General features: G+C 39.3%; 57 protein-coding genes, 1 tRNA gene and 1 pseudogene (1 of these 59 running past the window's edge). 18 read left to right on the top strand and 41 right to left on the bottom strand.

The genetic code is table 11. From position 1 onward, the window contains the following. From CSV79_RS07100 to CSV79_RS07090, 3 genes are all read right to left on the bottom strand, one after another. A protein-coding gene (locus tag CSV79_RS07100) for an alpha-ketoacid dehydrogenase subunit beta (RefSeq protein WP_099688347.1) crosses the window boundary here: on the bottom strand, positions 1 to 457 show its beginning. The gene continues 521 nt to the left of window position 1, outside the view; the window shows 457 of its 978 coding nt (coding positions 1–457); its start codon is at positions 455 to 457; its stop codon lies beyond the left edge, outside the window. Between the two features lie 3 nt (positions 458 to 460). Then, complete coding sequence (gene pdhA, locus CSV79_RS07095; protein ID WP_099688346.1) at positions 461 to 1,576, bottom strand: pyruvate dehydrogenase (acetyl-transferring) E1 component subunit alpha; 1,116 nt, start codon at positions 1,574 to 1,576, stop codon at positions 461 to 463. Between the two features lie 281 nt (positions 1,577 to 1,857). Then, entirely contained in the window at positions 1,858 to 2,493 is a 636-nt protein-coding gene (locus CSV79_RS07090; RefSeq protein WP_158232488.1) for a YkyA family protein, read from the bottom strand. Between the two features lie 178 nt (positions 2,494 to 2,671). Between CSV79_RS07090 and def the strand changes: the two genes are divergently transcribed. From def to rnjA, 3 genes are all read left to right on the top strand, one after another. Then, positions 2,672 to 3,229, top strand: a complete 558-nt coding sequence (gene def / locus CSV79_RS07085; protein WP_099688344.1) for a peptide deformylase — start codon at positions 2,672 to 2,674, stop codon at positions 3,227 to 3,229. A gap of 250 nt (positions 3,230 to 3,479) precedes the next feature. Further along, positions 3,480 to 3,689: a DNA-dependent RNA polymerase subunit epsilon gene (locus CSV79_RS07080; protein ID WP_099688343.1), complete on the top strand. Its 210-nt coding sequence runs from the start codon at positions 3,480 to 3,482 to the stop codon at positions 3,687 to 3,689. 3 nt (positions 3,690 to 3,692) lie between these two features. Then, positions 3,693 to 5,360: a ribonuclease J1 gene (gene rnjA / locus CSV79_RS07075; protein ID WP_099688342.1), complete on the top strand. Its 1,668-nt coding sequence runs from the start codon at positions 3,693 to 3,695 to the stop codon at positions 5,358 to 5,360. A 51-nt stretch (positions 5,361 to 5,411) separates the two neighbouring features. Here rnjA and CSV79_RS07070 read toward each other — a convergent pair whose 3' ends face one another. Continuing rightward, positions 5,412 to 6,071: a potassium channel family protein gene (locus tag CSV79_RS07070; RefSeq protein WP_099688341.1), complete on the bottom strand. Its 660-nt coding sequence runs from the start codon at positions 6,069 to 6,071 to the stop codon at positions 5,412 to 5,414. 611 nt (positions 6,072 to 6,682) lie between these two features. On the opposite strand from CSV79_RS07070, the gene CSV79_RS07065 reads away from it, so the two are divergent. From CSV79_RS07065 to CSV79_RS07050, 4 genes are all read left to right on the top strand, one after another. After that, complete coding sequence (locus CSV79_RS07065; RefSeq protein WP_099688340.1) at positions 6,683 to 6,985, top strand: hypothetical protein; 303 nt, start codon at positions 6,683 to 6,685, stop codon at positions 6,983 to 6,985. A gap of 170 nt (positions 6,986 to 7,155) precedes the next feature. Then, the gene (locus tag CSV79_RS07060) at positions 7,156 to 7,698 is read left to right on the top strand and encodes a peroxiredoxin (RefSeq protein ID WP_099688339.1); all 543 of its coding nucleotides are present in this window, start codon (positions 7,156 to 7,158) and stop codon (positions 7,696 to 7,698) included. Positions 7,699 to 7,781: 83 nt separating this feature from the next. After that, positions 7,782 to 8,237, top strand: coding sequence for a TlpA family protein disulfide reductase (locus CSV79_RS07055; RefSeq protein WP_099688338.1), 456 nt, complete (start codon positions 7,782 to 7,784; stop codon positions 8,235 to 8,237). 465 nt (positions 8,238 to 8,702) lie between these two features. Further along, positions 8,703 to 9,893, top strand: coding sequence for an MFS transporter (locus CSV79_RS07050; protein WP_099688337.1), 1,191 nt, complete (start codon positions 8,703 to 8,705; stop codon positions 9,891 to 9,893). 130 nt (positions 9,894 to 10,023) lie between these two features. Here CSV79_RS07050 and CSV79_RS07045 read toward each other — a convergent pair whose 3' ends face one another. The 7 genes and pseudogenes from CSV79_RS07045 to CSV79_RS17405 form a co-directional block, all read right to left on the bottom strand. Then, positions 10,024 to 10,911, bottom strand: a complete 888-nt coding sequence (locus CSV79_RS07045; protein WP_099688336.1) for a transcriptional regulator CcpC — start codon at positions 10,909 to 10,911, stop codon at positions 10,024 to 10,026. Next, positions 10,898 to 12,337 (bottom strand): MDR family MFS transporter, encoded by a 1,440-nt coding sequence (locus CSV79_RS07040; RefSeq protein ID WP_199171886.1) that lies wholly within the window; start codon positions 12,335 to 12,337, stop codon positions 10,898 to 10,900. Before CSV79_RS07040 ends, CSV79_RS07045 begins: the two co-directional genes overlap by 14 nt. Positions 12,338 to 12,474: 137 nt before the next feature. Then, the gene (gene cbpB / locus CSV79_RS07035; protein WP_099688334.1) at positions 12,475 to 12,912 is read right to left on the bottom strand and encodes a cyclic-di-AMP-binding protein CbpB; all 438 of its coding nucleotides are present in this window, start codon (positions 12,910 to 12,912) and stop codon (positions 12,475 to 12,477) included. Between the two features lie 128 nt (positions 12,913 to 13,040). Further along, positions 13,041 to 13,271 carry a hypothetical protein gene (locus CSV79_RS07030; protein WP_099688333.1) on the bottom strand — a complete coding sequence of 77 codons (231 nt, stop codon included), beginning with the start codon at positions 13,269 to 13,271 and terminating at the stop codon, positions 13,041 to 13,043. A 226-nt stretch (positions 13,272 to 13,497) separates the two neighbouring features. Next, positions 13,498 to 13,620, bottom strand: a pseudogene (locus CSV79_RS17410) (hypothetical protein); the annotation flags it as partial. A 120-nt stretch (positions 13,621 to 13,740) separates the two neighbouring features. Continuing rightward, the gene (locus CSV79_RS07025; protein WP_099688332.1) at positions 13,741 to 14,610 is read right to left on the bottom strand and encodes an NAD(P)-dependent oxidoreductase; all 870 of its coding nucleotides are present in this window, start codon (positions 14,608 to 14,610) and stop codon (positions 13,741 to 13,743) included. A gap of 164 nt (positions 14,611 to 14,774) precedes the next feature. After that, positions 14,775 to 14,975, bottom strand: coding sequence for an aspartyl-phosphate phosphatase Spo0E family protein (locus CSV79_RS17405; RefSeq protein ID WP_369824933.1), 201 nt, complete (start codon positions 14,973 to 14,975; stop codon positions 14,775 to 14,777). 223 nt (positions 14,976 to 15,198) lie between these two features. Between CSV79_RS17405 and CSV79_RS07015 the strand changes: the two genes are divergently transcribed. Together CSV79_RS07015 and CSV79_RS07010 are read left to right on the top strand one after the other, a co-directional pair. Continuing rightward, positions 15,199 to 15,387, top strand: a complete 189-nt coding sequence (locus CSV79_RS07015) for a YkvS family protein (protein WP_099688330.1) — start codon at positions 15,199 to 15,201, stop codon at positions 15,385 to 15,387. A gap of 59 nt (positions 15,388 to 15,446) precedes the next feature. Next, entirely contained in the window at positions 15,447 to 16,076 is a 630-nt protein-coding gene (locus tag CSV79_RS07010) for a hypothetical protein (RefSeq protein WP_099688329.1), read from the top strand. Between the two features lie 57 nt (positions 16,077 to 16,133). Here the strand turns inward: CSV79_RS07010 and CSV79_RS07005 are convergent, their stop codons facing one another. Next, positions 16,134 to 17,525 carry an ATP-binding protein gene (locus CSV79_RS07005; protein WP_233201390.1) on the bottom strand — a complete coding sequence of 464 codons (1,392 nt, stop codon included), beginning with the start codon at positions 17,523 to 17,525 and terminating at the stop codon, positions 16,134 to 16,136. A gap of 173 nt (positions 17,526 to 17,698) precedes the next feature. On the opposite strand from CSV79_RS07005, the gene CSV79_RS07000 reads away from it, so the two are divergent. Then, the gene (locus CSV79_RS07000; protein WP_099688327.1) at positions 17,699 to 19,465 is read left to right on the top strand and encodes a B12-binding domain-containing radical SAM protein; all 1,767 of its coding nucleotides are present in this window, start codon (positions 17,699 to 17,701) and stop codon (positions 19,463 to 19,465) included. Between the two features lie 41 nt (positions 19,466 to 19,506). Here CSV79_RS07000 and CSV79_RS06995 read toward each other — a convergent pair whose 3' ends face one another. The 5 genes from CSV79_RS06995 to CSV79_RS06975 form a co-directional block, all read right to left on the bottom strand. Beyond that, positions 19,507 to 20,856: a TrkH family potassium uptake protein gene (locus tag CSV79_RS06995; protein ID WP_099688326.1), complete on the bottom strand. Its 1,350-nt coding sequence runs from the start codon at positions 20,854 to 20,856 to the stop codon at positions 19,507 to 19,509. Between the two features lie 320 nt (positions 20,857 to 21,176). Next, entirely contained in the window at positions 21,177 to 21,935 is a 759-nt protein-coding gene (locus tag CSV79_RS06990; protein ID WP_099688325.1) for a TerC family protein, read from the bottom strand. Between the two features lie 400 nt (positions 21,936 to 22,335). After that, complete coding sequence (locus CSV79_RS06985; RefSeq protein WP_099688373.1) at positions 22,336 to 25,404, bottom strand: efflux RND transporter permease subunit; 3,069 nt, start codon at positions 25,402 to 25,404, stop codon at positions 22,336 to 22,338. Positions 25,405 to 25,580: 176 nt separating this feature from the next. Continuing rightward, positions 25,581 to 27,155, bottom strand: coding sequence for a peptide chain release factor 3 (locus CSV79_RS06980; protein WP_099688324.1), 1,575 nt, complete (start codon positions 27,153 to 27,155; stop codon positions 25,581 to 25,583). Positions 27,156 to 27,276: 121 nt separating this feature from the next. Further along, entirely contained in the window at positions 27,277 to 28,764 is a 1,488-nt protein-coding gene (locus CSV79_RS06975) for a UDP-N-acetylmuramoyl-L-alanyl-D-glutamate--2,6-diaminopimelate ligase (protein ID WP_099688323.1), read from the bottom strand. Positions 28,765 to 28,942: 178 nt separating this feature from the next. Between CSV79_RS06975 and CSV79_RS06970 the strand changes: the two genes are divergently transcribed. After that, positions 28,943 to 30,025 carry a two-component system sensor histidine kinase NtrB gene (locus CSV79_RS06970; RefSeq protein WP_099688322.1) on the top strand — a complete coding sequence of 361 codons (1,083 nt, stop codon included), beginning with the start codon at positions 28,943 to 28,945 and terminating at the stop codon, positions 30,023 to 30,025. Here the strand turns inward: CSV79_RS06970 and CSV79_RS06965 are convergent. The 10 genes from CSV79_RS06965 to CSV79_RS06925 form a co-directional block, all read right to left on the bottom strand. Beyond that, positions 30,002 to 31,390, bottom strand: a complete 1,389-nt coding sequence (locus tag CSV79_RS06965; RefSeq protein ID WP_099688372.1) for an aldehyde dehydrogenase — start codon at positions 31,388 to 31,390, stop codon at positions 30,002 to 30,004. The two genes, CSV79_RS06970 and CSV79_RS06965, sit on opposite strands and share 24 nt — an antisense overlap. A gap of 96 nt (positions 31,391 to 31,486) precedes the next feature. Continuing rightward, complete coding sequence (locus CSV79_RS06960; RefSeq protein WP_099688321.1) at positions 31,487 to 33,592, bottom strand: heavy metal translocating P-type ATPase; 2,106 nt, start codon at positions 33,590 to 33,592, stop codon at positions 31,487 to 31,489. 196 nt (positions 33,593 to 33,788) lie between these two features. Beyond that, positions 33,789 to 34,682: an RluA family pseudouridine synthase gene (locus tag CSV79_RS06955; RefSeq protein WP_099688320.1), complete on the bottom strand. Its 894-nt coding sequence runs from the start codon at positions 34,680 to 34,682 to the stop codon at positions 33,789 to 33,791. A gap of 266 nt (positions 34,683 to 34,948) precedes the next feature. After that, positions 34,949 to 35,785, bottom strand: coding sequence for a malate synthase (locus CSV79_RS06950; RefSeq protein ID WP_099688319.1), 837 nt, complete (start codon positions 35,783 to 35,785; stop codon positions 34,949 to 34,951). 525 nt (positions 35,786 to 36,310) lie between these two features. Next, positions 36,311 to 36,383, bottom strand: a tRNA-Val gene (locus CSV79_RS06945). A 191-nt stretch (positions 36,384 to 36,574) separates the two neighbouring features. Next, positions 36,575 to 36,724: a hypothetical protein gene (locus CSV79_RS16990; RefSeq protein WP_199171885.1), complete on the bottom strand. Its 150-nt coding sequence runs from the start codon at positions 36,722 to 36,724 to the stop codon at positions 36,575 to 36,577. Between the two features lie 356 nt (positions 36,725 to 37,080). Next, positions 37,081 to 39,111, bottom strand: coding sequence for a TRAP transporter permease (locus tag CSV79_RS06940; RefSeq protein ID WP_099688318.1), 2,031 nt, complete (start codon positions 39,109 to 39,111; stop codon positions 37,081 to 37,083). Further along, complete coding sequence (locus tag CSV79_RS06935; protein WP_099688317.1) at positions 39,101 to 39,625, bottom strand: DUF1850 domain-containing protein; 525 nt, start codon at positions 39,623 to 39,625, stop codon at positions 39,101 to 39,103. The genes CSV79_RS06940 and CSV79_RS06935 overlap by 11 nt, the downstream gene beginning before the upstream one ends. A 91-nt stretch (positions 39,626 to 39,716) precedes the next feature. Then, positions 39,717 to 40,715, bottom strand: a complete 999-nt coding sequence (locus CSV79_RS06930; protein WP_099688316.1) for a TAXI family TRAP transporter solute-binding subunit — start codon at positions 40,713 to 40,715, stop codon at positions 39,717 to 39,719. Positions 40,716 to 40,947: 232 nt separating this feature from the next. Further along, on the bottom strand, positions 40,948 to 41,499 hold the full coding sequence (locus tag CSV79_RS06925) for a phosphatidylglycerophosphatase A family protein (RefSeq protein WP_099688315.1): 552 nt from the start codon (positions 41,497 to 41,499) through the stop codon (positions 40,948 to 40,950). 107 nt (positions 41,500 to 41,606) lie between these two features. On the opposite strand from CSV79_RS06925, the gene CSV79_RS06920 reads away from it, so the two are divergent. The 3 genes from CSV79_RS06920 to CSV79_RS06910 all read left to right on the top strand — a co-directional run bounded on the left by CSV79_RS06920 (position 41,607) and on the right by CSV79_RS06910 (position 43,377). Continuing rightward, positions 41,607 to 42,329, top strand: coding sequence for an alpha/beta hydrolase (locus tag CSV79_RS06920; RefSeq protein ID WP_099688314.1), 723 nt, complete (start codon positions 41,607 to 41,609; stop codon positions 42,327 to 42,329). An 87-nt stretch (positions 42,330 to 42,416) separates the two neighbouring features. Then, positions 42,417 to 42,932: a YjcG family protein gene (locus tag CSV79_RS06915; protein ID WP_099688313.1), complete on the top strand. Its 516-nt coding sequence runs from the start codon at positions 42,417 to 42,419 to the stop codon at positions 42,930 to 42,932. A gap of 4 nt (positions 42,933 to 42,936) precedes the next feature. Next, a complete protein-coding gene (locus CSV79_RS06910) occupies positions 42,937 to 43,377 on the top strand; it encodes a GNAT family N-acetyltransferase (protein WP_369824932.1) in 441 nt (146 codons plus the stop codon). Positions 43,378 to 43,440: 63 nt separating this feature from the next. Here the strand turns inward: CSV79_RS06910 and CSV79_RS06905 are convergent, their stop codons facing one another. The 7 genes from CSV79_RS06905 to CSV79_RS06875 form a co-directional block, all read right to left on the bottom strand. Then, entirely contained in the window at positions 43,441 to 43,752 is a 312-nt protein-coding gene (locus tag CSV79_RS06905; protein ID WP_099688312.1) for a hypothetical protein, read from the bottom strand. Positions 43,753 to 43,834: 82 nt separating this feature from the next. Further along, positions 43,835 to 44,089, bottom strand: a complete 255-nt coding sequence (locus CSV79_RS06900) for a stage VI sporulation protein F (protein ID WP_099688311.1) — start codon at positions 44,087 to 44,089, stop codon at positions 43,835 to 43,837. Between the two features lie 15 nt (positions 44,090 to 44,104). Next, a complete protein-coding gene (locus tag CSV79_RS17285; RefSeq protein WP_099688310.1) occupies positions 44,105 to 44,245 on the bottom strand; it encodes a YjcZ family sporulation protein in 141 nt (46 codons plus the stop codon). 62 nt (positions 44,246 to 44,307) lie between these two features. Beyond that, entirely contained in the window at positions 44,308 to 44,670 is a 363-nt protein-coding gene (gene spoVAE, locus CSV79_RS06890; RefSeq protein ID WP_099688309.1) for a stage V sporulation protein AE, read from the bottom strand. Further along, positions 44,667 to 45,686 (bottom strand): beta-ketoacyl-[acyl-carrier-protein] synthase family protein, encoded by a 1,020-nt coding sequence (locus CSV79_RS06885; protein WP_099688308.1) that lies wholly within the window; start codon positions 45,684 to 45,686, stop codon positions 44,667 to 44,669. Before CSV79_RS06885 ends, spoVAE begins: the two co-directional genes overlap by 4 nt. Continuing rightward, positions 45,680 to 46,135 carry a stage V sporulation protein AC gene (spoVAC, locus tag CSV79_RS06880; RefSeq protein ID WP_099688307.1) on the bottom strand — a complete coding sequence of 152 codons (456 nt, stop codon included), beginning with the start codon at positions 46,133 to 46,135 and terminating at the stop codon, positions 45,680 to 45,682. The genes CSV79_RS06885 and spoVAC overlap by 7 nt, the downstream gene beginning before the upstream one ends. Beyond that, positions 46,135 to 46,527 carry a YhcN/YlaJ family sporulation lipoprotein gene (locus CSV79_RS06875; protein WP_099688306.1) on the bottom strand — a complete coding sequence of 131 codons (393 nt, stop codon included), beginning with the start codon at positions 46,525 to 46,527 and terminating at the stop codon, positions 46,135 to 46,137. The genes spoVAC and CSV79_RS06875 overlap by 1 nt, the downstream gene beginning before the upstream one ends. A 128-nt stretch (positions 46,528 to 46,655) precedes the next feature. Between CSV79_RS06875 and CSV79_RS06870 the strand changes: the two genes are divergently transcribed. Next, entirely contained in the window at positions 46,656 to 47,231 is a 576-nt protein-coding gene (locus CSV79_RS06870) for a CotY/CotZ family spore coat protein (protein WP_099688305.1), read from the top strand. 66 nt (positions 47,232 to 47,297) lie between these two features. On the opposite strand, the gene CSV79_RS06865 is transcribed toward CSV79_RS06870, so the two are convergent. The 5 genes from CSV79_RS06865 to CSV79_RS06845 form a co-directional block, all read right to left on the bottom strand. Then, positions 47,298 to 47,711: a hypothetical protein gene (locus tag CSV79_RS06865; RefSeq protein ID WP_099688304.1), complete on the bottom strand. Its 414-nt coding sequence runs from the start codon at positions 47,709 to 47,711 to the stop codon at positions 47,298 to 47,300. 80 nt (positions 47,712 to 47,791) lie between these two features. Further along, the gene (mgtE, locus tag CSV79_RS06860) at positions 47,792 to 49,168 is read right to left on the bottom strand and encodes a magnesium transporter (protein ID WP_099688303.1); all 1,377 of its coding nucleotides are present in this window, start codon (positions 49,166 to 49,168) and stop codon (positions 47,792 to 47,794) included. A gap of 129 nt (positions 49,169 to 49,297) precedes the next feature. Next, positions 49,298 to 50,170, bottom strand: a complete 873-nt coding sequence (locus tag CSV79_RS06855; RefSeq protein ID WP_233201387.1) for an RluA family pseudouridine synthase — start codon at positions 50,168 to 50,170, stop codon at positions 49,298 to 49,300. A 37-nt stretch (positions 50,171 to 50,207) separates the two neighbouring features. Next, positions 50,208 to 51,041 carry an NAD kinase gene (locus CSV79_RS06850; protein WP_099688369.1) on the bottom strand — a complete coding sequence of 278 codons (834 nt, stop codon included), beginning with the start codon at positions 51,039 to 51,041 and terminating at the stop codon, positions 50,208 to 50,210. 41 nt (positions 51,042 to 51,082) lie between these two features. Continuing rightward, on the bottom strand, positions 51,083 to 51,472 hold the full coding sequence (locus CSV79_RS06845; RefSeq protein ID WP_099688302.1) for a UPF0738 family protein: 390 nt from the start codon (positions 51,470 to 51,472) through the stop codon (positions 51,083 to 51,085). Between the two features lie 152 nt (positions 51,473 to 51,624). Between CSV79_RS06845 and CSV79_RS06840 the strand changes: the two genes are divergently transcribed. From CSV79_RS06840 to CSV79_RS06830, 3 genes are all read left to right on the top strand, one after another. Beyond that, positions 51,625 to 52,278: a lytic transglycosylase domain-containing protein gene (locus CSV79_RS06840; protein ID WP_099688301.1), complete on the top strand. Its 654-nt coding sequence runs from the start codon at positions 51,625 to 51,627 to the stop codon at positions 52,276 to 52,278. A 161-nt stretch (positions 52,279 to 52,439) separates the two neighbouring features. Continuing rightward, entirely contained in the window at positions 52,440 to 52,832 is a 393-nt protein-coding gene (locus CSV79_RS06835; protein ID WP_099688300.1) for a globin domain-containing protein, read from the top strand. Further along, positions 52,829 to 53,653 (top strand): DsbA family protein, encoded by an 825-nt coding sequence (locus tag CSV79_RS06830; RefSeq protein WP_099688299.1) that lies wholly within the window; start codon positions 52,829 to 52,831, stop codon positions 53,651 to 53,653. The genes CSV79_RS06835 and CSV79_RS06830 overlap by 4 nt, the downstream gene beginning before the upstream one ends. 491 nt (positions 53,654 to 54,144) lie before the next feature. Here CSV79_RS06830 and pepF read toward each other — a convergent pair whose 3' ends face one another. Then, complete coding sequence (gene pepF, locus CSV79_RS06825; RefSeq protein WP_099688298.1) at positions 54,145 to 55,965, bottom strand: oligoendopeptidase F; 1,821 nt, start codon at positions 55,963 to 55,965, stop codon at positions 54,145 to 54,147. Between the two features lie 50 nt (positions 55,966 to 56,015). After that, positions 56,016 to 57,182 (bottom strand): competence protein CoiA, encoded by a 1,167-nt coding sequence (locus CSV79_RS06820; protein WP_158232486.1) that lies wholly within the window; start codon positions 57,180 to 57,182, stop codon positions 56,016 to 56,018. Positions 57,183 to 57,671 lie beyond the last annotated feature (489 nt).

Raw genomic sequence — 57,671 nt, 5'->3', positions numbered from 1 at the left:
CATAAGGAGTTGATGGTATAACAACTGTTAAACCAGGTTGTGCCGCTACTAGCCCTTCTAAACTATCAGCGTGCATTTCCGGAGTAGCTACACCGCCACCAAACGGCGCACGAATTGTAATCGGTGCATTGAAACGTCCACCTGTTCTAAAGCTCATACGTGCCATTTGGCCACTTACGGAATCCATTACTTCAAATAAAAAGCCGAAGAATTGAATTTCCATAACCGGACGGAAGCCAGTAAGCGCTAGACCAATTGCAAGTCCGCCAATTCCAGACTCCGCAAGAGGTGTATCAAACACACGCTCTTCACCAAACTCTTTATGAAGGCCTTCCGTTGCACGGAAGACACCTCCGTTTGCACCTACGTCTTCTCCAAACAGCAATACGTTTTCATCTGCTTTTAGTTCCGTACGAAGCGCTTCTGTAATCGCTTGAATCATTGTCAATTGTGCCATGGGTCAGTTCGACTCCTTTCCTACATACGCATCTAATTGTTCTTGTAAGTTAAACGGCATATCGCCCTTATACATAATCTTCATAAAGTCCGTGGCTTTTTGTTTAGGTGCAGCGTCCGCTTTTTTGATCGCTACTTTAATTTCTTCTTTTGCACGTTCTACTACTTTTTCTTCCAGCTCTTTAGACCAAATCCCTTTGTTTTCTAGGTATGTTCTGAAGCGAACGATTGGATCGCGCTTCTCCCACTCACCATCGATTTCCGAAGTACGGTAACGAGTCGGGTCGTCCCCCGCCATCGTATGCGGTCCATAACGGTAACACATCGTTTCGATAAGTGTCGGTCCATCACCATTGACTGCACGCTCTCTTGCATCGCGAGTCGCCACGTATACCGCCAATGGATCCATTCCATCTACAAGAACACTTGGCACACCAGCCGCTACACCTTTTTGCGCCAATGTTTTCGCTGCTGACTGGACATCACGATGTGTAGATATCGCATATTGGTTGTTTTGGATAATGAAAATTGCAGGTACTTTAAACGCCCCAGCAAAGTTTAAACCTTCGTAGAAGTCACCTTGCGAAGTACCACCATCGCCTGTATACGTGATGGCTACTGATTTCTGTCCTTTTTTCTTAAAGCCAAGCGCTACGCCAGCTGCTTGGATGTATTGAGCACCAATGATGATTTGTGGCGGGAAGATATTCAGCCCTTCCGGAAGAACACTTCCTTCGTAATGACCTCTCGACCATAGGAATGCCATATGTAACGGCCAGCCATGGAATAGTAATTGCGGTACATCACGATAGCCCGGAAGAATGAAATCATCTTTCTCAAGGACATATTGAGAAGCGAGTTGTGAAGCTTCTTGCCCTGCTGTCGGTGCATAGAAGCCAAGTCTACCTTGTCTATTTAAAGAAATAGAACGTTGATCTAAAATTCGCGTGTAGACCATGCGATTCATTAATTCCACTAACTCTTCATCAGAAAGCTTTGGATCTAGATCTTTATTTACGATCTTTCCTTCTTCGTTTAAGATTTGAACCATTTCAAATTGACTTTCAATAAGTTGAAGCGCTTTCACAGGGTCGTATTGGTTACCTTTTTTAGCTACCATATGTCAATCTCTCCTTCATATCTGTATTATACTTTTTTTCGAACAAAATGAATACAACTGATTATATTTTTTAGTATACTCAAAACTGAGCGGTTGGTCAACCATTGTATTTAAAGAGTTTTTTAACAATATACAGTTTATTACAAATAAACTGTATTAACACAACACCGCTTCTGTGTTGGTACAGATGTGGTGTTTCATTATCAATTTCACTGTTTTTCATTTCCATATTGCGCCCCACAAAATTGCACAGAAGTTTGTCTTCTCAATTCTCTCTTTCCTTATTTCATCTTTTCTAAACTTGCTAACGCGCGTGACTTTAATCGATTGACTTCAGTAGTGGCTTCGTTGAATTCGTGGATGTCTTCTTCAATAGTAGAAGTTAATCGATTTATTTCGTTTACTTGTTCATCTAATACATTCGCACGAACCGAGCGATCTTCCAACTGCGTATACAATTTAGTTTGTTCATAGATTAGTTTTTTATAATTCAATACAAACCGATCATGTGTATCGTATCGATTATATAATGCGCTTAAAAGTTTTTTTATCTTATTAATACCTTCATCGTCAAAACCATTCATTTGCTCATTTAAATAGTCTAGTTCCATTCGCGCATCATGTAGCACCTGTTGTTCTTTCTCAATAATGACCATTCGCTCATTTGCTGATTTTTTTAATGCAGCCACTAACTTTTCAACTTCGGAATATCTTTGCTGTGTCATCTCCATAGTGTCAGTAAATAATTGTTGTTCTTTTCGTTCATGCTCATTCAACTTCCTAACATAACCTGTCCCCCGCTTCTCTTTTTCATTCATAATTATTAATATGTCTGTGAGTTGCCGTTCTAGCGAGGAGTCCTTGGAACAAGCATTTAATAGAAAGGCTATCGTTAATACTAAAAGGATTTTCTTCATCGTGAACCTCCTAATGAATTGCATACATTTCTCTTTCACCATGTTCCCTATTCGTTTATACTATATAGGATAAGTTAAATGTACTAAGTGTATACATGCTGTACTAAACGATAGGCACTTCAACTATGTTTTAATTAGAACGATATAGTAACAATCATATATGAGGGGAAGAGTATAAATGATTTTAATGAATGATATTATTCGCGAGGGTCACCCGACATTGCGCATCAAAGCAAAAGAGGTGAGCTTTCCGCTAAGTACTGAAGATCGCCAATTATGTGATGACCTACTAGAATATATAGTGAACAGTCAGGATGACAAACTTTGCGAGAAATACGGTTTACGCTCTGGCATCGGACTAGCGGCGCCACAAGTTAATGCATCGAAAAGAATATTCGCACTGCATATACCAGACGATGATAAACCTTTAGAAAACTTCATCGCCATCAACCCTAAAATTGTCAGCCATTCTGTTGAAAAGACGTATATTTCAACTGGGGAAGGCTGTTTGTCAGTTGACCGAGAAGTTCCAGGTTATGTACCACGCTACGCGAGAATCACTATCAAAGCGTTCGACAAAGAAGGCAATGCAATGAAAATGCGCTTAAAAGGTTTGGCAGCCATAGCATTTCAACACGAATTGGATCACTTGAACGGTATTATGTTTTTTGATCATATCGATGAAAATTCTCCATATAAAGACATTCCTGGAGCCCTACCATTCGACAGAGAGTAAAGTAATTACACTTGACAGAGGATCAAAAATATGTTATAGTCTTGTCAAGGAGTGATGATGCCATGTATAAACGTCTTAAACGTAAACTACTTAGACGACTCAATGGCTTGCTCGGTAAAAAGACAATTGCCTAGACTTTTACGCCCGCCAAGAAATTGGTGGGCTTTTCTTTATTTTAAAGAAATTGCATGCTATTATGGAGAATATGTTTACTAACGAACGTATCGAACATAAAAAAGGAGAGTTCATAATGATCTATAAAGTTTATTACCATGAAAACGCCCATCAAGTTCCAGTCCGCGAGAACACACTTAGCTTATATGTAGAAGCTGAAACAGAAAAGGCAGTTCGTGATCAGTTGCACGACCGTCAAATCATGATTGAATACATTCAGAAGCTGGAAGGCGAGCATTTAGAGTACGAGCAAGCTTCTCCGCATTTCCAGGTTGAGCAGGTTTAATAAATGAAATCTATTAAGAATAACGAAACTGCCGTTTTTGCCCTAGGCGGACTAGGTGAAATCGGTAAAAATACGTATTGTGTACAGTTCCAAGATGAAATCATCATTATCGATGCTGGGATTAAGTTTCCAGAAGATGATTTATTAGGCATTGATTATGTAATTCCTGATTACACATATCTGGAACGCAATATCGACAAAATCAAAGGACTTTTCATTACACACGGTCACGAAGACCATATTGGTGGGATTCCGTATTTATTGCGTAAAGTAAATATTCCTGTCTACGGTGGTAAATTGGCGATCGGTTTACTACGTAACAAGTTGGAAGAGCACGGCTTATTACGTACAACGAAACTCCATGAAATTGAAGAAGATGATTACATTAAGTTCCGTAAAACAGCGGTATCATTCTTCAGAACAACACACAGTATTCCTGATGCATATGGCGTTGTCGTCAAGACTCCATCAGGTAATATCGTGCATACGGGAGATTTCAAATTTGACTTTACCCCTGTCGGTGAACCAGCTAACTTGCATAAGATGGCGAAAATCGGTAGCGATGGCGTCTTATGTCTGTTATCAGATAGTACGAATGCTGAGGTACCAAACTTTACAATGTCGGAAAGAAAAGTTGGCGAAAGTTTGAATGACATTTTCCGCACGGTAGATGGTCGAATTATTTTCGCTACATTCGCTTCAAATATACACCGTTTACAACAAGTAATTGAAGCAGCACAAAACTTCGACCGAAAAATTGCAATCTTCGGGCGCAGTATGGATAATGCAATTACGATTGGACGAGAACTCGGTTATATCGATGCACCAAAAGAATTATTCGTTGATTCCCAATCATTAAATCGCCTACCCGCAAATAAAGTAATGATTTTATGTACAGGAAGTCAGGGCGAACCAATGGCTGCATTGTCACGTATCGCAAACGGTACGCACAGACAAGTTCAAATTCAACCAGGTGACACAGTCATCTTCTCGTCTTCTCCAATTCCAGGTAATACATTAAGCGTCAATAAAACAATCAACTCGTTGTTCCGTGCAGGTGCTGAAGTTATTCATGGTCCATTGAATAATATCCATACATCCGGTCACGGTTCACAAGAAGAGCAAAAGCTAATGCTTCGCCTAATCAAACCAAAGTACTTTATGCCAATCCACGGTGAATATCGCATGATGGACATGCACTCACAGTTAGCTGTAGACTGCGATGTGGAGCGCGAGAACATCTTTATCATGTCTAACGGTGAAGTACTGGCACTAACTAACGATACAGCTAGATTAGCTGGAAGAGTGCCTTCAGGAGACGTCTATATCGATGGTAGTGGTATTGGTGATATCGGTAACGTAGTTTTACGTGATCGCCGAATTTTATCTGAAGATGGCTTAGTCATCGTTGTTGCGACGATTGATACGAAAAAGAATCGATTAGTTTCAGGTCCAGATTTAATTTCACGAGGATTCGTTTATATGCGTGAATCCGGTGCAATGATCAACGAAGCGCAATATATGCTTTCTAAAACTTTGCAACGTAAATTAGCTGCAAAACCTGATTCTGTAAACAATTTAAAGAGCGACATCATCGATACACTCGTTCCTTACCTATACGAGAAAACAAAGCGTAAGCCAATGATTCTTCCTGTAATCATGGAACTATAAATAATACAAAAAAACTGTAGGATAACTCCAAAGAGTTATCCTACAGTTTTTTTAATGTAATGCCTTCCGTTCAAAACGATGGATATCTAAATCAGAACCGATGACAATCAATATATCATTTACTTCAATCTGCTCGATTGCTTGTGGTGAAACAAGTATGTGTGAACCTCTTTTAATAGCCACGATATTGACGCCAAATTTTGCACGAATATCTAAATCAATCAGCGAAGATCCCGCGATATGATTATTCGCTTGAATTTCCACGATTGAATATTCATCGGAAAGCTCCAAGTAATCCAAAATATTATTAGAAACCAGATTATTCGCAATCCGCTTCCCCATATCCCGTTCCGGATGGACTACTTGGTCGGCTCCTATCTTACGCAATACTTTTTCGTGGTAATCATTTTGAGCTTTAACAGTGATTCGTTCTACCCCAATTTCTTTCAGAATAAGTGTCGTTAGAATACTAGCTTGAATATTTTCACCAATCGCAATCACGACATGTTCAAAGTTCCGGATACCTAAAGAGCGTAGTGCCGCTTCATCTGTCGTATCGACCGCCACGGCTTGTGTTGCAATATTTGCAAACTCCTCTACGCGTTCCTGTGATTTATCAATTGCCATGACATCTGCTTCCAATTCAATTAATTCTTTAACAATACTGCCGCCGAATCGACCTAATCCGATGACCACAAATTCCTTCTTCATCACATTACCCCTCGCCATTACATAGTAGACTTACCTTTCTAACCTACTTCTAATCGTAAACCCATTTTGAATTTCAGGAATAACTTATTATACACCCCAAGTGTTTCTAAACCTAAGTTTTCATAGACATTTACATGCGGGAATAAGGCAGAATCCTGAAAAACGGTATTTACTTGTCTTTCAGTTGTAGAGACAGAGTTAATTTTCTATCCACTAAAGTTGATTAACCCTTCTGTAGCTTCTGTAAAACAAGCAATTAAGCGGAAAATAGTCGTTTTCCTACAACCTAATGGACCGAACTATATATAGAATTTCATGCGTTCCATTTCAAATGAAATATGATCAAGCACGGTTGTTGATTCACTAAATCGTTTAGCAACATTTTCAAAAAAATAATCGGTTGATTTATCAATTTACCTCCTCCTTTTGTAGACGTATAAAAACAAATTTATAGTATCCTTGTAAATCTAATTATTATACATATAACTGTGATGAAAGCAAATGTTCTCAAGCTTCTAAGTAAAAATACAGAAAACAGAAAATCGGTCATGAAAATTGTTTTTTCGCAGATGGCATAGTAAAATGAAACTAGATATTAAGGAGGGATTCAGTTGGAAGACCACTTGTTTTTTTATTTGGACACTGATGCCAAGCGGAATCGAAAAACCAAGCAAGCAACTAAAGAAAATCAACTAGAAGGAATATATCTAGTAAACAATAGAAAAATACGTTCTTGGGAAGAAATGGCCTCTCACTGTGTTGAATGCATGGAGCCACTGCACTATAGTGATGAGTTCGATGCACGCTATTGCAAAGATTGTGATGAGTGGCGCGAAATGATTTGTGATCCAAATTGCCAAACTTGCCAAACTAGACCTGTAAAACCCTCTGAATGTCAACAAGATTTTGAGTAAGGTTCTTACTTACCAAAATCCTTTACATACAGCATAAACGTCTTCTGTTAATAATAATTATTATCTTCGAGTCATTCTAATTGTATTTGTATACAATTTTTGATATTATATAATAGGATTGTGTAACACAGATAAGTAGTTGCACAAAAGATTAATTGGAGGGATTTAAAATGGCTGAACGTATGGTAGGTAAACAAGCTCCAGATTTCACAATGGAGGCAGTACTAGCTGACAAATCTTTTGGGAAAGTTAGTTTACAAGACAACATTAAAAACGACAAATGGACAGTTCTATTCTTCTATCCAATGGACTTCACTTTCGTTTGTCCAACAGAAATCACTGCAATGTCTGATCGCTATGATGAATTCGAAGATCTAGACGCAGAAGTAATCGGTGTTTCCACTGATACTATCCACACACACCTAGCATGGATCAATACAGATCGTAAAGACAATGGTCTTGAGCAACTTAAATACCCACTAGCAGCAGATACGAACCATTCAGTATCACGCGAGTACGGTGTATTGATTGAAGAAGAAGGTATCGCATTGCGCGGTCTTTATATCATCAACCCTGAAGGAGAACTTCAGTATCAAACAGTTTTCCATAACAATATCGGTCGTGACGTGGATGAAACTCTTCGCGTACTTCAAGCACTACAAACAGGCGGCCTTTGCCCTGCAAACTGGCGCCCAGGTCAAAAAACTCTTTAATTTTGTACAAGCATCCCCACGCTTTACGTCAGCTGTGGGGATTTTTCTATAAATAATACGCAGTTTACTAGGAGGAACTCTTGATGAAATTACGTGAACAAATGCCTGAACTTCAAGGTGCAACGACTTGGTTAAACGGTGAAACTTCAAATTCTGAATTGGTCGGTCAAAAACCTACACTAATTCATTTCTGGTCCGTCAGCTGTCACATGTGTAAAGAAGCAATGCCAGATGTAAACAACTTCAGAGATCAGTACAAAGATGAATTGAACGTAGTAGCTGTACATATGCCTCGTTCAGAAGACGATTTAGACCTAGAGCAAATCAAGTCCGTAGCGGCTGAGCATGATATCACACAACCGATCTTCGTAGATAGCGAATTGAAGTTGAATGATGCATTCGAAAACCAATACGTTCCTGCTTATTACGTCTTTGACAAAGACGGAAAACTTCGTCACTTCCAAGCAGGCGGAAGCGGTATGAAAATGCTAGAAAAGCGTGTCAATCGTGTACTTGACGAAATGAAAAAAGAAGACTAATTTACTAACAGCTCCTCATTTGAGGGGTCTTTTTCGTTTTCGGTATTAGATAGAGAATGCGGACTCGATACCGTTACACTGGTGTATTTTCCTGAAGTTTGTAAGTGGAATATTCGACTTTATACTTAGTTTTTTATTTGAATGGTAAAAAGTTAGGAACTAACAGTAAGTCACTTGATAACTACAATATCTCCTCTCGCACTCTAGAAGAGAGCCGCACAACGCCTATAGGACTAGCGTATACTTCTATAGCACAAATCCTAGACCGGTCAAGAAAAGTAGTTTCAAATATGTTCTTCTACCTATTATCTTTGGCTACAATGTAACAGTCTCCTCCCCTCGCCTATTCTTATGTACAAATGCACTCTTCTGTTTTTAAGGTTACTATTCAGAAGCACGGCCCGTGTCATCATGAATTATTTATGATACGATAAAATAAAAATTTTCAAGAAAGCGAGCTATCGAATGGTCAAAACATCTAAAGGTTTCGTCCTCTACATCCTAATGTTCAACATGTTCATTGCGATGGCAGGAGTCGGACTCGTTATCCCTATCATGCCAGAATACTTGGCTACATTTGGAGTAGCAGGACAAACACTCGGGCTTCTAATAGCGATCTTCTCATTCGCCCAATTTATCCTATCTCCTTTATCTGGAAATCTTTCAGATAAGTATGGAAGAAAACATATTATTGTTGTCGGTCTAGTAATTTATGGACTTTCTCAATTAACATTCAGTTTATCAACAGAGCTATGGATGCTTTATATCTCACGCTTCTTTTCAGGGTTCGGTGCAGCCTTTATCGTTCCACCTACCATGGCTTTTGTTGCAGATATTACATCCAAAGAAAACCGTGGAAGAGGCATGGGACTTCTTGGCGCTTCCATGTCATTAGGATTTATGGTAGGGCCAGGAATTGGCGGGTTTTTGTCGAAAATAAGCTTATCCTTCCCTTTCTACGCAGCAACAGGCGCAGCCATTTTAGCAGCCATTGTTTCATTACTATTCCTACCGAATCCCAAGCCGGTCTTACAGGCCGTAGCAAAAAACGAGAATCTCTTCCAACAGATGCGGCGGTCTACACAGACTTCCTATTTCATCATGCTCATCGTTATGTTCGTCTTTTCATTCGGTTTGGCAAACTTCCAATCAACGATTTCACTCTATTTAGATCAAAAATATAACTACACTCCTTCTCAAATCGCTTTAATTATTACCGTTGGCGGATTTGTTGGTGTAATTATTCAAACATTCGTTATCGATCGGCTGTTCAAGCGTTTTGGTGAGATGCGAGTCATCTTAATTAATCTAGTAGTCGCAGCACTTTCCATGTTAGGCATTCTATTCGTTAACACATTTTTCACCATTCTTTTAGTAGCAACGATTTTCTCTACCGCCACAACTCTTTTACGACCTGCCGTCAACACACTAGTCTCTAAACTAGCAGGTAAAGAACAAGGTTATGCAGCTGGTATGATGAATGCCTATATGAGTTTAGGTAATATGATTGGTCCAGCAACTGCCGGAATTATTTTCGATTGGAATATGAAATCGCCATATATTTTAGGTACCATCATATTATTGCTATGTTTCGCATTGGCTTCTTTCTGGTCAAAGCGTCATCAATCACTCATCCAATCTGCCAGAACTTTATAATTCATAGAAAAAGCCTATCCGCGATGGATAGACTTTTTTCTTTTAATAAGTAATGTACTTATTAATGATTCTAGATTTGCGCTTTAGAAGAAGACGCATGCAACATTAACAGTACACTTCTACCATCTCCTTATTGATCCTTCCTCAATAACTCAGCATAATTCTGTACAATCTCGACGAATGCTTTCACTTGCTTCAACTCAAACGTCGAACTATAACCAATCAACCACGTATCGCGCGTCAACTCAAACTCTTCCTCACTATTAAGCAACGGAATACGATTCACCCGCTCGTCACCCGAAAGTGTAATGGAAGGCAAAATCGCATAGCCAATTCCATTTAATGCTAATTGCTTACACGTCTCTATCTGATCAACTGTAATCTGACGACTAGGATTTTGATTGAAATGTTTATTCCACCATCGCTGGATCTCCATATAATAATTGGAATCGCTTTTAAACTGAATAAAATGTCGATCGGTATCTTTTAGTTCATCAATCGTTGAGATCTCCGAATCGACCAAATATAACTGATCTCGGAATAAATACATCCGATGGCTCTTCCAATCCGTTTGTCCCCTCACAATACCAATATGAGCTTCCCCTTCATAAAGAGCCTTTGAAATTTCAGAACTCCAACCAGTCATCAATGAAATTTTAGCATCCGGATACAACGCTACATAATCTTTCAACACTTGCGGTAACCATGTCTGGCCAATGATTGAAGCGCAGGCAATTTTCAATGTACCATGTACCTTATCTTCAAGAGAGGCTATTAATTCCAGTGTCTCATCCCGCTTCTCTAACGCCTCTTTAGCGTATGAGATAACATGCTCACCTGCAGGCGTCGGTTCTAGACCTTTCTGTGACCGGATGAATAATTGCATGCCCCACTCTTTCTCGATCGTCTGTAAACGCTGTGATAAAGCAGGTTGGGATAAATGCAGTCGTTCTGAAGCTTTACGCATATTCCCCTCTTCAGCTAACGCTTTAATAATATCCAACTCAGTTGTTGACATGCTCATACACCTTTCCCCGTGGAATTCGTAAAATCAGCAGCAAACTAATAACTGCAAAAGCAAGAATGGCCATGTATACCCAGTGTAAAGAATGTTCAAGTCCTCCTTGTAAGCTCAGCACCTCTTGATAAGGAATCATCGATCGTCCTTCTTCCGTCAATAAATTATTGACATCATCTATAGAATACGATAAATTCCCCGTTGCAAAATAGGACAGAAGCATACCATTTAAAATCGCACCAAATACGGAAGCGCCAATCGTATTCCCGAAGTTTTTCATGAACATATTTGCTGCAGTAGCCGAGCCCCTCTGTTCTCTCGAAACCGCACCTTGAATCGTGACAATGAATGAAGTACTAGTCAGTCCCATTCCAACACCTATAAAAAAGCTCGAAGCCGCTGCCCATAGCGGCCCTAGACTAACATTCATGAAAACAAACAGCAACGACCCAATCACAAGCGATACCCCTCCAGCAAAGGATACGAGAAATGGTCCGAAACGAATTAGTAAATGCCCAGCTACAGACGATGCTAACGGCCAGCCAATAGACATGGCCGTCAATGCGAAGCCTGCAATGATAGCTTTTTGCTCCATTACACCTGATACATATGTAGGTAAATAAGAAGAAACACCGATTAGTATAATTCCGGTCGTCAATGACACTAAGTTTGCATATAGAATTACAGGATTCTTCCAAATACTAAAAGATATCAGCGGATCTTTCGCTACTTTTTGTTGTCGGAAAAACAAAATGAATAATAGTGTAGCTAGTAAAAGCAACAGAAAACTACTAATCGAAATACGTTCAAATGACTGTCCACCTTCTACTAACCAAAATAAAATTGAAGATAATGCCGTTGCTAGCAAGAAAGCCCCTTTGTAATCAATAGAAGCTTCGCGCGTCTTTTCTGGTTCATGAAGAAAAAAGTAGATCCCAACCATCGATAACAGGCCGAGTGGTACATTGATCCAAAAGACAAATTGCCAACTAACGTATTGGACTAGCAAACCTCCGATGACCGGTCCAGAAACCGCTGAAATCCCCCAGATGCTTGATAAATAACCTTGTATCTTCGCACGCTCTTCAGTCGAGTACATATCCCCAACAATTGTCGTCGCAATCGGCATAACAGCACCTGCCCCGACTCCTTGTATTAAACGATAAGCTATAAGCTGTTCCATAGAATCTGCAAAACCGCAGAGAATGGAGCCGATTAAAAAGATAGTCAAACCTACAAAAAATATTGGCTTACGACCAAATAAATCAGCAAGTTTTCCATAAATCAAAACTGTTACCGTACTCATCAGTAAATACGATGAGAATATCCAACTATAGCGTGAAAATCCACCTAGTTCAGATGCAATGGTTGGCATCGCAGTCGTCACAATCGTCGCCTCAACAGCTCCAACGAACATCGCGAGCATAACCGCTGCAAGCACGAGTGGACGCTTGGTTACTTTTTGCACATACTCAACTCCCTCTATTAGAAAAAGGCTCCAGTAGCGGAGCCTTTTTTGTCATTTTACTATACAGTTACATTATACTATTTAGCGAAAAATCATTAAACGTTGTAAATATACTTTTTGAATTCCTTCATAATCACACGTCTCGTTATGATTCCCGCAAACGTCCCATCTTCTTCTGTTACGCATAAAAAGGGATGATTAATCAATAGATCCAACGCTCGCTGAAAACGATCATTTACCCGAATCGTCGGAAGATTGGTATCCATAATTTCATCTACTTTAATATCTTCTAATCGTTCATATTCAATTCGTTCCATGCCTAAAATCGAATCAGTAATCATACCAATACCCAATAACCCTTTTAAATGATACTCGTGGTCTAATACTGGAATAGCAGAATACCCTGTCTTCGTCAATACGAGAAGCGCGTGTTCTGCATTATTACCAAGTTGTACATGGGCAACCTTTTCCGAAGAAATTATTTGATTAGCGATTGGCGCAGTGAGAAAGTCTTTATTATTGATAGAAACCATAGGTAATCGCTCCTTCTGTTCATCATCAAATCCATTAAATCTGATTACAGTTCTATTCTATCATACCACATGTTTCCTTTCCCTACCTCAAAACAAAGATTATTCTGGTGAACAAAAAACCCCTTTCTTTAATAGAAAGAGGCCCAGTAATAAAATATTACAATAAATATGAAGAAGGAGGCGATGAGTATAATCCACAACAACGGGTTCATCGTAAACGGATGCTCTGCTGCCGTCTCAGGTATTCGATTCGTTTCACTCAATTGCATCGACTGATTGGACTTTCGAATACCTGCAATACAAACCAGTATCATAATACCGGATGTGATTACCATGGGCCATAGCCAAATATCCCACATAAGTACACGCTCCTTTCCATTCAACCTGTAAAGTAAAGGTTGTGCAAAAAGCGAGAATTTATGTACCTCATCCAATATTCATGAGAAGTTCTTAATTAATTTCGTTCAATCACTTCCGCTATTTCCGCTTATCTATAAAGTAACCTTGAGCAATTCAGCGTTTGGAATCCCTTATAATCTTCGCTTGTAAATCCCTTTCAATGCCTTTAGCGATTACCGTCATTCGTTAACTATGCGCTAAATTATTCACGCTTTTTTTTGCAATTTCTTCATTTTTAACGTCTGTCTCAATGTCCTGAATAAATGAACGATCAATTTTAATAAAGTCGATTGGATGCTTCTTCAAATGCCTTAGAGAAGATTAACCAGTACCAAAATCATCAATAGCAATCGGTATGCTAATTTTTTTAGCCGTACCAATTACTTTAACGTTCGGGCCGCAATAGCGCATTTTCCGTTAGTAGTACAGTCAATCTACATATTGTTTAATTAGTACTTGCGTTCCTTTTTCACCATATCCCTTTTCCAATAAATCTGTATACATTGTTTTTGCTAATTTTAAACCTGGTAATTCCAATTGTAATCTTTCTGTTTCTTTTAATGCGATATTCAAATCTTTTACAAAATGTTTGACATAAAATCCTGGTTCATAATCTTCTTTAATCATTCTCGGTCCTAGTGCCGATAAACTCCAAGAGCTCGCTGCCCCTGAAGCGACTGATTGAAGCATCGTATCTGGATCTAATCCTGATTTCATTGCATAAGCGACCGCTTCACATGCACCGATCATATTGCCCGCTACTGTGATTTGATTGCACATTTTCGCATGCTGGCCTGCTCCCGCTTCTCCTTGATAGACGATTTGCTTACCGAATACAGATAAAATCGGTAGTAATCGGTCAAACAATTCTTTTCTACCCCCACACATAATCGAAAGCGTACCATTTTGCGCTCCCACATCTCCGCCGGAAACCGGTGCATCTAAAGACTCCATATGTAGAGTTTCTGCCTTCTGAGCAATTTCAATCGCTAACTCAGGACTAGACGTCGTCATATCGACAACGATTTGAGAAGCACGACCATTCGCAAAGATCCCATCTTCAGAAAGATAAACTTCCTCTACATCTGACGGCATACCAATCATCGTGAAAATGAGGTCAGCCCCACGTACAGCTTCCGCGACGGTATCTGCCCATCGCGCACCTAATTCAATTAACGAATTGGCTTTAGACTTCGTTCTTGTGTAGACAGTCACGTCATAAGACGCACCTAATAAATGCTTCACAATGCTAGCTCCCATTACACCTGTCCCAATAAACGCAATCTTTTCATTTTGCATACTAACACTCCTCATATAGTATCCATATATTCTATCGTATCGAAGTTGAAATATTTTTACAATAACGCGAGCAAAAAAAAAAGAGGACCAATCTTATAATTAAGATTGGTCCACAAAAGGGGGAAATGATAATGTTGCTGTGTTCATAATAAGTATGCCCCTTTTTACTCTTTATAAACATTACTTCCGTATTTTGATGAATCTTTATCTATACTTGACTTTACAAACTTATTAATCAACAAGTCTAATTTGCGACTAAGAATAATTGTGCGCTTAGCATGCATGCCTTCTTCTTGAGCAACTTTTATTAACTGATTCCTAAGATGTTCAATTTCTAATTCACAGTTACACTTCAAAACAAACACCTTCCATCGTATTTGGTTTCATCCTATAGTATACTCAAATCATAAAAATTTGTCTTAGAAAGTTCTCGACAATTCTCGACAGTGGCTATATTTTCAGATGTATTTTTTAAAGATAATACTTTACCTTTTACACATTTTAAGGCAAACTATTAAGTGATTCTCATATTAATTTATTCATTCTACTATAAAGTAGTATTCATGAATAAAGAAAGGATGTAACCAGATGACGATTGCAGAAATCGGAGATATTATTGAATTTAAAGAAGGCTTACAAGGTATTGTAGAAAAAGTAAACGAGAACTCCGTTATTGTTGATTTGACGTATATGGAAGACTTTGATGAATCATCCATGGAAGAAAAAACCGTAATCAACCATAAACGCTATACAATTATTCACAGCGCAAACAAATGAAACTTTATTCTTAACTGTCCGTCCAATTACTAGATACTTAAATAAGGGAGTGTTTCAATATGAATAATAAATGGCGTATCGTTTTCGCTTCATTCGCTGTATCTGTAATGCTTGCAGCTTGCGGGACCTCAGACACAGATGTAACAGAACCAGATGTTACGACTGGAACTATTGCAGAAGAACCTGTAACGAGTCCAGAAACAGATGGCGAAGACGACGTCCCAGTAGCTGTCGAAGAACCGGAAACAGACGTAATGAAAGATGCAGTTGAAACACAAAGCGATGAACAAGACTATTCCATAATGGTCCTTCCTAACTATTTATTAACAAGTGAAGAACCTGGTCGAGACAGTTTATATCTTGAAGAGGATAGCAGCCTATTCATGCGTATTGAAACGATGCCAAAAGGCGAAGAATCTTATACTTTTGATGAACTTTATGAAAATATGCAAGAGTTATTAGTAGCTTCAAGTGATGGTGAAACCCCAAAAGAAGTAACAGATAAAGCTGAACTTCCTAAAGACGAAGGAATCATCAACGTTAAAGGTGCGGTGGTGGATTCTGCTGAAGGTTACTTCAAAGGATTTGTGATCGAACGTGAAGATAAGCTTGTACGGGTGACTATTTATGCTGCAGAAGATAACGATCATATCAAAGAGTTCAAACAAATGGCATCTACAATCAAGTGATAATCTACCGACTAAAAAGGCTGAACCGCTTATGCAGTTCAGCCTTTTTAGTTCTTATCATGAACACTCTACTTTTGAAACGCCTACGTTTATTCGGGGGAAGCTCAGCTTGAATACAGAGCCTTTTCCAACTTCACTCGTTACCGAAATCGTCCCCCCGTATTCATGCATCGTTTTTTTAACAAATGGGAGCCCTAGACCTGTACCTCCTTCTTTTTCAGAAACAAACGGTAAAAAGATCTTTTCCATCATTTTTTCACTCATGCCCTTACCTGTATCAGAAATGTAGACCTCCACTGCGTTCTCTGTAAGTTCACAAATCTTAACATTTAATGTTCCTTTAGGTTCCATTGCTTCCATCGCGTTTTTCAGCAGATTCACTAGTACCTGCTTAATACGATTAGGATTCGCTTTGATTAAGACAGATTCCACTACACATACTTCATTTACTATATTGATTTGATCTAGCAAGGCTTTTGGTCTAAGTAATACCAATACTTCTTCCATTAAAACAGAAAGCGAAAAGATGGTGACTTCATCGACCATTGGTTTTGAAAGCGAAAGCATCTCGTTTAAAATCTCGTTCATACGCTTTACTTCTTCTTGTATGACCGTGACATATTTATGCGCATTGCCTGTCACTTCATGCTCGAGTAGCTGTAGAAAGCCTTGTAGCGTTGTCATAGGATTCCGAACTTCGTGCGCAATACTCGCCGCAATTTCTCCTGTCGTGCTTAATTGATCAGAGTGGGCTAATAAGTCAAAGAGGTGCTCATGTTCAGTTATATCTATTATTTTTAAGATGAACATCTCTGTTTTCGGATCCATCTTCACGATTATATTGAAATATTTAGTTTCTCCATACAGTTGGTACGAGACTTTTATTTGTGAAAATGCTTCATTCTTTGCGCGAAGCAAAAATTCCGTATGATTAAAACTTTCAGCTTGCTGGAAATTCCCTAAAAATGTTTTCAAATGAATATTATTATTGCTGGTTGGAAAGTGGAAAATTTTATTAAACTCATTATTCACTGATACAAAAAAGCCTTTTTCATTCATAATTGCTAATGGATTTGATGATGATAGGAAAGCATTTTCGTATAATTGACTCAATGACTTTTGTTGTTCATATAAATTTACCGTAATAATTGCCCTTTCAATGTCCATCTGATATATAATATGACAAGATACATAATGTCCATTGGAAATTAGTAAGTTCCCCGCTAATGAATCCTGGATGATTGTTTGAATTTGTGGATTACTTGCAAGAATAACTTGTATTTTTTCAAATAACAGTTCATCAAATATTTCTGAAATATGGCTCGGCATCCCTTTTTCATTCACCATATTTTTCAGCGTTCTTGTCATTCCTAGTATATCGCCATTTTTATTGATGATCAGTTTATTAAGAGAACTTTCAAGATACTTATCGATGTCCACCATCTTCATTACCAAACCATGACCCCCTCATTCAAAATCCGAGTAACAATATTAAAATTCACTATTTTTGGAAATCACCCTATTTGGTACTCAATTATGTCATAATTACAAATTCTTTAGAATAGGTATAAAGTTTTATTTAAATTATAGTTATCTTACATCATCTTTTAAGGAGATTACAAATGAAAATCGTTCTATCTACTTTAAATGCAAAATACATACACACCAATATCGCAATACGCTATCTAAAGGCCTATGCCGAACCAGAATTCCATTGTGAACTTGCAGAATTCACAATTCACGATCCTACCCTGTCGATTGTTTCAGAACTTTATCAACACACTCCACAAGTTGTCGGTTTCAGTGCATACATCTGGAATATTGAAGAAACAATTCAAGTGATTCGGTTACTAAAATTAACTAGTCCTGAAACTATTATCGTCTGCGGTGGACCTGAAGTGACTTACGATTATGACCAATGGTTAGCACGAGTACCCGAAATTGATTATATCGTTATTGGTGAAGGCGAGCGAACATTCAAAGATCTTCTTTACGCAATCGACGGACAAATGGAAATTTCAGACGTTCAGGGAATTGCCTACAGACAAGATGAGCAATTGAAGATTACTGCACCAGGACCTAAATTGGATTTGCGTACATTACCCTCCCCTTTTCGTTTTGCTGAAGACTTATCGCATCTCCCGAATCGCGTGATTTACATCGAAACAAGTCGAGGCTGTCCATTCTCTTGTCAATTCTGTCTTTCCTCTATCGAAGTAGGTGTCAGATACTTCAATCGTGAAGCCATTAAAGAGGATATTCGTTATTTGATGGAGCATGGTGCCAAGACGATAAAGTTTGTCGATCGCACATTCAATATTAGCCGCAGTTACGCGATGGAAATGTTCCAGTTTCTCATTGATGAGCACAAGCCAGGAACTGTTTTCCAATTTGAGATTACCGGGGATATTATGCGACCGGAAGTTATTCAATTTTTAAATGAAGAAGCTCCAGCGGGATTGTTCAGATTTGAAATCGGTGTGCAGTCAACGAATGATTTGACAAATGAACTCGTCAAAAGACGACAGAACTTCACAAAGCTTTCTCGCACCGTGACGTTGGTCAAAGAAGGCGGAAAAATTGCACAGCACCTCGATTTAATCGCTGGATTACCCGAAGAAGATTACGCATCTTTCCGTGATACATTCAATGAAGTATTTGAATTGCGACCTGAGGAACTTCAGCTTGGATTCTTAAAATTATTACGTGGTACAGGGCTACGTATTCAAGCGGAACAATACGGTTATCGTTTTATCGACACAGCTCCTTACGAAATCGTATCGAATAATGTACTGTCATTTGATGATATGCTGAAGATTAAACAAACAGAAGACATTCTCGAAAAATATTGGAATTCAGGACGATTTATACACTCTATGGAATATATCGTTACAGAGTTAGTCGATACCCCATTCGACTTCTTCCAACTGTTTGGCGCCTTCTGGGAAAAACAAGGCTGGTCCCGAATTGGCCATCAATTTGAAGACTTATTCACTCGCCTGGAACGATTTTTAAAAGAAGTATTGGATGTTGATACAGCCGTAGCACAAAGTTTGATGAAAATCGATTACTTGATGCATCAAAAGTTTTTACCAAGAAAAATTTGGTGGGCTCCTTCTTCTACTTTGCAGGAAGAACGTTTAAAAGAGATCAATCAATTACTCGTTAGCTCACCATATCTTTTAGGCGATGCTTTTGAATCACTCGGCCATACAGAACGGACAATTAGAAAGCAAGTATTCATCACCGATACTACTGCAAAGCTTGAAGAAAATCTAACTGTCACAATGGATCCTGGCTATATTATCATCCAATATAGTCCAGGCAAAAAAGTTCAGTACTATCACCTTTCAGAAACAGCTATAGTATCCACAAAAAAATATCAATAAAAAAGCAGTATGAGATTTTTTCTCATACTGCTTTTACTTTATTAACCGATAATTACACGCTCTTTCGGATAGTGATACGGTGTTTTATTCGTTCTTCCACCCAATGTGTAAATAAACGATATCAATCCTACCCGACCAATAAACATCAATGCCATGATAATTAATTTACCGACTACAGATAATTCTGATGTGATACCAAGTGACATCCCACAAGTACCAAAAGCTGAGGTAATTTCAAATAGTAAAGGTACGACTGGAATACCTGGTTCTGTAAGCAACAACAGAAGCAATGCGGTCATTACCATTACACAAGCTACAAGAATTACTGCGTACGAACGGAACACATCGATTAATTTTATTTGGCGTTTAAAAATATGGATCACATCATTCCCCTTCGCAAAATTAATAAGGAATAATAGCGCAATCGCAAATGTCGTTGTACGAATTCCACCTCCGACCGAACTCGGAGATGCACCAATAAACATCAGTGAACTAACTAGTATGTCGGTCGCATCACTGAAGTTCGTCACGTCATACGTCACAAGCCCAGCGGAGCGTGCAGACACAGATTGGAATAACGCGGTGAAAAACTGTTGGTGCCAACTCATCCCTTTAAACGAATGAAAAGACTCTAGTAACCAGATCATCGCAGTACCTAATACCATTAACATACCGAAAGTAGCTGTCGTGATTTTTGTAAAAAGAGAGAATCGAAAATTCGGAACCTTTTTAGAGAAGTAAGCCTTTATCTCAATCAATACTGGGAAACCGATGGCCCCTAGAATAATTAACGTCATTAAGATGATTTGAACAAAGTAATCATTGTGATAAGGCATCATCGATGAACCAGTAATATCAAAACCGGCATTGGTCGTAGCAGAAACAGACATAAACATTCCATTAAGTAGTGCTTCACTAAACGAATTATAAAAACGATAAATATAAAGCGTAAGAATCGTACCACCGATCAACTCAATTGCAACAATGATTTTTATAATTTGCCGAATGAGTTTAACAACACCTTGCAATGTATATTGATTCGTGTCGACCATTATGAGTTGCCGTTCTCTCATTCCAATCTTTTTTTTGACCAGTAACCAAAAAAACGTACCTAGTGACATGATTCCAATTCCACCTAGTTGCAGAACGAGCATAATCATACATAGACCGAACACCGAGTACGTTTCACCTATACTGATTGGAGATAATCCCGTGACACTTACGGCGCTTACCGCAGTGAATAAGCTATCAATAAAAGCGACACTCACACCCGGTTTATAGACACCAGGCAAGTTTAGTAAGAGGTATGAGAAAGCGATAGCCAGAAAATAATAAAATACAATAATTTGCGCTGGTGTAAATTTATGAAAAACTTCCCTGGAAAGCCTCATTATTTTCAATTTCCTTTCATAACAAAACTTCATTTTCCTACTTTATCAAAAGCATCAATGAAAAGAAAGCTTTACAAGGTACTTTACATACTTTTATCCATTTTAAACCTTCCGTCGATCATAATCTACACAAACAGCTAATAAACTAGACAGTTAAAAAGGCTACGGTCACCATCTTAAACGAGTGCCGTTACGGTGAACGGCTTTTGCGAACATAAGCCTAGGTTGGAAGCACATCCTTACCGAAAATCCCGGAACAATTATCAAGTTTTCATATTAAAAATCCTCTTCCACGAAAGGTAGAAGAAGATTTTTTGATATTATTTTTTCAATCGTTGCTTCACAACAGCAAGTGCATAGCCGCCTAACGCTAAGACTAGGAGAACGATCCAGAATATTGTTTTCCATAATGTAGAATGTGGGAATGTCTCAGGTATGATTTGCAATGATGGATGTGCCAAAGTTAAGACAACCAACTTCACACCTACCCAACCTACAATTAAGAAAGCTGCTGTTTCTAGTGTTGGATACTTTTCAAGCAAGACAACGAATTTTCTTGCAGCAAAACGTATCATAATCAAACCAATCATACCGCCAAGTAACATGACAACAAATTGTCCACCGTTGATACCACCTACATGGAAATTACCTAATTCAGGCAATGTCACCGCAAGAGCGACTGCTGCCAACATGGAGTCTAAAGCAAATGCAATATCAGCAAGTTCTACTTTGAAAACGGTCATCCAAAAACCAGATTGTTTTCTAGGCTTCTTATTAGGATGATCTTTTTGCGAATGCGTTATTTTATCATATATGTTTTTGGCAGAGATAATTAATAAGTATGCTGCACCTAACGCTTGAATCTGCCAGATATTCACCAAAAATGTAATCATAAACAATGCACCGAATCGGAAGACGAATGCTCCAACTAAACCATAAAATAATGCTTTTTTCTGTTGCGGTTTCGGTAAATGCTTGACCATTACGGCCATAACGACTGCGTTGTCTGTTGCTAAAAGACCTTCAAGTACAATTAGGACAACAAGCACCCAGGCGTATTCTAATAAAATCGGATCCAACAAAATTCCTCCTTATTTTTCACAATATAAAAAGACCCTCACCTAATAATAGGCAAAGGTCTCGCTAAGTCGGAATTTCACGTTCAAAATCCAGCTATCATAACCGATGGCGATAAAAGTCCATGTATTGACGACTATGAAATAGGTTTCCCTATAGCTACTCCCCTTTGACATTGCGTCAAAAGTTATTAAGTTATTAGATGCTTTTTAAGTATTATAACATAATAACTTCTCATTGCAAATGATTTAGGCGGTGTCAGTGGAACTATTCAATTTCAGTACACTTGAAAAAATCTACTCATACTACCATTATATTTCAAATACACATAAATTATACGTATCTAGTTACACATTAAAAAGACCGGCAATTTTACTCTCTGCCGGTCTTTCGTTTAAATTATTATGCTTTCACTTTCGCTTTACGGCGCGTTTCACGATCGAATAGACTGTAGATGATTGGTACGATATACAACGTTAGAAATGTTGAACTAATTAATCCGCCAATGACTGCAATTCCCATCGGCTGATTCAATTCAGATCCTTCACCTAGTCCTAGCGCTAATGGAAGTAATCCCAAGATAGTCGTGAGGGCTGTCATAAGGATAGGTCGTACGCGGTCACGCACAGATGAGATAATCGCGTCATACGAACTGAGTCCCGCTTCTTTTCTTTGGTTGATATAGTCGACTAAGACAATCCCGTTGTTCACAACAATACCTACAAGTATGAGAAGCCCAATGACCGCCGTCACACTGACTGGTGTATCCGTTATGAAAAGCCCGAAAGATACACCAATAATCATAAGTGGTACAGAGAACATAATAACGAATGGATATTTAAATGATTCGAACTGCGCCGCCATAACCATGTACACCAATACTACAGCGAGTATAATTGCCAGTAACATATCATTAATCGCACTTTCAAATAACTCACGGTCTCCACCGTATGAAAGTTCAACTTCTGTCGGCAAGTCTAAATCATCAACTATTTCATTGACACGCTTTGTCATATCTCCAAGTGACTCACTAGAGAGATACTTCAATGTAAACGTAATAGAATGCGCTTGGTCTACACGCTGGATAGCAACTGGTCCTTCCGCTATTTTAACATCCGCCACATCTTTTAATGTAACAAAGGTATTTTGCGGTGTTTTCAATTCTAATTCTTTTAATTTATCTACACTGTTTCGGAATTTCTCATCATAACTGACGTTTACACCCACGACATCGCCTGTTTTTCCAAAGACTATTTGTGTAGCAAATACACCCCGCGTGACATCGCTGACTGTTTGTGCAATTTGATAAGGAGCTAAGCCTACATCTGAAGCTTTTTGTCGATCCACTTCGATTTTCACTTCTTCAACTGTATCAATTAAATCATTTTTTACTTCTGTAACGGTCTTCACTTCACGTAATTTCTTATCGAGTTTCGTAACTGCTTCTTCTAAACGTTGTTCATTTGTATCATTCAATGAAAACGTTAACGTATTCGGGCTCGAACCAGCAGCTGTCTGCATATTGAAACTAACATCTGCATCTTCACCTACTTCATCTAACACGGCTGGTTGTACTTCATCGACGAATTCAAATACAGAGCGATCACGATCATCTAAAGGAACTAGTTTGACATACATTTCAGCCATATTTCCCTCAGACCCACCTTGTGCCATACTCTGCTGCGTTCCGCCGACTAAGCTTACATATACTTCTACATCTTGTTCCTTTTTAATTTTCTCTTCGATTCGTTTAACAACTTCATTTGTTGAATCTAAGGATGAGCCATTCGGAAGCTTTATACTAATACTAAAGAATCCTTCATCCGTAGACGGCAAAAATTCTGTCCCGACTTTTAATAGACCAAATCCACTGGCCCCTAGTAAAATCGTAGTCATCACAAGCACGAGTATTCGATGCCCTAGTGCCCATACGACAGTTTTCTCAAATGTCTTCCACCCTTTTGAACGTCGCTTTTTCGCCTTAGTCAATTCATCAGGAGTTTTAAGCAGCCGACTCGCAAGCATCGGTACAACAGTCAATGCGACGACTAACGATGCAAATAAACTAAACGAAATAGTCAAAGCGAATTCTGTAAAAATTTGTCCGATTAACCCACTGATGAAGATGACCGGAACAAATACTGCGAGTGTAGTTAGCGTAGATGCTGTAATTGCACCGCCTACTTCTTTCGATCCGTCTTTTGCAGCTTCTTCCGGATGTTTACCCATCGCTAAGTGACGTTCAATGTTTTCAATCACTACAATCGCATTATCGACGAGCATTCCTATTCCTAATGCTAATGCACCAAGTGTCATAATATTAAGTGAGAAATCTGCAAAATACATAAGGACAAATGTAACGATTACGGAATAAGGGATTGCCACGCCAATAATAACTGGACTCTTAATACCACGTAAGAAGATAAATAATACTAGCATTGCGAACAATCCACCAAGGATTAGCGACTGTCCAATATTACCGATAGCCAGTTTTACATAGTCCCCTTGGTCAAACAGAACATCGGATTCAATGCCTTTATAAGCGTCTTTTTTAAGCAATTCATCTAATGAAGATTTGAATTCCTTCGACACAGTTGCTGTATTAGCTCCTGATTCCTGAAGAACGGACAACAACACAGCTTGTTCATCGTTCGCTCGTGTCTTTGTCTGTGCCTTCGGTTCAAGTAGTGCAACATCTGCTACATCAGAAACGTTAATTTTTTCACCTGTTAACGGATTCGCACCTAACTGAATATCGCGAACATCCGAAATACTTTGGATGGAACTGATGATTCTTGTCGTTAATCGTCTACCATCATTCGTATCAATCGAATCACCTGGCATTGAGACATTACTTGCCTGAATCATTTGCACAACGTCTGATTGAGCGAGTCCAAACTCTTTTAACTTTTCAGGGTCTAAAATTACTTGTACGTCTTTAATAATTTTACCAGATACGTTAACACTTGCTACACCATTAATTCGACGTAACTCTTTTTCTAAATCCTCCGCGATACTTCTAATATCTGCTTCTTTATCTACAGTATGAAGAGAAAGCTGGATGACTGGGAATTGAGATGGATCGAATTTCATGAACCGAGGCTTATTCGCACCTTCTGGCATCGGCACTTGATCAATTCTTTGTAATATATCCATTTGGACATCATCAATTACAGAAGACCAATCAAACATTAAGAAGAGTAAATTAGCACCTTCTTGTGAAGAAGATTGCATCGATTTTAATCCTGGTGCTGTCGATAAACTTTCTTCTAATGGCTTCGTAATTTTCTCACTGACTTCTGTAGGCGAAGCACCTGGATAATTCGTAACAACTACTGCTATAGGTGGATTTAAATCTGGTATTAATGTGATCGGGATTTTTAAAAACGAAACGGTTCCCAAAATAATAATTAAAAACATAGTGACTAATGTAAAAACAGGCCGTTTAACTGAAAAACTACTAATTTTCATTACACTATTCCTTTCTTTACCAATTGTATGCACTACTATTTGGTGGAGGGCTCGCGCTTTTCCACTCAACTGTAGAATTTCCTTACCTACCTAACGTAAGTTCATTTGTTCCCAGTCTTAGTAAATAACCCGGTCAGATTACAATTGCTCCGACCGGGTTTGTAAGTGATTAAATTTTAAAGAAGATTATACAAACGAATGTCTGGGAATTTATCATGGAACCAACGCATAGCAAATTCATTTTCGAATAAGAATACTTTTCGATCATGACGATCTTTTACAAGCAATGCTCGTTGTCCCGCCATAGATTCTTTTACATCTTCTTCATTCTCGATCCAACGTGCGACTTTAGAGCCCATTATTTCCATTTGCACATCCACATGATACTCCGCTTTCATGCGATGTTCAAACACCTCAAACTGTAGCTGACCTACTGCCCCTAAAATGACTTCTTCAGTATGCAATGTCTTATAGTATTGAATCGCACCTTCTTGCACTAACTGTAAAATCCCTTTATGGAACTGTTTCGATTTCATAACGTTTTTGGCGGCTACTCTGACAAATAATTCAGGTGTGAATTGAGGTAAGGCATCAAACTCAAAACTGCCTTTTCCACCAACGACTGTATCGCCAATTTGATAATTCCCCGTATCGTAGAGTCCAATAATATCACCAGCCACTGCTTCATCTACCGTTTCGCGATCATCTGCCAAAAACTGTGTAGTTTGCGTCAGTTTAAAAGTCTTGGATAGGCGAGGCACATTCACCGACATTCCCCGTTCAAATTCACCCGATACGATCCGGACAAATGCAATACGATCTCGGTGAGCCGGATTCATATTCGCTTGGATTTTAAAGATGAATCCCGAAAACAGTTCTGACTCTGGATCTATATCTTCACCATCTCTAGTCTTTCGTGGTTGCGGTGGTGGAGCGAATTGTAAGAATGTTTCCAGGAACGTCTGTACACCAAAGTTCGTCAAAGCACTTCCGAAGAATACAGGTGTAAGTTCACCATGAGCAATACGCTCTTCATCGAAGTCGTTACCCGCTTCATTCAATAACATGACATCTTCTAGCGCTTGCTTATAATAAGAAGTCTCCGTCATGGAATGTTCAACAGCAAGTTCTCCTTCTCCATCGATTGGAAGAAAACGTTCATTTCCTTCTGGTCTTGCTAATTCCACACGCTTATTAAAGCGATCGTAAATACCGAGGAATTCTTTCCCCATACCAATCGGCCAATTCATCGCATACGATTGAATTTCAAGTACTTCTTCTAGTTCTTCCATTAGCTCTAATGGTTCTTTACCTTGTCTATCCATCTTGTTGATAAATGTAAAAATCGGAATACCACGCATTTTACATACTTTAAAAAGCTTGATCGTCTGGGGCTCGATCCCTTTAGCTGAATCCACCATCATAACCGCAGCATCTACCGCCATTAACGTACGGTATGTATCTTCACTGAAGTCTTCGTGTCCAGGTGTATCTAAAATATTGACGCGTTTTCCATCATAGTCAAATTGGAGAACGGAAGACGTAACAGAAATACCACGCTGTTTTTCGATTTCCATCCAGTCGGAAGTCGCAAATTTCCCGCTCTTTTTCCCTTTAACTGTTCCCGCGTCTCGAATTGCGCCACCAAAATATAGAAGTTTTTCAGTTATAGTAGTTTTACCGGCATCCGGGTGCGAGATAATCGCAAACGTTCTCCGTGATGTTATTTCATCATGTATATTCTTTTGCATCAGGGTACTCTCCTTTTGTTTACGTTTTCTATCATAGAGAGTATGGCAAAGCATTTCAATGCTTTTTCAATGATTTACCAAAATAATTCTACGCTCTCAAAGCTAGACATTCATTTACCTATTATTTTATAGAAGTATTTCCGAATTTCTTAGCCGCTTCATCTAGCGCAATCGCTGCGTCCGAATGAGGATATTTCGTCTTACCGATGATTTGGAAATCTTCATGCCCTTTTCCAGCAAATATAATAATATCTCCTTCATTGGCCATTTCAATTGTATGACGCACAGCTTCTTCACGATCCCCAATACATGCAAACTGATTATGGGGCATGCTTGCGCTTAGCTCCGACACAATCGACTCATAGGGCTCGTCTCTCGGATCATCTGTCGTAAACACGACATAATCCGCAGCCGCTGCTTTTTCTCCCATAATTGGGCGCTTTAAGCGATCACGGTTGCCACCTGTTCCGATCAAGAACAGTAAGCGATTCCCCTCTTTTTTCAAAGGTTGAACAGTTGCGATTGCTTTTTCAATCGCATCTGGAGAATGTGCATAGTCAACAAATATAGTTAATGGTAATGTTGTTTCTACTTTTTCCAAGCGACCTTTCACAGTAGAAACTGCGGCAAGCAACGGTAGAATCTCCTCTATCGCCATTCCTTTCGCGTACAAAGCGGCTACAGCTGCCAAGGCATTGTAGACGTTGAACTCACCGATTAAAGGCATCGTGACCGAATAGGTACCATCAGGTGCCAGCAATTGAAATTCTGTTTTATTGGAAAACATTTGAATGTTTATAGCCTGAAAAGAAGATTTGAGGTGAATACCATAAGTAAATGTCGGAAATGATGTCATCTCCGACATTTTACTGCTCCACGGATCATCTGCATTGACGATAGCGAATTTCTGCTGATCCAGTTGCTGCCCCAGCTGCGCAAACAACAAACCTTTTGCCGCACTATAACTTTCCATTGTTTTATGATAATCCAAATGATCATGCGTCAAATTGGTAAAGATCGCAATATCGAATTCTGTCCCCGCCAATCGCCCTTCCACTAAACCATGGGAGGACACTTCCATTATCATTGACTGGCAACCTTCACTCGCTGCTTGGGCAATCATTTGCTGTGTCGTCAGTACATCTGTCGTCGTGTTTTCTGTTTCATATACTATATCGTTTAGCTTAAAGCCGATCGTACCAGACACAGCAGTTTTCTCATCGGCTTGCCGCAACATATCATGAATAATATTGCCAACGCTAGTTTTGCCATTTGTCCCTGTCACACCAATCATCGTCATACGTTTGGATGGATAGTTATAAAATTTGGCCGCGAGTAATTGAATAGCTTTCGTAGTATCTTCGACGTATACAACTGCGATACGTTCTTCATCTACTATAATAGGCTCAGACGCGATAATAAGGCGTGCTCCACTCAGAATTGCTTGTTTTACAAACTGATGACCATTCACTGTATAACCTTTCAGACAAACAAACGCCCCCCCGTCTTGGATAACCCTAGAGTCTACCGCTAAATCCGTAACACGTTCGGGCATAGTCCCTTTTATAGTTTTCACAGGCAGTACAGATAAAAGTTCTTTCGTATTCATAAGGTTTCCTCCAATAAATAAGTAGATTAATCAAATAAATGTCATAATCTTTGTTCAAACTATGTTTTATTGCATAAAAAATAAGGGTAACATATAGATAGCCGGTTACTACCATCATACGCGTATTTTCTACTTACATCCACCTTAGATAGTTGCTAGGCAAGTAACCAGTTAGGAAGTGATCATAATATCTACACAACTAAATAATACACCTGAATTCTATAACTATTTGGAACAACTTTTCAAACAATCACAAGACGCTATTTCTGTTTTTAACATAGACGATACGATGATCTGTTGTAATCCTGCATTCGAAAAATTATACGGTTGGACGCTGGATGAGTGCAAAGGCAAAGTCATTGATTTTTATCCCGAAACAGAAATGAAAAAAGTTAGAGCCAGGCGTGATCAATTGAAGGAAGGTAAAAGTCTTAGAAATGAACGTGTTATTGAAAAACGTAAAGACGGTTCAACGTTTCATGCTGAAATAAATATGTCACCTATTTTTAATGATTACAATGAAGTGATTGCCATTTCATATATTACACATGATATCACGTTACATCTTCGGCTAGAACAGAAAAGGTCAGAGCTCGTTAAACTTAAAAACCTAAGTACGGTTGCCTCTTTTTTAGCACACGAAGTACGAAATCCAATGACCGCAATTACAGGGTTCATTCAGATGATGAATGATGATCCACAAAACCCTTATAGTACTTTTACAAAAATTATGGAAAATGAAGTCGACAAAGTGAATCATCTCATAACTGATTTCTTGGAATTAGCTACTCCCTCACTTCATAACCAAACCATTTTTTCAACTATCGAATTGATTCAAGAAGTGGTGAGTGATTATGATGCAACGTTCACTAATCATGCAATCACTTGCCATCTTCATACACCTACATCTGACACATTGATACTTGGAAATGTATATTCGTTAAAACAAGTATTCTGCAATATTATTTCAAATAGCTGCGATGCCATTCGAAATAATGGACAAATAGACATCACCGTAAAAATTCTGGATCACTCGATTTGTATTACTTTTGTGGATAACGGTCCCGGTATGTGTCCTTCTACTTTAGATTCGATTAATCAGCCATTCTTCACTACTAAAGAAGATGGTAGAGGACTCGGCATTCTCATTTCGAAAAAGATTATTTTTGATCACCACGGCACTCTAGACATTGAAAGTATAGAGCACGCGGGAACAAAAGTTACTATTTGTCTACCTTTAGCGAATGAATCTCTTCACTAAAGGAAGCTTTCCTTTATAAGGTGGGTAACCTACTGATAACGTTACAGCTGTACTCTTTTTCATAATTGACTTTGCATGGGAAAACGTTTCAAAGCTAGCTTTCCCATGAGACTGATTCATACCAGCCGGTCCAACACCTCCAAATGGAAGATGGATATTACCAGCGTGTGAGATAGTGTCGTTGATACAACCACCGCCAAATGGTAAGGCTTCGATAAAATGATCTGCCGCTTTGTCATTTTCCGTGAAGAAATAAGCTGCCAGCGATTTAGGTAGCTTGCTAATTTGCTGAATAGCCAAACCTAAACTCTCATATGGAATTACGGGAAGTATCGGTCCAAAGATCTCCTCTTGCATACTTGCTTTATCCCAATCTGGTAGAGCGAGAAGTGTCGGTTCGATATAAAGATCTTCAGCGTCCATACGGCCACCTTCTACGATATACGTTTGATCTTGCTCCAAAATGACTGCAAGTCTCTGATACTGACGGTCATTAATGATTCGCCCATAGTCCGCACTTTTCTGAGCATCTTTACCGTAAAATCGTTGAATCGCTTTTTTCATTTCCTCAAGCAACTGATTATAGATCGATACATCTGCCAATACATAATCTGGTGCAATACAAGTTTGCCCTGTATTCAAGAACTTACCCCAGACAAGTTTTTCAGCAGCTTTGCGTATATCCGCAGTGCTATCAACAATCGCCGGACTTTTTCCACCTAATTCTAACGTCAGTGGTGTCAATCGCTCCGCACAAGCGTGCATGACAATCTTTCCAACGTTTGCGCTACCTGTGAAGAAAACATAGTCAAAAGGTGCTTTTAATAGAAGCTGAGTCTCTTCCTTTCCACCTTGTACAACAGTGACATAGTCTGATGGATACGTACTAGCAATCAATTTCTCTACAACATTCGCTATATGCGGCGCATCTTCAGATGGCTTTAATACGGCACAATTCCCGGCAGCAATTGCCCCTATTAACGGGTCAAGCAGAAGTTGTAACGGATAGTTAAACGGCCCAATCACTAACGCAATACCATATGGTTCTTTGACGATAAAGCTTGTAGCTGGTTGCAAATGGATCGGTGTTTTCACCTTTTCTGGTGTCATCCATTCGTCTATATATTTCAATGTATGTGTAATACTAGATAAGACAAAACCTATTTCCGTCACATAGGCTTCAAGTGGTGGTTTACGTAAATCTTTATGGAGTGCTTCTGTAATTTCTTTTTCATGGCGTTCTACCGCCTCATATAATTTTTGTAACATCATTTTACGAAATGCAATACTTCTTGTCACACCCGAAACATAATATGTTTTCTGTTTGTTCATGATGATTTCTAACTCATTACTTGTCATCCCCACATCATTCACACTCCTCATTATCGTACTCCTATCCATTCTATCATTCCAGCAGACATAAAAAACACCAGGCGATTTTTATTCGTCTGGTGTTTTTCATTATTCCCTGCTTCTCATTAACCGTAAAGAGTTCAACACAACGATCACAGTCGCACCCATATCTGCCATAACCGCCATCCATAATGTCAACCAGCCCGGAATAATGAGTAACAACGCAATAACTTTTAAGCCAAGTGCAATGGAGATGTTTTGCAGAATCACTCGTTTGGTACGCTTACTTAATCTGATCGTATAAGGCAGTTTTTCCAAGTCATCTGCCATAAGCGCAATATCAGCCGTTTCTAGCGCTGTATCTGTACCAGCACCACCCATCGCGATCCCAACATTCGCTGTAGCTAATGCCGGTGCATCGTTGACACCATCTCCGACCATCGCAACTTTACCGTATTGTCCTAGCGATTTAATCATTTCCACTTTTTCATGCGGTAATAATTCCGCATTCACTTCCGACAAGCCTAGTTGCTGTCCGATCGCTGTAGCAGTAGACTCATTATCCCCCGTTAACATTACTGTTTTTTCAATACCGATTTGATGTAACTTTTGAATAATCGATAAGCTACTTTTACGAACTTGATCTGCCACAGCAATCATGCCGTTTAGACCTGTTTCAGACCATACTAGCATCACTGTTTTCCCTTGCTGTTGAAGTTCCAGAATTTGCTGTTCAAATGAAGCCACAAGCGGACGCATCTCTCTAAACAAATTCGGACTGCCGACATGTACTAGCTGACCATCTATTACTGCTTTCGCGCCTTTCCCCGTTATGGACTGGAAGTTCTCCACCTCAATCAAGTCATCAGTTAATTTTTCCGCCGCTCTCATAATAGATGAAGCAAGGGGATGCTGAGAGTATTTCTCTATGGATGCCGATTGAATAAGTACTTCATCCTCTGTCAAAGAAGAAACAGAAATAATGTCTGTCACTTCAGGACGCCCTTCAGTCAACGTACCTGTCTTATCAAAGGCAATGACTTTTATTTGCCCAGTCTCTTCTAAGTGAATGCCCCCCTTGATGAGTACACCATTTCGCGCGGCATTACCAATCGCTGTGACAATCGCGATTGGTGTCGAGATAACTAATGCACACGGACAGCCTACAACGAGTACGACAAGCCCTTTATAGAACCATTCACCCCATAATCCACCCATGACTAGTGGCGGTATCACCATGATCAATAAAGAAATGACAAGAATTGCTGGTGTATAGTATTTTGCAAAACGATCGACGAATTGCTGCGTCGGTGCTTTTTCTGCTTGCGCCTCTTCAACTAAATGAATAATTTTCGCAATCGTCGTATCTTCTGCAAGTTTCGTTACACGTACTTGCATAGAACCTTCTTCGTTCAAAGTCCCCGCGAACACTTCATCACCAAGCATTTTATGAACAGGTACCGACTCACCTGTAATAGCTGCCTGATTAACAGAAGAATCTCCTTGGATCACTTCTCCGTCCATCGCGATCTTTTGCCCCGGTTTAATCAGGATGACATCATTAATTTGTAAGTTTTCAACTTCTACTTCAAACTCCTTACCACCACGTAACACAATCGCTGTTGAAGGTGCTATGTCAATTAAAGAGCTGATCGAGTTTCTAGCTTTATCAATCGAATAACTTTCTAATGCTTCACTGATTGAAAATAAGAACACAACAACAGCACCCTCTGCCCAATCCCCAATTAACACTGCCCCAATGACAGCGATCGTCATAAGCGTGGACATATCAAAGTCTAGTTTAGAAAGGTTGCGTAACCCTTCTTTCATGAGGCTGTAGCCGCCGATTAAAATAGCTGCAAGGAAGAACGCGATAGATAACCAGTTATTGTCCCCATTGGCCGTAGACACACCGTACCCAGCGAGCAATAGGATTAGCGATGCAATTGTCGTCTGATTCTCACGTTTTTTCCAAAACGGTATATGTTGCTTAATGATTCGCTGTTTTTCTGGGAATACTTTTATACCGTCAAATGCACCGGCCTCTTCCAATTGTAAGATCGAAGCAACACCAGCCACTGTTAACTTAGATGCCCCAAAGTTTAACTGCACATCTTCCACCGTATCAATTTGACGAACATTTTTTTCGAATTTCGCAGCGCAATTTGTGCAGGACAATCCTTGTAAACGATAAACATTTTTTTCAGTAGCCATATTACCAGTCCTTTCAACGAATCCGATAGTGTTTAACACATCATTCAACCGTCCATTTGATTGATTACTTTCAGTATATGCAAGTCAGATATATTTGTCAATTGACACATTCAAACTCAAATTTGAATGTTTAGATAAAAAAAGCAGCCTCTAGACATACAGTCTAATCGGCTGATTTTTAGAATAGCTCCTACTATTACTTTGATCGTGTCATAAACATTGGCGGTACTTCCGCTACAAATCGGACCAAGTCGCCAGTTCGTGGATGCAAGAACGATATGGCTGTCGCATGAAGCCCTAATCTGCGCAGTGGATTACTAGTTGCACCGTATTTTTTATCTCCAACGACAGGATACCCTAACTCTTCCATATGTGCACGAATTTGATTTTTTCTACCCGTTTCCAGCAGAACTTCTAACAGCGAATAATTTTTGTTTGACTGAATTCTTTTATAATGTGTAATTGCGTGTTGACCACCGTTATCAAATGGGCTTGAGTATACTTTAAACGCACTGTTTTCAGTTAACCAAGAAGTAATAGTACCTGACTCACTCACTACTTTTCCTTCAACTAGCGCAGTATACATGCGTTCCTTAACTGATTCATTCCAGGTAGTTTGCAACGTTTGTTGTGTTTTTTCATTTTTAGCAAACATCATGACACCTGATGTGTCTTTATCCAGTCGGTGCACGACGTAAACTCTATTTTCAGGATAACTGCTTCGAACATAGTTCGTCACTTGTCGATAGGCAGTCATCTCATTTTCTGTTTTTGAAGCAACAGAAAGGAGCCCTGCTTCTTTATTGATCACAATAAGATCTTCATCTTCATGTAAGATGGTTATACCAACTAATTTTGAATTATTCAGCGACGCTTGGTTACTTTGAATTACAACCTTTTGACCTGGTTGTAGCGAATGGTTATGTTGTTTCATCAGTTGTCCATCTACCGTAACTTGTCCACGTGTAAGTATAGACTTGACTGAATTTCGACTACTCTTTGACATAACTTGCAATAAAAACGGTAGTAACTCGATTGATTCTTGAACTATATATTCCGTTGCGCGATTTGATTGTTGCTTTTTTTTCATAAAAACTTCCCCCTGCTCACCTAAATAGGCATAGTAGTTAAATTATACACCACACCCTCTGTACTTGTACGCTTGAATTACTTCTTACCCGCAGAAATATGATATAACCAAAAAACCCCTCAGCAACGAAGAAGCAAGGGATTTGTCGTATATTTCGTGAATTGTACAGCTGTTTGCATACCGACGGAGGGGTTATCTAGGTCCTCAATCAGTTTTTTGATTCACCGCCCAAACAGCGAATGGAGTTTTCCAATAATAAATTTACGTTATGCTAAGGCTCCGTTCGCCTCTGGGATATTCTCAATGTCAATAGCATTCATTTTACAGAAGTATTCCAGAAATTCTTTAGCTAATTTACTTTGCTCTTCATCAGATTTTAATGCAATGATATCTTTTACGATTTGAGCGGTCCAAACATTATCAAAATAACGAAATTTCCCCGAATTCCATGAAGTTCGATCAGGATAATTCTTATTGCTGTAATATTTCCAGAAAGGCATTTGCTCCGCTTCTTGTACCGTAAGCTCAATTCTAAATTCTGGATGGGAAGGGACCATACCATCAGGGCCAAGATTGCCGGTAAATGTTTCATTTATCATGAAGAGTCCAAGAATTTGCCTTTCCGTTTCGGGTTGATCCGTCCCTCTTGCAGTAAGAAGGCCAGCGCTATTCGGTCGCAGACGAGCGACCCTGTTTGGCTGCCCTTTATTTTTTCCACTTTGAACGTTACCAGTAGATACCTGCCAGTCATCAAATACTTCTTTTTGCATTGATTCGTCCAGCCAGAAAGCGATTTGTGAGCTTTCATGAATACTATGGTTCTTCAACATGTCCCTACGTTGCTGTTCAAGCATCTGGCTCTCTTTTTCTTCTTCACGTTTTCTTACTAGTATCTCTTCTTCCGCTTCTCTTTTCAAAATAATTTCCTTCATAGTTTTTGCAGTACTTCGATCATTTAATGTAATAAACTTTTTAAACGCATCAGGATAAACAAACTTTTTACTATGTTTATCGAAATCAACAGTAATGATCGATTCCTCATGTTCCACAATATTCCCTTCACCAAACACTGTATGTGTTATTTCTTCATTGATTAAATTCACCGATCCACACTCCTCATATAATAATTTCAATATTTTTTCCTACTCAGCCTACTTATTCAAAAACCAGTTAAGCGAATAGAACAAACAAGTGTTAAATCAAAAAAAACGTACTCAAATTCTTGTCGGAAGAAGTTGCGTACGATGATCGAATGCCGTCTCAATTACTGATATAACTACATTGTACCACATATTTTGAAATTCCTCAAATTTCTTATTGACAATCGTTATTTGTATATCGTACAATCTATTGTTTGTATATTTATTTGTGCACAAAAACAATATACAAATCATTAATCAAGTGTAATTTTACATACAGTATTTAAGTAAAAAGGCCTTTCCATATCAGCTAAAATATGCTGGATGGTAAGACCTTTTAACATGAATGTATTTTCTTCTAGAATGTATATTTTTTCATTTACGAACCAAAATAAAAAAGAAAAAACAGCCCCTAGACATTCGGTCTAATAGGACTGCTTATTGTTATAAACCGTGTTCCGACGGTAAATAACTTAGGTTTGGCACCTATGCCCCGTACTGGGTTCGAACCAGTGACCTCTTGCTTGTCGAGCAAGCGCTCTCCCAACTGAGCTAACGGGACGTACAAAATTATAATCGTTATGCTTAAATCAAGTGAACAAGTTAGCTTACTTAAGCACAAATACTATAATAGCATCAATTTCAAACATTGTAAATAGGTAATTTAAAAATCAGTAATTTTTCTAATCTAGCAGAAAAATTACTGACCTTTCCGAATACCTATTACAAGAATCAGTTGAAAATCCTCCTTTCTTATTGCATATGATTTACATGTTCTTCGACTGGTTCATTTTCAAAATACAAAAACTCTTCTTGATCAAGTTCATTCATACGCTCTTTATTGAAACCGTGTACCAAATGTCCTTCAAATACATTTTCCCACCATATTCCCTGCGTTTGCATAGTGTTCTCTCCTTTTTATTAGTATTGGTTTGTGAATCAATATGTGTACGCCGTTAATTGTTATTGGATTGCTTATATGTAGTATATACAGAATGAGCCTATGCAAAACTGCGTAAATAGTCCAAAATCGCTTCTATCTTTTAAGTCCCTTTGGAGTCTTGACTTTTCAATTTGGTTATGTTTCTTTTATTCACAACTAGCTAATACCTTACGATTACTAGTCTAGTGAAGACTACTATCTTTTTAAATTCTTTAGGACTATACACCTTCACTTCATAGTTTCCAGGCTATATGTTCTGTTATAATAATAAAAAAGCTTGCCTGCTCATGTGATTGAGCAAACAAGCTTGATTTGATTAGTTAGATACAAGTTGTGGTGGATCATTTTTCTTCTTAGATAGAAGCTGTAGTACCAACAAAATTACGAATAAGACTAGACCTATTACATCGGTAAGTTTTTCTGGATAGATCAACAGCATCCCAGTTGCAATTGTCACCAGACGCATTATCCAGTTCAGTTGAGAGTACCAATACCCAATCAACCCCGCACCAATTGCGACCATACCGACAATGGCGGTAAACGTTACCCAGACAATCTCGGTTATACTTGAGTCAAGCATCAGCATCGCCGGATTGAAGACGAACATATACGGAATGATAAACGCCGCAATAGCGAGCTTTGCTGAAGTGACACCGGTCTTAATCGGATCTCCACCTGAAATACCTGACGCTGCAAATGCTGCAAGCGCAACTGGCGGTGTGATATCAGCGATGATTCCGAAGTAGAACACGAATAAGTGAGCTGAAACTGCCACTACAATTGGCACAGCGGCTCCTGTAGGTTCACCAAGCATTAATAAGGTAATTATGGCAGGCGCTGCGATTGTCGACGTAATAACATAGTTTGCTGTCGTAGGAGAACCCATGCCAAGAACAATCGCCGCAAACATCGTAAAGATTAATGTCAATAAGATATTTCCGCCAGCTGCCGAGATAAGGCCTGTCGCTAAGCTTAGTCCTAGACCTGTCTTCACGACAACTCCTACGATAATACCCGCACAAGCAGTAGCTGCTGCAACTGCGAGTGCCGTCCGTGCACCATCTACTAGCGCTTGAATCATATCGCGGATACCAATTCTTGTATCTTTACTGAACGAACTAACTACAATCGTCAGTACGATACCTAATAACGCTGCTTTCATCGTTGGGATACCAGCTAATAAGAAGACGATAATCCCGACTATTGGAAGCAATAAATAAATTTTCTTCAATGTTTCTTTTCGATTAGGTATTTGAGAAACATCCATTCCTTGCAAGCCTACGCGCTTCGCTTCAAAATGTGTCATAATCCAAATACCTGTAAAGTAGAGCAACGCTGGAATAGCTGCAGCTTTAGCAATTTCCCAATACGTTACACCACCGATGAATTCAACCATTAGGAAAGCGGCAGCACCCATAATAGGCGGCATGATTTGTCCACCTGTAGAAGCCGCCGCCTCTACTCCTCCGGCGAATTCTTTTCGATAACCGAGTTTTTTCATCATCGGAATCGTATAAGAACCTGATCCTACAACATTCGCTACTGAACTACCAGAAATGGTTCCCTGTAGTGCACTTGAGAAAATAGCTACTTTTGCCGGGCCTCCTGTTAAGCGCCCCGCTAATACAACCGCTAAATCATTAAAGTAATTACCTACACCCGTTTTTACTAAGAATGCTCCGAATAATAGGAAGACGAATATAAAGGTGGCTGATACACTAATCGGAGTACCAAGAATCCCATCTGTCGTAAAAAACATGAGTTGGACCAAGTTATCTATACTCTGTCCACGGTGAGCCAAAAACCCCGGAAAATACGGTCCGAAAAACGCATAGACTAAAAAAACAATCGAAATAATCGTGATTGGTAAACCAACCGCTCGTCTTGCTGCTTCTAGTGTTAACAGCACAGCTAACGTACCGATGATTAAATCAATATCAGAGACCCTACCTATACGGAATACTAATTCATCCATGTATAGGGGCCAATATAAACCAACCGCAACGGCTAATAAGGATAGGATTATATCATAAAACGGTACTTTATTACGTCGCACCCCAATCTTCTTTCGAGCAGGGAATAATAAGAAAATAAGTGATAAGGCAAAGCCTAAATGAATCGAACGCTGAATTTGTGCAGTGAACGGTTTACCAATCGCTGTATACAGCTGAAAAATAGAAAATGCCAATAGACCGAAAAATACGATCTTACCTAACAAACCTTTTAAATCCCGCGTATTAGATTCAGGATCGTACTTTTGCAAAATTTCGAGTTGCGCTTGTTCAGAGAGTGTACTCATTTCATCATCAGATATACGTGGAACTACTTTTTCTTTGTTATTTCCCATCTAATCTAACTCCTTTCCACAATGTAACATTCGACACCTTTGCTACATGAAAATCATAGGATTGACCTTTATCAAGGTACTCCTTAAGGTGATACTCTTGTTGCTCATATTGCAAAGATAGATCTGTATTTACCCTACCCACATACAGAACAAACGAATCTATCACACGATTTTCGAATATAAGCGTATAAACTCCATCCTTGAACTCCAATATTTCGCCTTCTTCAGCGTAACCAGGCAATCCAATCGCTACATCTTCATACTGCATATATTCGAAACGGAGCTTATCGTGATCGGTAATGGTATATTGTTCCTTCACATTAGATAAGTGAATAGAATGGATATAATTGATTTCAAACTGTTGTTCAGTATGTAACGGAAGATAATACGCTATCGGTTGCTCACTTCGAACCCTTTCAAGTACAATCATTCGATTATATGGATAAAACAACCATAGCAGAACGAAGCCACTCGTGATACAGATCAGCAGAAGAATCTTTACTGTACTTTTCATCCGCTATTTCCTTCCTACATAAAAAGTAAGAATGGGACGGAAAAGCTTTACGCTTCACCGTCCCGCTCTGTTTTTCAATTCATTCAGTTGATCAGTTCACTTCGTCAAAGTACTTTTGTGCACCTGGGTGTATCGGAATACCGATACCGTCCAAACCGCTTTCAGCTTTGATCAAAGCACCTTTAGCATGTTGGATTTTAGAAGCATTTTCATAAATTGCTTTTGTAATTTTGTAGCCCAGCTCTTCAGAAATATCGTTTTGCATAACAAGCATAGCACCTACAGAAACTGCTGGTGTTTCCGCTTCAGAACCATACGTTCCAGCAGGGATTACTTCTTTTGCATAGTATGGATATTTCTCGATTAGCTCATCAGCTTTCGCATCTTCAACTGGAACAATGAATACTTCTGCTACTGCGTTTAGGCCTTCAACAGCACCTGTTGGCGTACCAGCAGTAATGAATGCTGCATCGATTTGTCCAGCTTGTAGACTTTCTTGCGACTCACCAAAGTCAAGGTTTTGTGGTTTGATGTCTTTCATTGTCAAGCCGTGAATTTCAAGTAATTGCTCAGCGTTCGCATACGTACCTGAACCTGGTGCTCCTACTGAAACACTTTTACCTTTTAGATCTTCAAATGTTGTGATATTATTTTTCTTCAATGTAACGAGTTGAACCGTTTCAGGATATAGTGAACCGACTGCAGATACTTCATTGATCACCTCTCCGTCAAACATCATTTCACCCTTTGATGCATAATATGCGATGTCCGTTTGAACGAAAGCAATTTGTGCATCTCCGTCTTTAAGTGCTGTCATATTCGCAGCGGATGCTTGAGATACTTCAGCAGTAGTTTTAATACCAGTTTCTTCGCTAATGAATTCAGCAAAAGAACCACCTAGTGGATAATAAGTTCCTTGTGTTCCACCTGTCAATAAACTCAAGAATTTGTATTCCTGCTCAGTCTTACCTTCGTCTTTGCTTCCATCTACATCCTTGTCTCCTTCTGCCTTGTCATTTCCACAAGCAGCTAAAACAAGAAGAGCGAACATGGAAACTAACGCTAGCAGGCGAAGTGAGTTTTTCTTCATTCGGCAATCTCCCCTTTTCTATTTTATTCATAGACACTGTCATTCTACCATGAAAGCGCTTTAGATTGTCAATGTTTTAATATACTTGTCTAAGTTTATAGTCTATTGGTAAAGAGTGTAACTACCGTTCTTCAATTACTCTACTAAATTACAAAAGAATTTATACAGTGAGAGGTCCAAAATTAAAAAGCACAAACACCAGATATCCCGTGTCTGTGCTTTATTTACTGTATTAGTTATTGCCGTTTTGTACATCCTTAAACGTTAAGCCCGCTTCTTGTAAATCACGTGTCCTATGTGCGATTCTTGACGATGCACAAGCAGCCACACTCGCAACAAGATCATCTAAGAACGTATGGATACCGATACCTTTTTTCGTATCTAAGTCATTGATAATTCCAATCTTATTCTTATCTAAATGTCCGAACGTTGTTACCGCAATCGACCCGTACGTATAAACGGCACCCAATGCGATTGTCTCGTCAACACCGAATAACCCTTCATCCGACTCAACAATTTGCTGAAGTGGCGCAGATAGCTGACCTCTTTCTGCAATTTCATCTAATTCTACACCTACTAGAATTGCATGCTGCAACTCACGTTTACGCAATACCGCTTCAACAGAATCGATACATTGATCAAGAGATAACCCTTTATTGTAAGGAACCTGCATTTCATAAACGATTTTTGCAATATCTTCAATTTTAACCCCTCGACGGATCAACGCGTCTTTTGTTGCTGCCGTCACTACATCTGAATGAACAATATTTTTACCTGCTACCATATTACTTCCCCTCTCTTTCCACATACGATTGTATTTCACTAGCTTTACACTAGTACTTATCGGTATGATATTCACTAAGTGTACATTATTTTTGGAGGTCCTACAAAATGAATCCAGGTAAGATTGAAGAAATCCGCTTTTACAGCAATGAACTACAAGAAGAAATGGAGCTATTGCTTTATTTGCCTTCTCGCTACTCACCACTTTATAAACACAACATCATCCTAGCGTCAGATGGAAAAGATTACTTCCAGCTTGGTCGAATCGGTCGAATAGCAGACGAATTAATGGAAGAAGAGATGATTGAACCTGTCATCATCGTAGGTATTCCTTATAAAACAGTGGAAGAACGCAGACGAATGTATCATCCCGAAGGAGACCGCCACGAAGCCTATATTCGTTTTCTAGCACACGAGTTAATCCAGTATATTGATGAAACGTACCCAACATACCAAATGGGTTCAAGTCGTATGCTAATCGGAGACTCATTGGCGGCATCCATCTCATTGTTGACAGCATCGAAATACCCGAATTGTTTCGGAAAAGTCGTTTTGCATTCGCCGTTCGTTAACAAGTATGTGCTGGATGCCATCCAATCCATTAAAGATCCATCCGCTTTATCGATCTATCACGTCATCGGCAAGCAAGAAACCTATGTCCCTACTACCGCTGACGGGAGATTAGACTTCTTGACTCCCAATCGCGAGCTTCATGAATTGATAAAAGAAAGAAGATTTCCATACTTTTATGAAGAACTAGAAGGTGACCATACGTGGAAATCTTGGCAGCCTGATATTCGACGTGCACTGCTTGAAATTAATAGTCTTTAGTATTAGAATAAGACTAATCCGACTATTTTCTGATATACTTAAACAGATGAACTCAAAATGAATCCATTCACAAGGAGGCAGTCTTAAATGAAATACGGTATTGTTGCATTCCCTTCAAAAAAACTTCAAGACACGGCAAACGGTTATCGTAAAAGATATGATCCGCATTATGCACTGATTACACCCCACATGACGCTAAAGGATCCATTCGAGGCAAATGATAAGGAAATTGAAGAAGTAGCAAAAGCGTTGAAAGATATCACGATCAAGAACAGCCCATTTGAGTTGAATGTCACAAAAGTAAGCTCATTCGCTCCGACTACGAATACGATTTACTTTAAGGTTACGCCTAATGATGAGTTACTCGCTTTGCATAAAGACCTGAATTTAAACTTTTATGAGAATGCTTCCAATTATGCATTTGTACCACACATCACAATTGCTCAAGATCTAACTTCTGGTGAACATGATGATGTAATTAATCAATTAAAAATGGTAGGTGTCGATCATTCAGAAGTCATTGACCGTATCCACTTATTATATCAACTAGAAGACGGTTCTTGGACAGTGTACGAAACATTCCGTCTAGATCGGGTATCTTGACTTGTTGATGACGGTAAAGATTGTTTCAGATGCGGAAGGCAGAGAGGATGCATTTACTGTTCGTAAAAAAGTGTTTGTAGAAGAACAAGGTGTACCCCTACATTTGGAAATAGATGAATATGATCAAGACGCTACACATTTCGTTGTTTATGACGAAAAGAATCATCCAATTGGTGCAGGCCGAATGAGAGGCCTTGTAAATGCACATGGGAAAATAGAAAGAATTTGTATTTTAGAAGAACATCGCGGTAAACATATCGGGAAGTTGATTATGAACACACTAGAAGAACACGCTAGAAAAAATTCCATGAAAAAACTTCTACTGAACGCACAATCATACGCTGTACCTTTCTATGAAAAACTAGGATACGTCGTGACTTCACCTGAATTTATGGATGCAGACATCCCCCATCGAGCAATGGAAAAAAACTTGCTCGATAAATAGTTTTTTCGCTACACAACGATAAAACCTTGTCAGCCTTAGGGCTGACAAGGTTTTATCGTTCTTTTATACATATGCATTAACGGATAAACCTTTACCTACTACTTCTGCAATTGTAGGAGACAATTTGGCTGGATTCGGAGCAATGAATCCGTTTTTTGCCAGGGATTGAGGTGCACGTTTCATGTTTCTCTCTTCCTTTTGCTCCTTACGGCGTCGATCTTCTTCCCCTATAACATCTTCCCAATAGTTGGACTCCTCATTTCTCATTCGTACTGGACTTACACGACCAATAGAAGCGAAATTATGGGGTTGTTTGTTCAACCTTTCCGCATATTGTTGAGATTGAAAGTTCTGGATCGGTAAAATATAGCCCATGATGTGCACCACCTTCGTTTACTTCCTTTGTTAGTACTATATCCAAAAACGACCACATCTAAACCTCGTTTCGGAAATATCTTTACTTTCCGCCTAACATATGGTTAATATCGTTTAAATTCAGCCCTTTACCACTTTGAATGATTGAATTCACGAGTTCATCTTCCATATGCTGCGGTACATTCTTATTAGCTAGCTGACTTACTTTTTGTATAATTTTTCTCACTTGACGTTCATCTTTAAAGTCAGCAAATTGGATAGCATTAGCTAATGCAAATACTTCTTCCATCGGCACACCTGTCTTAGATTCTATTTTTCGAAAGAATGAATCGTTCATCTATCAATCTCCTCCTTAGAAGTAGCTTCTGCCTACAATAATCAGCAAAATAAATAGGACGACGATTAAAACGAACGAAGAACCACCATACCTTTCTCCACACCCTCCGCCATGTCCATAACCACCGTGACCCTGAGATGGGAAACATCCATACATAAAAACCCCTCCTTCCTTCTTCTCTACCATATGCAGAGAAGGGGGAATTGGAGAGGGCATTTTTAAACATTTCCTTTTGAAGTAAATAATAAAGCACCTATTAATCCGAAAATAATAGCAGCACTGATACCTGAACTTGTTACTTCGAACATACCAGTTACCACACCTATCAAGCCATGTTTTTCCGCCTCTGCTAGCGCTCCATGGGTCAAAGCATTTCCAAACGACGTAATCGGAATGGTAGCGCCCGCACCCGCAAAGTCGATCAAAGGCTCATACAAACCGAAACCGTCTAAAATAGAGCCTGCGACTACTAAAGAACATAGTGTGTGTGCGGGGGTCAATTTCGCCACATCCATCAACAATTGCCCAATGACACAGATCAACCCACCTACGATGAATGAAGTAATATAAATAGATATCAATTGACACTCACCCCATCCATTGTGACTTCAATTGCATGCGCGATGCATGGAATACTGTCTCCCTGTTGATAGGTCAATGGAGATAAAAGGGCACCTGTGGCGATGAGCAACACCCGTTTATACTCTCTCTTTTGTAATTTCTTATAAACATCTGACAAAAACACAGCTGCTGAACAACCCGATCCACTTGCTCCCGCATTAAAAGAAGGATCATTTCCGTAAAACTCTTCACCAGCATCTCGAAAGTTTTTCGTATGCGACAAGCCACTTTCATTCGCTAGGGCTTTAAAGATTTTAAAGCCATTACTGCCTAAATCACCTGTAATAATCGTATCGTAGTCATCAATTGTTTTTTTGTGTCCTTTCAAATGACAAGACAATGTTTCCATTGCAGCAGGTGCCATCGCGGCCCCCATATTCAAAGGATCTGTCATTCCCATATCTACCACTTTACCAACAGTCGCACAGCAAATCGATGGGTTTCCTTCCTTATGCTGACCTATTAAAACAGCTCCCGCCGCAGTGACAGTCCATTGGCAAGTGGCCCCTTTTTGTGAACCGTATTCTAGCGGATAGCGGAATTGCCTTTCGATTGCATTATGTTGACTCGATGAACCAGCGATCAGCCATCTTGCCTGCTCTGCATCTGCAAGTAACGCAGCCGTTATCATAGAAGAAACTGATGTCGCACAAGCCGCAAACATGCCTATGTACGGTATACCTAGTTCATGCGCTGTGAAGCTCGAAGGCGTCATTTGATTTACTAAATCGCCTGTTAAAAAGAAATCGATTTTATCGATGGTCTTTTTTTCTTTACTAAGAGCGATCATTACTGCATCATACATTAGCTGTTTATGTCCATGTTCATTTGTTGGCAAATCACAACGTTCATCTTCATACACTTTATCAAATTGCTCAGCGAAGACGCTTTTCTTCTTCTCTAAAGGTCCAGCCGTCACACCTGTTGAATATAGACTCGGCATAGAAGAAAAAGTAAGAACTCCATTTTTCACCATGAGACGACACCAAATTTCACTAGTATTGTTTTTATAAGTGCAACAATGAAAGCTGAAAACACACCAAATAAAATGACTGATCCAGCTAACTTGAACATATTACCTCCTACGCCTAGTACATAACCCTCCGATTTATGCTCAATTGCAGATGATACTACCGCATTTCCAAACCCTGTTATAGGAACGGAAGCCCCTGCTCCTCCAAACTGGGATATTTTTTTATACAATCCAAAACCAGTTAATAACATAGAGATAAAAATCATGGTAGCAACTGTCGGATTGCTCGCTGTACGTTCTGTAAAATCAAAGTACGTTATATAAAAAAGTGCGATAAACTGCCCAATTAAACAGATCAAACCGCCTACCAAAAAGGCTTTGATGACATTCTTTAGAATCGGGGTTTTTGGGGATAGTTCTTTCTCTAAATGCGCATACTTCTCTTGTTCCATTAGGTTTGCTCCTTTGCGATGGATTTGATGTCATCTATTTTCTTTTGATAATTTTTTGAATCACCTTTTTTTATCAACTTATCCGTCTCCAACAACACCTTACTATCCGCTGATACCGTAACTTCTAAATCCGGATATTCTTTTTTCAATTCCTTATTAATCTTTTTCGCAATCTTTTTCTTTTGGAATCTTGAAAATGTGTTTACACGGATTCCTACTATTAAATCCTCTTCATGTAACAAAGCAACTGCCAATTTGACATGCTCATTACTATCAAGCGTTTTTTCTAAGGGAACCGTATCATGAGTCGTGGTGTTTTCAATATGCGTTCCTTTTTCATTACAACCCGTTAGTAACAAACTGACTAGCAACAGATATATTAGTTTTTTCAAGACTGTCGCCTCCCTTTAGAACAGTATGGAATATTCGTTTACGATTTATGCATATCTGTGCAAACGCCCTGCCATCTTTCGTACTCGCGCATAAGGTATAGAGAACGATAAACAGGAGGTGGACAGTAGTGGGATGTGAAAGAAAAGATAGTAATCATGGTGGTTGTCAGAAGTCCAATTGCATTTGCGAGGTCTTACGTTTTATTAAACGTGTCCAGAGCACGAGTCCAGAAGTGGATTGTGTAGAGTGCGATACAGATTGTTTCATGGCACCATTAGGCAGTTTGGTCAGCCCAGTACGAGGTCGTGTAAACACTCGTGTATTTAGCCTACTGACAGATGATGGGGATTATTTCAAGGCCGTATTCAGAGGTGGTAAAAAAGCAACTCCGTACCCTCGGAATTCTAACGATAACGAAATGAGCAGCAGAAAGCCACCACACCCAACATCAACAAGCTGTGTCTCTGTATTCTTCAGAGTACAGAAAGTATTCGACTCGTGTTGCGCAACAATTCAAGTCTTGCAACCGTTATATAACGACAATCCGATTAACATCTTTGATAACGGCGAAATTTGCTTGGAAAAAGTTTGTAAAGTGAATGGTTTCGGACCAACTAACACTTGTTTAACAATCGACACAAGTTGCTTCTGCGGCATCCAATGTATCGACGACGTCTTTATTAATTTCTGCGACGAAATGTAAGTAGATTCCGAAACAATACTTGCAATGCGAAAAAGCGAACTCTATTAATAGAGTTCGCTTTTTATATTATATAGTGAATGATTGCTGTTTCCATTTGATATCCCGAATATCACCAATGACCACCGAAATAAGCTCTTCATCTTTCTTCATCCATAACAAGTTATGATCCACTTCATGAATTTTCCCTTTTATCACTTGCTCGTCAGTTACGACTTCGATCGGTTGATATAACTCTTTGCGAAACGGATGGTCTAAATAATTCAAGTTTTGCTGAATACGCGGAACTACCAACAGCTTCTCTTTTACAGGATCGTCCAGTACAGGTGGCTCTATTCTTCGCTCCACGTCTCTTGCGTGCTCCAATTCAAAAACAGAAGTACTCTCCTCTTCGGGAATAGGTGTATCTTCTTGTATAGGTGTATACACATACTTCCTGATCACCGGACTGTTAACAAACAATAACGGCTTCTCATGACCCATCTTTATCACATCCTTTTCGTCTAGCATATGTAATCAAAATGCCCAACGTTCCAATGAGCAAATAAAAAAGCACTCAACGTTCACAAGGAACTGATGAATGCTGTTGCTAGACCTAGATAGATAATAATACTTATGACGTCATTAAGCGTTGTGATAAAAGGACCTGAAGCGACTGCTGGATCCACTTTGATCTTGTGCATGAATAACGGAATGAATGATCCTGAAATAGTTGCGACGAATATGGACACAAGCGTAGCTGTACCGACCAATAACGCGATAATTAGTTCATGTTTCCAAACAAATATTAATAACACGACAAATATGGCACAGACCAAACCAGTAATTAACCCGGTACCTGCTTCACGAATCAATAATTTTAATTTACTCTCATCCTCAATATCCCTTGTGGCAATACCACGGACTGCAACGGCTAATGATTGCGTTCCACTGTTTCCTGCCGTTCCGGCAATTAACGGAATGAAGACTGCTAATAAAGCGACTTGAGAAATTGTTTCAGTAAATAAATCAATTAAATTGGCTGTTAACATTCCTAGTACAATCAATGTAATCAACCAAGGAATTCGTTTTTTAGCCGCTGAAAAAGAGTTCTTGTCAAATGTATCCATTGTAGAGACACCGGCAAGTTTGGAGTAGTCATCCGATGCTTCTTCATCGATAACGTCGATAATATCATCGACTGTTATAATACCTAATATGTGTTGTTGGAAATCAACAACAGGAACAGCTAAGAAATTATAATCCTGAATCGTTCGAGCAACGTCTTCCTGGTCATCAGAAACAGAAACACTAACTACTCGGTCGCTCATAATATCCCTTATTAACGTATCTTCATCCGCAATGATTAAGTCACGGAGTGAGACGACTCCTGTTAAACGCTGACTATCATCTACTACGAAAATATAGTAAACCGTTTCCGCGCTTGGAGCTTCGCTACGCAAAATCGTCATAGCGGAACGAACGGTTGAATTCTCGGATACCGTTACAAATTCCGTCGTCATGATTGATCCGGCTGTATATTCTTCATAGTGAAGCAAGGCTTTAATCTGAATTGCTGCTTCTTTATTCATTAACGTTAAATAACTAACAACTTGCTTTTTATCAAGTTCTTTCAGGACATCTACTGCATTATCCACAAACATGTATGAAATCATCTCTGCAGCGTAAGTTGCGTCCATCTCTTCAAGGAACTCTTTATATTCATCCTCTTCAATTTCACTTGTCTCAAAAATCTCCGCAAGTTCTTTTGGTGATAAATAAAAATACATTAACTCCCGAAGTTCTGCTCCAACTTCTTCATAAAAAATGGCACGATCATAAGGATGAAGTGACAAGTATTCTTGTCTAAACATATGGATATCCTCGTCGACAAGTAACGATTTCAACTTCGCTTCATCCAAGACCTTTTCATTTCTCAATTCATCTAGTGGGGTAACCATGTTTTCACACCGTCCCTTCTACGCTTATAGGACGCCCTCTACTCGATAGCGCACTATAATTATTATCTTAAAAAAACTATTGTACTAGATTTCTACAAGCTTCGTCAGAGTAATCTAGATCATTTTTAATCATACGCTATATACAGTACTTTGTTGTAATAACGCATGCATGTCTTTAGGTAAAGGACTTTCGAATGTCATGCGTTTCATAGTAAGCGGATGAAGGAAACTAATGGAAGAACAATGCAATGCCTGCCGTGCAAAATGACAACCTTTCGCATCATATAAATCATCGCCGACTAACGGATGACCCAGCCATTGCAAATGAACACGAATTTGATGTGTTCTTCCTGTATGCAATGTTAATTCCACAACAGAAAATTCACATGAATCATGTACATACGTCCCTTTCACTAACACATCGGTCTTTGCATACTGCCCATCTTCCCGCACAGTACGCTCAATGATACTCCCTTCCTTCCTGCCGATTGGTTGCTCAATCGACAAAAAAGAAGGCGCAATACTTCCTTCTGCGAACGCAATATAGCGTCGCTGAAAAAGTTTTTGATTCATCTGCTTGCTTAAGAGATGATGGATATGTCGATTCTTCGCTACACAAATAACACCGGAAGTATCTGTGTCAAGTCTTGTCACCATATGCGCAGTGGAAGGAACCCCTTCTGCTTCAAACTTTCCACAGACAAAATTCGCAACTGTGCCGGCAGGATGATTACGTGAAGGAATCGTACTTTGACCAGCGGGTTTATCGAGTAATAAGATTGTTTCGTCTTCATACAAAATAGTTAAGTTTCCAACCTCCGGCGTCAATCCTTCGCTTGGCTGCTCAGGTGGGAATACAATCGTCACTGTATCGCCCGCTTGCACAATATGCCGAACATTTTGATGCTGTCCATTGACCAAAATTGAACCACCTGTATATTTAATAGCCGTCAATGTAGTTTTGGAGATATCTTTTTCTGTCAAAAATTTACGGAGTATCATGGTCTCTGCCACTTCAAAGTCCAATTGAAATAATGTCTCAGTTTTTAGTTTCATCGTCTTCACGTTCAAAGATCAAATCACTTGCCACGAATGATTCATTTACTCTCTTCCAGAAAGGAAACGGTCTAAAACGCGCGAAGCCCATTTTTTCATTGGCTACTTTGTACTCAATCGACTTTACATCTTTATGAAGCAATTGCAAGTGATCCACAGTGACCATGAAGTCCGGACCTTTTACCGGCGTCAACGTGCACACATGATGATCTGGCAAAATAAGTGGTGAACCTACTGTACGGAAAACACGGTTGTTGATAGAAGCCATTTCTGTTAGTTGCATGGACGGTAAGGAAGGATGAATTATCGCTCCACCAAGTGATTTACTATATGCAGTAGATCCTGAAGGGGTTGACATACAGAGTCCATCTCCCCTAAAGCGTTCGAAATGCTCACCATTCAATTCTACGTCCATTACCAATGTTACATCGGGTGATTTCACGGTAGACTCGTTTAGCGCCAAATAGGATGCACTTTTTTCAGAATGTCGATAATTGATTGTTACTTCGATCAGTGGATATTCAACCACTTCAAATTCCTGTCGAGCAATCAAAATAACTAGCTTCTCTATTTCAGAAGGTTTCCAATCGGCATAAAAACCTAAATGCCCAGTATGAATCCCAACAAAAGATGTCGTATCTAGTCGATGTATGTATTTATGGAAAGCATGCAGTAATGTACCATCCCCACCAATCGACAACACAATATCCGGCTCTTCCTCATCATACTTTAAGCCAAAATCCCGTAAATAAATTCTCGCTTCTTTCATTAGCTTATTCGAAATTTCATCGTTTCGCGACTGAATAGTGAACTTCATTAAGTCACTTCCCTTCCTTTTCTGAAATTCAATTGCCATACTTAATCTACCTGCTCTAATACAGGTTGAAATGCTTCTTCAACAGCCGCACTGAATTCTTCACCATAATTATGATTACCCTCAATATTGAATATCAACGCCTGTAGTTCTTCTTTTAACCCTTCCATAGGGAACTTCTCATCTTTATACACTAAAATAGGTTGCGCATCTTTTAAAAGCACGTCTACTAGACCATTCCAGCTATCTGGCGAAAAGTAAGCATAGCGATAACCCGACTCATGATCAAATACATAAACGAATGATTGTCGGTCTGTGTCTGTCAGCATTTTTCCGGTTGGCACACCTAATGGCCACTCCGCTTCAGGATTTAAAACAAAGTGTATTTCATTGCCCTGCTGGTCTATATTTATTATTTTATTTTGCCTATCCAAGTTGGCCACTTCCTTAAATAAAGTCTTTACGTTCAGTCTACCATATGACACACATTGTTGCATTTTGTAATTGCCCATCCTGCTACGAAAGTTGGTATAATGATGCTAAATTATAATCTAACAATACGAACTAAAATATAGGAGGAATGAGCATGAATCTAAACCCACTAAATATGCGGATCTTACTTGAACTCAATACGTTGCAGACTCTTGGAGCGGTACAGTCCTTTACTTCTAGTTCATCAGGGGACTCTAACGAATTCCAGTCATTACTTACACAGTTAATGAAAGAAAACACAACGGGTCTCGGCCATACACCTTCACTAGCAAAAGACAGCCTACTTTACCAAGGAGAAGCTTATACACCATCAATATTACCTGCACTCTCGCTACCGATCCCCTTACCTGAAGCTAGCACACCAAGCAAAGGAAAGTACGAAGATATTATTAAAGAAGCTGCGGATACATACCAGCTACCTGAAAAATTGATTTCCGCGGTTATCAAGCAAGAATCTAATTTTAAGGCCAATGCGATTAGTCACGCAGGTGCTGGTGGGCTAATGCAACTGATGCCTGGCACAGCAAAGTTCCTTGGTGTCACTGATCGCTTTGATCCAAAGCAAAACATTATGGGTGGTGCCAAATATTTACGTAGCATGCTCAATCAATTCGGCTCGATCGAAACGGCACTGGCTGCCTACAATGCTGGACCAGGAAACGTTAAAAAGTATGGAGGTATTCCACCATTCAAAGAAACACAAAACTATGTAAAAAAAGTTATGAACTACTACGGACAAATGGTTTGATTGTAGTAATATCGCTAATTCCTTTTGTAATTGACCTAGCACACCTTCTAAATAATAGTCAACTGATATATAACATTTTTAAAAAATAAGCTCTTTTATTTGTATAGAAAATCGTTCGTTGATATTATAAAGACACAGATGAACGAAGGGATGTGAATGTGATGACCCGAAAACCAGTCATCCCTTTCGAGGAGATCGGCGAGAAAAGGTTACACGAACTAATAGAACGATTCTACGCAAAAGTAGCGGTGCATCCGGACCTATACCCGATATTCCCTGATGATTTAGCCGAAACGATTCGGAAACAAAAACAATTTCAGACACAATATTTGGGAGGCCCTAATCTATTTACGGAAGAGCATGGCCATCCCATGATGAAAGCACGGCATATGCCGTTCCCTATAACACCTACTCGCGCGAAAGCATGGTTAGCATGCATGGCAGAAGCAATGGATGAGGTAGGACTGGAGGGACCACTGCGGGATATCTATTATCAGCGCCTTGTCTTAACAGCCAACCATATGGTAAATAGGAACGAGGAGGAAGACGAGTGAACTATCTAACTGCTATCGATGATACGTTACACTATTCTGCTTCAGCAAAGCCCATTGAACTTTATGTATTTTTAGATCCATACTGCAAGGATTGTTGGTCACTGCAACCACTCTTACGAAAACTACAAGTCGAATACGATCATTGCTTTACGTTGAGAATTGCATTGCGAACACCACTACCTAAACTTAATATTCCATACGTATGTGATTCACAAGATTCTAACCCTACTAAAAGGTCAAATCCTTGTTTTCCAAATATTGCTGTCAAAGCTGCTGAATTCCAAGGAAAACGAGCAGGTTTTCGATATTTGTCTTGTCTGTTAGAGTATTCATTCTTGAAGAAACGAGACGTAACTTCTTTTTCAGTACTTGTGGAAATTGCTGCACGTATTAATCTGGATGTGGATGAATTCATTGCGGACTTTACCTCCGAGGAAACGTCGCGTGCATTACAAGTCGATATGTTTCTAGGTAATGAAATGGAAGTAGACGAAGCTCCTACATTTGTCTTTTTTAATAGTAATATTGAAGATGAAGGTTTGAAAGTGAGTGGTCGCTATGATTATGCGATTTACGAACAAATTTTAGAGGAATTGATTGGGGAACAAATCCTACCCGATATGCCACCATCTATCAGCTCTTTATTTGACCGCTTTGACCTACTAACGACTAAGGAAGTTGCTGAGATCTATCGCATTACAGAAAAAGAAGCAGAACGCGAATTAAAGAAGCGTCTGCTTAAGCAACAAATCGAATGTATTCCATTTCAAGATCGTACATTATGGCGTAAAAAACAGCATAACTGCTCTTTAATCAAATAGCACTTTCAACCAATCCAAAGTCTTCCATGTGAGGGCTTTGGATTTTTCGGTTTCATTTGAACTAAAATAGAGGCGAACAAATACTTAGTCACATGACAGTTTCAATGGAATCTAAAAGTACTTGATGTTTACAAAAGGATTGTAGTGTAAGAGGTTCAGGTTAGGCCACGCCCATAGGACAAGCATACCCTCTGAAGCGTAAATACCGGACCACTTACTTTACCTTTTGAAATTTGAAACTAAAGATTATTATGTATTTCGACTCCTTAAAATAAAAAAGAAAAGAGCATTCTCTCCTGGGGGGGAGTGAATACTCTTTTTCAAAGGGAATGGGAGAAATGTTCACGTTCAAACAAAAGGGGTGTATGTTTGGTATGTGATTTATTCCACAACACAACCATATCATAAATGACTTATGACTTCAACAATTTACATCGATTTTCAACCATTTTATACAGATTTCGATAAGAATTGTCGAAATATACAGTCTCCTATTTCCCTCTCTTTACCAATAACTGTTCTAGTTCCTCTAATCTCTCTTCAAAGACGCGACAAGCCTCTTCAATCGGCTGTTCAGAAGTCATATCAACTCCGGCTTTTTTCAGTACTTCAATTGGATAATCAGAAGATCCCGCTTTCAAGAAGTTAGAGATATAACGTTCAACTGCTGGCTCTCCTTCTTCAAGGATTTGCTTGCTAAGTGCTACTGCCGCACTATATCCCGTTGCATACTGGTAGACATAATAATTATAATAGAAATGTGGAATACGAGCCCATTCTAGACCAATTTCTTCATCATTAACAATAGCATCACCATAATATTTCTTATTCAGCGCATGGTATTCTTCCGTTAATTTTTCTGCTGTCAAAGGCGTGCCTTCTTGATCAAGCACATGAATCAAGTGCTCAAATTCAGCAAACATTGTTTGACGGAATACAGTCGCACGGAAGCCATCTAACCAATGATTGAGTAAATAAATTCGTTTGTCCTCATCCGTAGTCACTTTCAATAAATGATCATTCAATAAAGCTTCATTCACAGTAGATGCCACTTCCGCTACGAAAATCGAATAACCACTGTAAATAAATGGCTGACATTGACGTGAATAATAACTATGCACACTATGACCAAATTCATGCGCTAGTGTAAACAGGTTATTTACATTATCTTGCCAGTTCATCAAGATATATGGATTCGTTCCATATGAACCAGATGAATATGCTCCAGAACGTTTTCCTTTGTTTTCACGAACGTCCACCCAACGATTATCAAGACCTTCCTTGACGATTGAAGTATAGTCTTCTCCTAGCGGGTGGAAACTTTCTAACATTGTATTTTTCGCTTCTTCATAAGTGTATTTAATTTCTGTATCTTCAACAAGTGGCGTGTAAACGTCCCACATATGCATTTCATCCAACTGCAATACTTTCTTACGTAACGCTACGTAGCGGTGTAGTAAGTTTAAGTTTTTATGGATTGTGGAAACTAAGTTCTCATAAACTTGTTCAGGAATATGATTGCCTGATAACGCCGCGTCTCTCGCAGAAGTGTAATTTCTAATTCTCGCTTTGACATTATGTGCTTTGACATTACCGCTTAGTGTGGATGCAAATGTATTTTTGAATTCACCATACTTCGCATACATTTCTTTAAATGCCGCTTCTCTCACTTTAGCATCTTTGCTTTCTAAGAAACGTGAATAGCGTCCATGTGTTAGTTGAATTTCATTGCCTTCTTCATCTTTTATCAAGCCGAATGTCAAATCTGCATTGTTTAGCATGCTGAATGTTTCGGCGGAGTTGCCAGTCACTTCTGACAGTTGCGCAAGTAATTCTTCCTGTTCAGCAGAAAGAACATGCGCACGCTCTGCATTTAACTCTTCAAATTCTTGTTTATATAAACGTAAACCTTCATGAGATTCAATCGTTGCATTCAATTGGGCTTCGTCTATCGCAAGCAATTCAGGTGTGAAGTAAGACAATGCCGTAGACACTTTTACGATTAGTGACTTAATACGACCATCCATCGTCTGATAGAAACCATTCGTCGTGTCTTGGTCTGTCTTTAAATGAGCATACGTGTATAATCTACGTAAACGTTCAGCCAACTTATCACGATAGGTCAATGCCTCAAATAGTGGTCTTGCCCCATTACCAAGCGTACCTTTATACTGTTCAGCTTCATTCACCATTTCATCGATTTTACGGTATTCTTTATCCCACGCTTCATCCGAAGGGAAGATATCCTCCAAGCGCCAAGTTTCCTCTTCAGATACTTCGTCACGCGTCAATACTTTATGTTCATTCGTCAATCAAATTCCTCCTTCAGCCTATTACCCATAATTGATTCCACTATATTTTCTCAATTTTTCGCATGCATTGCAAGAAAACGTCTTAAAAGGATTTCTTTAACGTAATTACCACTAGCGTATTTATCCAGTCGATAAATATCTATGCGTTCTTGACGTAAAAAATCCGCATAGTTTACGCAAGCTTCAATTTGTTTTTCTTGATCCCCTTCAAATTTTTTAATGAAGGAATGATAAAACGAGCGATCCAACTGAAATGGGGTCCTTCGTGTTTCGCGCATAGCCGTAATTAGCAACACTTGCCATTCACAATCCGATTGTTTAAAGGCTTCCTGCCCTTTCGTTGGCACACCGATCCATGTGGGTAGATGAATAGGTTGCACACGCATTTCATAACACGCACGCAAAAATTGATTATGAACTCCCCTATGATTATACCCAATAACCGAACGAAGATACTTGCGGCGGGCTTCTTGGTAGTGACGAGTAAGTTCTTGGACGTCTTTTTCAGCAGGTGCTGCTGGCAGTGCAAACGGAAGGGATTGATGACGTAGACGCATGATTGAATGAAGCAGAGCATACGTAGATCCTTGGAGATGGATCATATGGCTGAGGTAATGGAATTGTTCGTTGGACGGATTGTATGTCAGGAGCAACGGCACACTACTACCTGTCCGGGCATGTATGGAACGAATGAAAAATTGCTGAAATTGGGATAGACGAATAGAAAGTATTAGGGCGGAAGACGAACGAATAGCAGATGGAGTGATGATAATCCAGATGGGTTGCATATCAAGCATGTGATAGCCCGCGTTACGTTGTTCGACATGTTCGAGAGGGATAACACTACATTGAAATTCGATTGGCACGTGCGTTTCTTGCCAAGTAACAAGTAAATCGGGTCTTTGACGAATGTCGGGTAGAAAAGGTTCTAGCTTCACTTCGGTTTCGTGACGCAAGAAGAGTTCATGGAGTTGAGCTTTGCCAAGTAGATGGGTTGGGGATTCCCCTTCTGAGAAACTTTCGCGGCAGTTGGTTTGTTGATAGTGTGCGAAGTGAGGAATGACGATATCGCCGACCTTTAGGTGTACTTTTTCTTTGCATTGGGAACAATAAAATGTTTCGTTTTTACGCCTCTCACGCAGTTCAGGAAGAGACATGTTTCTAGTCAATATGACGGTTTGTCCTTTGGTTGTGTGGGCTGTTAACAAATGTTTCACGCTCCTTTCACCTATATCTTACGAATTATCAGATTACTTGGCAAGTTTTAGTTTTTGGGGTTGGGGCGTTGCACGACTCATTTTCGATACTAAAGTTTGTGCAGGTCGGCTTTCTATCATCGCTTCGGCACGTGGGGGATTGCCTCCCGCCATGAGCCAACAAGCGAAGGTCGCGCTAGTTGTCTCATGGCTTCGGCTGACCCCGCAGTTGTGCCTACGCTAGTGCATACAGTGTAGTTTTAGTAGACATTGTATATGGAAAAACCATTTAGTTTTGGATCGTTACTCGACTTTTTTACGGTACTGAAGTTAGTGAAGGTCAGTTTTCTATTACCGCTTCGGCACGTGGGGGATTGCCTCCCGCCAGGAGCCAACCAGCGAAAGGCGCGCTAGTTGTCTCCTGGCTTCGGCTGACCCCGCAGTTGTGCCTACGCTTTTTTGAGTACAAGGTAGCTTTAGTAGGCTTTGGTACATAGAAAACTCACTTTT

Source organism: Sporosarcina sp. P13, assembly GCF_002743055.1.
Taxonomy (GTDB): domain Bacteria; phylum Bacillota; class Bacilli; order Bacillales_A; family Planococcaceae; genus Sporosarcina.
Note: the sequence above shows the minus strand (reverse complement) of the source record. Positions and strands in the feature narration are given on the sequence as shown.

What these genes read in the sequence shown, in the direction of transcription:
- CSV79_RS07040 (WP_199171886.1), bottom strand. Translation starts at nt 12,337, where the DNA reads ATGCTCGCGATGTTCGTTGGAGCTGTTGAGGCGACGATTGTGACGACT.
- CSV79_RS06850 (WP_099688369.1), bottom strand. Translation starts at nt 51,041, where the DNA reads ATGAAGTTCACTATTCAGTCGCGAAACGATGAAATTTCGAATAAGCTA.
- CSV79_RS06905 (WP_099688312.1), bottom strand. Translation starts at nt 43,752, where the DNA reads ATGGGCTATATTTTACCGATCCAGAACTTTCAATCTCAACAATATGCG.
- CSV79_RS06940 (WP_099688318.1), bottom strand. Translation starts at nt 39,111, where the DNA reads ATGGGAAATAACAAAGAAAAAGTAGTTCCACGTATATCTGATGATGAA.
- CSV79_RS07090 (WP_158232488.1), bottom strand. Translation starts at nt 2,493, where the DNA reads ATGAAGAAAATCCTTTTAGTATTAACGATAGCCTTTCTATTAAATGCT.
- CSV79_RS06930 (WP_099688316.1), bottom strand. Translation starts at nt 40,715, where the DNA reads ATGAAGAAAAACTCACTTCGCCTGCTAGCGTTAGTTTCCATGTTCGCT.
- rnjA (WP_099688342.1), top strand. Translation starts at nt 3,693, where the DNA reads ATGAAATCTATTAAGAATAACGAAACTGCCGTTTTTGCCCTAGGCGGA.
- CSV79_RS07000 (WP_099688327.1), top strand. Translation starts at nt 17,699, where the DNA reads ATGAAAATCGTTCTATCTACTTTAAATGCAAAATACATACACACCAAT.
- CSV79_RS07030 (WP_099688333.1), bottom strand. Translation starts at nt 13,271, where the DNA reads ATGTGGGATATTTGGCTATGGCCCATGGTAATCACATCCGGTATTATG.
- CSV79_RS07050 (WP_099688337.1), top strand. Translation starts at nt 8,703, where the DNA reads ATGGTCAAAACATCTAAAGGTTTCGTCCTCTACATCCTAATGTTCAAC.
- CSV79_RS07060 (WP_099688339.1), top strand. Translation starts at nt 7,156, where the DNA reads ATGGCTGAACGTATGGTAGGTAAACAAGCTCCAGATTTCACAATGGAG.
- CSV79_RS16990 (WP_199171885.1), bottom strand. Translation starts at nt 36,724, where the DNA reads ATGCAAACGCAGGGAATATGGTGGGAAAATGTATTTGAAGGACATTTG.
- CSV79_RS06915 (WP_099688313.1), top strand. Translation starts at nt 42,417, where the DNA reads ATGAAATACGGTATTGTTGCATTCCCTTCAAAAAAACTTCAAGACACG.
- CSV79_RS07005 (WP_233201390.1), bottom strand. Translation starts at nt 17,525, where the DNA reads ATGAAGATGGTGGACATCGATAAGTATCTTGAAAGTTCTCTTAATAAA.
- CSV79_RS06980 (WP_099688324.1), bottom strand. Translation starts at nt 27,155, where the DNA reads ATGCAAAAGAATATACATGATGAAATAACATCACGGAGAACGTTTGCG.
- CSV79_RS06885 (WP_099688308.1), bottom strand. Translation starts at nt 45,686, where the DNA reads ATGGTGAAAAATGGAGTTCTTACTTTTTCTTCTATGCCGAGTCTATAT.
- CSV79_RS07015 (WP_099688330.1), top strand. Translation starts at nt 15,199, where the DNA reads ATGACGATTGCAGAAATCGGAGATATTATTGAATTTAAAGAAGGCTTA.
- CSV79_RS06925 (WP_099688315.1), bottom strand. Translation starts at nt 41,499, where the DNA reads ATGGTAGCAGGTAAAAATATTGTTCATTCAGATGTAGTGACGGCAGCA.
- spoVAC (WP_099688307.1), bottom strand. Translation starts at nt 46,135, where the DNA reads ATGGAACAAGAGAAGTATGCGCATTTAGAGAAAGAACTATCCCCAAAA.
- CSV79_RS17285 (WP_099688310.1), bottom strand. Translation starts at nt 44,245, where the DNA reads ATGTATGGATGTTTCCCATCTCAGGGTCACGGTGGTTATGGACATGGC.
- CSV79_RS07045 (WP_099688336.1), bottom strand. Translation starts at nt 10,911, where the DNA reads ATGTCAACAACTGAGTTGGATATTATTAAAGCGTTAGCTGAAGAGGGG.
- CSV79_RS07070 (WP_099688341.1), bottom strand. Translation starts at nt 6,071, where the DNA reads ATGAAGAAGGAATTTGTGGTCATCGGATTAGGTCGATTCGGCGGCAGT.
- CSV79_RS06835 (WP_099688300.1), top strand. Translation starts at nt 52,440, where the DNA reads ATGACCCGAAAACCAGTCATCCCTTTCGAGGAGATCGGCGAGAAAAGG.
- CSV79_RS06935 (WP_099688317.1), bottom strand. Translation starts at nt 39,625, where the DNA reads ATGAAAAGTACAGTAAAGATTCTTCTGCTGATCTGTATCACGAGTGGC.
- mgtE (WP_099688303.1), bottom strand. Translation starts at nt 49,168, where the DNA reads ATGGTTACCCCACTAGATGAATTGAGAAATGAAAAGGTCTTGGATGAA.
- CSV79_RS07010 (WP_099688329.1), top strand. Translation starts at nt 15,447, where the DNA reads ATGAATAATAAATGGCGTATCGTTTTCGCTTCATTCGCTGTATCTGTA.
- CSV79_RS06995 (WP_099688326.1), bottom strand. Translation starts at nt 20,856, where the DNA reads ATGAGGCTTTCCAGGGAAGTTTTTCATAAATTTACACCAGCGCAAATT.
- CSV79_RS06865 (WP_099688304.1), bottom strand. Translation starts at nt 47,711, where the DNA reads ATGGGTCATGAGAAGCCGTTATTGTTTGTTAACAGTCCGGTGATCAGG.
- cbpB (WP_099688334.1), bottom strand. Translation starts at nt 12,912, where the DNA reads ATGGTTTCTATCAATAATAAAGACTTTCTCACTGCGCCAATCGCTAAT.
- pdhA (WP_099688346.1), bottom strand. Translation starts at nt 1,576, where the DNA reads ATGGTAGCTAAAAAAGGTAACCAATACGACCCTGTGAAAGCGCTTCAA.
- def (WP_099688344.1), top strand. Translation starts at nt 2,672, where the DNA reads ATGATTTTAATGAATGATATTATTCGCGAGGGTCACCCGACATTGCGC.
- CSV79_RS07025 (WP_099688332.1), bottom strand. Translation starts at nt 14,610, where the DNA reads ATGCAAAATGAAAAGATTGCGTTTATTGGGACAGGTGTAATGGGAGCT.
- CSV79_RS06960 (WP_099688321.1), bottom strand. Translation starts at nt 33,592, where the DNA reads ATGGCTACTGAAAAAAATGTTTATCGTTTACAAGGATTGTCCTGCACA.
- CSV79_RS06840 (WP_099688301.1), top strand. Translation starts at nt 51,625, where the DNA reads ATGAATCTAAACCCACTAAATATGCGGATCTTACTTGAACTCAATACG.
- CSV79_RS06900 (WP_099688311.1), bottom strand. Translation starts at nt 44,089, where the DNA reads ATGAACGATTCATTCTTTCGAAAAATAGAATCTAAGACAGGTGTGCCG.
- CSV79_RS06975 (WP_099688323.1), bottom strand. Translation starts at nt 28,764, where the DNA reads ATGAATACGAAAGAACTTTTATCTGTACTGCCTGTGAAAACTATAAAA.
- CSV79_RS06855 (WP_233201387.1), bottom strand. Translation starts at nt 50,170, where the DNA reads ATGATACTCCGTAAATTTTTGACAGAAAAAGATATCTCCAAAACTACA.
- CSV79_RS06985 (WP_099688373.1), bottom strand. Translation starts at nt 25,404, where the DNA reads ATGAAAATTAGTAGTTTTTCAGTTAAACGGCCTGTTTTTACATTAGTC.
- CSV79_RS06920 (WP_099688314.1), top strand. Translation starts at nt 41,607, where the DNA reads ATGAATCCAGGTAAGATTGAAGAAATCCGCTTTTACAGCAATGAACTA.
- CSV79_RS07080 (WP_099688343.1), top strand. Translation starts at nt 3,480, where the DNA reads ATGATCTATAAAGTTTATTACCATGAAAACGCCCATCAAGTTCCAGTC.
- CSV79_RS07055 (WP_099688338.1), top strand. Translation starts at nt 7,782, where the DNA reads ATGAAATTACGTGAACAAATGCCTGAACTTCAAGGTGCAACGACTTGG.
- CSV79_RS06955 (WP_099688320.1), bottom strand. Translation starts at nt 34,682, where the DNA reads ATGAAAAAAAAGCAACAATCAAATCGCGCAACGGAATATATAGTTCAA.